This window comes from Nitrospirota bacterium (assembly GCA_020851375.1).
GTDB lineage: Bacteria > Nitrospirota > 9FT-COMBO-42-15 > HDB-SIOI813 > HDB-SIOI813 > RBG-16-43-11.
The window spans coordinates 57,672-115,342 of the sequence record JADZCV010000045.1; the positions used below are offsets into that span (position 1 = coordinate 57,672).

Annotated in this window: 62 protein-coding genes (2 of these 62 cut by a window edge); 5 read left to right on the forward strand and 57 right to left on the reverse strand. The window is 44.8% G+C overall.

Annotated elements, in window-relative coordinates:
- On the reverse strand, nucleotides 1-1,651 hold the 5' portion of the coding sequence (gene recG, locus IT393_09620) for an ATP-dependent DNA helicase RecG (protein MCC7202901.1). 440 nt of this gene lie to the left of the window's left edge; 1,651 of the gene's 2,091 nt are visible here — the first part of the coding sequence; the start codon lies at nucleotides 1,649-1,651; its stop codon lies beyond the left edge, outside the window.
- A gap of 106 nt (nucleotides 1,652-1,757) precedes the next feature.
- Here recG and IT393_09625 point away from each other — a divergent pair, with 106 nt between their 5' ends.
- Nucleotides 1,758-1,949: a 50S ribosomal protein L28 gene (locus tag IT393_09625; protein ID MCC7202902.1), complete on the forward strand. Its 192-nt coding sequence runs from the start codon at nucleotides 1,758-1,760 to the stop codon at nucleotides 1,947-1,949.
- A 147-nt stretch (nucleotides 1,950-2,096) separates the two neighbouring features.
- Here the strand turns inward: IT393_09625 and IT393_09630 are convergent, their stop codons facing one another.
- From IT393_09630 to IT393_09655, 6 genes are all read right to left on the reverse strand, one after another.
- Nucleotides 2,097-2,486 (reverse strand): RidA family protein, encoded by a 390-nt coding sequence (locus tag IT393_09630; protein ID MCC7202903.1) that lies wholly within the window; start codon nucleotides 2,484-2,486, stop codon nucleotides 2,097-2,099.
- Entirely contained in the window at nucleotides 2,479-3,084 is a 606-nt protein-coding gene (locus IT393_09635) for a PilZ domain-containing protein (GenBank protein MCC7202904.1), read from the reverse strand. Before IT393_09635 ends, IT393_09630 begins: the two co-directional genes overlap by 8 nt.
- An 8-nt stretch (nucleotides 3,085-3,092) precedes the next feature.
- Nucleotides 3,093-4,241 (reverse strand): GGDEF domain-containing protein, encoded by a 1,149-nt coding sequence (locus IT393_09640; protein ID MCC7202905.1) that lies wholly within the window; start codon nucleotides 4,239-4,241, stop codon nucleotides 3,093-3,095.
- A gap of 223 nt (nucleotides 4,242-4,464) precedes the next feature.
- Nucleotides 4,465-5,223, reverse strand: a complete 759-nt coding sequence (locus IT393_09645) for a DUF3108 domain-containing protein (protein MCC7202906.1) — start codon at nucleotides 5,221-5,223, stop codon at nucleotides 4,465-4,467.
- Nucleotides 5,220-6,161, reverse strand: a complete 942-nt coding sequence (locus IT393_09650) for an SDR family oxidoreductase (protein ID MCC7202907.1) — start codon at nucleotides 6,159-6,161, stop codon at nucleotides 5,220-5,222. Before IT393_09650 ends, IT393_09645 begins: the two co-directional genes overlap by 4 nt.
- A gap of 116 nt (nucleotides 6,162-6,277) precedes the next feature.
- Nucleotides 6,278-7,039 (reverse strand): tetratricopeptide repeat protein, encoded by a 762-nt coding sequence (locus tag IT393_09655; protein MCC7202908.1) that lies wholly within the window; start codon nucleotides 7,037-7,039, stop codon nucleotides 6,278-6,280.
- A 105-nt stretch (nucleotides 7,040-7,144) separates the two neighbouring features.
- On the opposite strand from IT393_09655, the gene IT393_09660 reads away from it, so the two are divergent.
- Nucleotides 7,145-7,942, forward strand: a complete 798-nt coding sequence (locus IT393_09660) for a GAF domain-containing protein (GenBank protein ID MCC7202909.1) — start codon at nucleotides 7,145-7,147, stop codon at nucleotides 7,940-7,942.
- Here IT393_09660 and tatC read toward each other — a convergent pair.
- The 24 genes from tatC to IT393_09780 all read right to left on the reverse strand — a co-directional run bounded on the left by tatC (nucleotide 7,916) and on the right by IT393_09780 (nucleotide 29,375).
- The gene (gene tatC, locus IT393_09665) at nucleotides 7,916-8,698 is read right to left on the reverse strand and encodes a twin-arginine translocase subunit TatC (protein ID MCC7202910.1); all 783 of its coding nucleotides are present in this window, start codon (nucleotides 8,696-8,698) and stop codon (nucleotides 7,916-7,918) included. The two genes, IT393_09660 and tatC, sit on opposite strands and share 27 nt — an antisense overlap.
- A 26-nt stretch (nucleotides 8,699-8,724) precedes the next feature.
- The gene (locus IT393_09670) at nucleotides 8,725-8,964 is read right to left on the reverse strand and encodes a DUF465 domain-containing protein (GenBank protein MCC7202911.1); all 240 of its coding nucleotides are present in this window, start codon (nucleotides 8,962-8,964) and stop codon (nucleotides 8,725-8,727) included.
- A gap of 27 nt (nucleotides 8,965-8,991) precedes the next feature.
- On the reverse strand, nucleotides 8,992-9,450 hold the full coding sequence (gene rimI, locus IT393_09675) for a ribosomal protein S18-alanine N-acetyltransferase (protein MCC7202912.1): 459 nt from the start codon (nucleotides 9,448-9,450) through the stop codon (nucleotides 8,992-8,994).
- Nucleotides 9,434-10,123: a tRNA (adenosine(37)-N6)-threonylcarbamoyltransferase complex dimerization subunit type 1 TsaB gene (gene tsaB, locus IT393_09680; GenBank protein MCC7202913.1), complete on the reverse strand. Its 690-nt coding sequence runs from the start codon at nucleotides 10,121-10,123 to the stop codon at nucleotides 9,434-9,436. Before tsaB ends, rimI begins: the two co-directional genes overlap by 17 nt.
- Nucleotides 10,104-10,829 carry an outer membrane lipoprotein-sorting protein gene (locus IT393_09685; protein MCC7202914.1) on the reverse strand — a complete coding sequence of 242 codons (726 nt, stop codon included), beginning with the start codon at nucleotides 10,827-10,829 and terminating at the stop codon, nucleotides 10,104-10,106. The genes tsaB and IT393_09685 overlap by 20 nt, the downstream gene beginning before the upstream one ends.
- Nucleotides 10,829-12,178, reverse strand: a complete 1,350-nt coding sequence (gene radA, locus IT393_09690) for a DNA repair protein RadA (protein ID MCC7202915.1) — start codon at nucleotides 12,176-12,178, stop codon at nucleotides 10,829-10,831. Before radA ends, IT393_09685 begins: the two co-directional genes overlap by 1 nt.
- A 21-nt stretch (nucleotides 12,179-12,199) precedes the next feature.
- On the reverse strand, nucleotides 12,200-12,559 hold the full coding sequence (locus IT393_09695) for a PilZ domain-containing protein (GenBank protein ID MCC7202916.1): 360 nt from the start codon (nucleotides 12,557-12,559) through the stop codon (nucleotides 12,200-12,202).
- A 14-nt stretch (nucleotides 12,560-12,573) separates the two neighbouring features.
- Complete coding sequence (locus IT393_09700; GenBank protein MCC7202917.1) at nucleotides 12,574-13,950, reverse strand: amidophosphoribosyltransferase; 1,377 nt, start codon at nucleotides 13,948-13,950, stop codon at nucleotides 12,574-12,576.
- Nucleotides 13,951-13,958: 8 nt separating this feature from the next.
- Nucleotides 13,959-16,181, reverse strand: coding sequence for a phosphoribosylformylglycinamidine synthase subunit PurL (purL, locus tag IT393_09705; GenBank protein ID MCC7202918.1), 2,223 nt, complete (start codon nucleotides 16,179-16,181; stop codon nucleotides 13,959-13,961).
- A gap of 10 nt (nucleotides 16,182-16,191) precedes the next feature.
- Nucleotides 16,192-16,899, reverse strand: a complete 708-nt coding sequence (gene purQ, locus IT393_09710) for a phosphoribosylformylglycinamidine synthase subunit PurQ (GenBank protein MCC7202919.1) — start codon at nucleotides 16,897-16,899, stop codon at nucleotides 16,192-16,194.
- Nucleotides 16,900-16,949: 50 nt separating this feature from the next.
- Nucleotides 16,950-17,612, reverse strand: coding sequence for a response regulator transcription factor (locus IT393_09715; GenBank protein MCC7202920.1), 663 nt, complete (start codon nucleotides 17,610-17,612; stop codon nucleotides 16,950-16,952).
- Complete coding sequence (locus tag IT393_09720; protein MCC7202921.1) at nucleotides 17,609-18,100, reverse strand: purine-binding chemotaxis protein CheW; 492 nt, start codon at nucleotides 18,098-18,100, stop codon at nucleotides 17,609-17,611. The genes IT393_09715 and IT393_09720 overlap by 4 nt, the downstream gene beginning before the upstream one ends.
- A 15-nt stretch (nucleotides 18,101-18,115) precedes the next feature.
- The gene (locus IT393_09725; GenBank protein MCC7202922.1) at nucleotides 18,116-19,042 is read right to left on the reverse strand and encodes a diguanylate cyclase; all 927 of its coding nucleotides are present in this window, start codon (nucleotides 19,040-19,042) and stop codon (nucleotides 18,116-18,118) included.
- A gap of 69 nt (nucleotides 19,043-19,111) precedes the next feature.
- Nucleotides 19,112-21,085 (reverse strand): chemotaxis protein CheA, encoded by a 1,974-nt coding sequence (locus IT393_09730; GenBank protein ID MCC7202923.1) that lies wholly within the window; start codon nucleotides 21,083-21,085, stop codon nucleotides 19,112-19,114.
- Nucleotides 21,078-22,109 carry a DUF4388 domain-containing protein gene (locus IT393_09735; protein MCC7202924.1) on the reverse strand — a complete coding sequence of 344 codons (1,032 nt, stop codon included), beginning with the start codon at nucleotides 22,107-22,109 and terminating at the stop codon, nucleotides 21,078-21,080. The genes IT393_09730 and IT393_09735 overlap by 8 nt, the downstream gene beginning before the upstream one ends.
- A 30-nt stretch (nucleotides 22,110-22,139) precedes the next feature.
- Nucleotides 22,140-22,382: a phosphoribosylformylglycinamidine synthase subunit PurS gene (gene purS, locus IT393_09740; protein MCC7202925.1), complete on the reverse strand. Its 243-nt coding sequence runs from the start codon at nucleotides 22,380-22,382 to the stop codon at nucleotides 22,140-22,142.
- A gap of 37 nt (nucleotides 22,383-22,419) precedes the next feature.
- Nucleotides 22,420-23,715, reverse strand: a complete 1,296-nt coding sequence (locus IT393_09745; protein ID MCC7202926.1) for an adenylosuccinate lyase — start codon at nucleotides 23,713-23,715, stop codon at nucleotides 22,420-22,422.
- A complete protein-coding gene (nusB, locus tag IT393_09750; protein ID MCC7202927.1) occupies nucleotides 23,712-24,149 on the reverse strand; it encodes a transcription antitermination factor NusB in 438 nt (145 codons plus the stop codon). Before nusB ends, IT393_09745 begins: the two co-directional genes overlap by 4 nt.
- Before the next feature lie 12 nt (nucleotides 24,150-24,161).
- Nucleotides 24,162-24,632, reverse strand: coding sequence for a 6,7-dimethyl-8-ribityllumazine synthase (locus IT393_09755; protein MCC7202928.1), 471 nt, complete (start codon nucleotides 24,630-24,632; stop codon nucleotides 24,162-24,164).
- Nucleotides 24,633-24,649: 17 nt separating this feature from the next.
- Entirely contained in the window at nucleotides 24,650-25,849 is a 1,200-nt protein-coding gene (gene ribB / locus IT393_09760) for a 3,4-dihydroxy-2-butanone-4-phosphate synthase (GenBank protein ID MCC7202929.1), read from the reverse strand.
- Nucleotides 25,839-26,483: a serine O-acetyltransferase gene (gene cysE / locus IT393_09765; protein ID MCC7202930.1), complete on the reverse strand. Its 645-nt coding sequence runs from the start codon at nucleotides 26,481-26,483 to the stop codon at nucleotides 25,839-25,841. Before cysE ends, ribB begins: the two co-directional genes overlap by 11 nt.
- Nucleotides 26,476-26,949 carry a 2-C-methyl-D-erythritol 2,4-cyclodiphosphate synthase gene (locus IT393_09770; GenBank protein ID MCC7202931.1) on the reverse strand — a complete coding sequence of 158 codons (474 nt, stop codon included), beginning with the start codon at nucleotides 26,947-26,949 and terminating at the stop codon, nucleotides 26,476-26,478. The genes cysE and IT393_09770 overlap by 8 nt, the downstream gene beginning before the upstream one ends.
- A complete protein-coding gene (gene ispD, locus IT393_09775; protein MCC7202932.1) occupies nucleotides 26,946-27,650 on the reverse strand; it encodes a 2-C-methyl-D-erythritol 4-phosphate cytidylyltransferase in 705 nt (234 codons plus the stop codon). The genes IT393_09770 and ispD overlap by 4 nt, the downstream gene beginning before the upstream one ends.
- A gap of 225 nt (nucleotides 27,651-27,875) precedes the next feature.
- Entirely contained in the window at nucleotides 27,876-29,375 is a 1,500-nt protein-coding gene (locus IT393_09780; GenBank protein ID MCC7202933.1) for a DegQ family serine endoprotease, read from the reverse strand.
- Nucleotides 29,376-29,490: 115 nt separating this feature from the next.
- On the opposite strand from IT393_09780, the gene bioA reads away from it, so the two are divergent.
- Entirely contained in the window at nucleotides 29,491-30,864 is a 1,374-nt protein-coding gene (gene bioA, locus IT393_09785; protein MCC7202934.1) for an adenosylmethionine--8-amino-7-oxononanoate transaminase, read from the forward strand.
- 79 nt (nucleotides 30,865-30,943) lie between these two features.
- Complete coding sequence (locus tag IT393_09790; GenBank protein MCC7202935.1) at nucleotides 30,944-31,315, forward strand: hypothetical protein; 372 nt, start codon at nucleotides 30,944-30,946, stop codon at nucleotides 31,313-31,315.
- Here IT393_09790 and IT393_09795 read toward each other — a convergent pair whose 3' ends face one another.
- The 26 genes from IT393_09795 to flgF form a co-directional block, all read right to left on the reverse strand.
- Nucleotides 31,316-32,494 (reverse strand): nicotinate phosphoribosyltransferase, encoded by a 1,179-nt coding sequence (locus IT393_09795; GenBank protein ID MCC7202936.1) that lies wholly within the window; start codon nucleotides 32,492-32,494, stop codon nucleotides 31,316-31,318.
- 12 nt (nucleotides 32,495-32,506) lie between these two features.
- Complete coding sequence (locus IT393_09800; GenBank protein ID MCC7202937.1) at nucleotides 32,507-33,106, reverse strand: nicotinamidase; 600 nt, start codon at nucleotides 33,104-33,106, stop codon at nucleotides 32,507-32,509.
- On the reverse strand, nucleotides 33,093-35,174 hold the full coding sequence (locus IT393_09805) for a GAF domain-containing protein (protein MCC7202938.1): 2,082 nt from the start codon (nucleotides 35,172-35,174) through the stop codon (nucleotides 33,093-33,095). Before IT393_09805 ends, IT393_09800 begins: the two co-directional genes overlap by 14 nt.
- 253 nt (nucleotides 35,175-35,427) lie before the next feature.
- Nucleotides 35,428-35,877, reverse strand: coding sequence for a hypothetical protein (locus tag IT393_09810; GenBank protein ID MCC7202939.1), 450 nt, complete (start codon nucleotides 35,875-35,877; stop codon nucleotides 35,428-35,430).
- 2 nt (nucleotides 35,878-35,879) lie between these two features.
- Nucleotides 35,880-37,553 (reverse strand): glycosyltransferase family 9 protein, encoded by a 1,674-nt coding sequence (locus IT393_09815; protein ID MCC7202940.1) that lies wholly within the window; start codon nucleotides 37,551-37,553, stop codon nucleotides 35,880-35,882.
- Nucleotides 37,554-37,556: 3 nt separating this feature from the next.
- Nucleotides 37,557-39,371, reverse strand: a complete 1,815-nt coding sequence (locus IT393_09820) for a glycosyltransferase (protein MCC7202941.1) — start codon at nucleotides 39,369-39,371, stop codon at nucleotides 37,557-37,559.
- Between the two features lie 11 nt (nucleotides 39,372-39,382).
- The gene (locus tag IT393_09825; protein MCC7202942.1) at nucleotides 39,383-42,133 is read right to left on the reverse strand and encodes a glycosyltransferase; all 2,751 of its coding nucleotides are present in this window, start codon (nucleotides 42,131-42,133) and stop codon (nucleotides 39,383-39,385) included.
- Nucleotides 42,134-42,154: 21 nt separating this feature from the next.
- On the reverse strand, nucleotides 42,155-43,843 hold the full coding sequence (locus IT393_09830) for a glycosyltransferase (GenBank protein MCC7202943.1): 1,689 nt from the start codon (nucleotides 43,841-43,843) through the stop codon (nucleotides 42,155-42,157).
- Between the two features lie 43 nt (nucleotides 43,844-43,886).
- Nucleotides 43,887-44,243 carry a hypothetical protein gene (locus tag IT393_09835; GenBank protein ID MCC7202944.1) on the reverse strand — a complete coding sequence of 119 codons (357 nt, stop codon included), beginning with the start codon at nucleotides 44,241-44,243 and terminating at the stop codon, nucleotides 43,887-43,889.
- A 97-nt stretch (nucleotides 44,244-44,340) separates the two neighbouring features.
- Entirely contained in the window at nucleotides 44,341-44,706 is a 366-nt protein-coding gene (gene fliT / locus IT393_09840) for a flagellar protein FliT (GenBank protein MCC7202945.1), read from the reverse strand.
- Entirely contained in the window at nucleotides 44,703-45,119 is a 417-nt protein-coding gene (fliS, locus tag IT393_09845; GenBank protein ID MCC7202946.1) for a flagellar export chaperone FliS, read from the reverse strand. The genes fliT and fliS overlap by 4 nt, the downstream gene beginning before the upstream one ends.
- A 25-nt stretch (nucleotides 45,120-45,144) precedes the next feature.
- Nucleotides 45,145-46,539 (reverse strand): flagellar filament capping protein FliD, encoded by a 1,395-nt coding sequence (fliD, locus tag IT393_09850; GenBank protein ID MCC7202947.1) that lies wholly within the window; start codon nucleotides 46,537-46,539, stop codon nucleotides 45,145-45,147.
- A 29-nt stretch (nucleotides 46,540-46,568) separates the two neighbouring features.
- Entirely contained in the window at nucleotides 46,569-46,928 is a 360-nt protein-coding gene (locus tag IT393_09855) for a flagellar protein FlaG (GenBank protein MCC7202948.1), read from the reverse strand.
- A gap of 81 nt (nucleotides 46,929-47,009) precedes the next feature.
- Nucleotides 47,010-47,864 carry a flagellin FliC gene (locus IT393_09860; protein MCC7202949.1) on the reverse strand — a complete coding sequence of 285 codons (855 nt, stop codon included), beginning with the start codon at nucleotides 47,862-47,864 and terminating at the stop codon, nucleotides 47,010-47,012.
- A gap of 218 nt (nucleotides 47,865-48,082) precedes the next feature.
- Nucleotides 48,083-48,535: a flagellar assembly protein FliW gene (locus IT393_09865; protein ID MCC7202950.1), complete on the reverse strand. Its 453-nt coding sequence runs from the start codon at nucleotides 48,533-48,535 to the stop codon at nucleotides 48,083-48,085.
- Nucleotides 48,532-48,786: a carbon storage regulator CsrA gene (gene csrA, locus IT393_09870; GenBank protein MCC7202951.1), complete on the reverse strand. Its 255-nt coding sequence runs from the start codon at nucleotides 48,784-48,786 to the stop codon at nucleotides 48,532-48,534. Before csrA ends, IT393_09865 begins: the two co-directional genes overlap by 4 nt.
- Nucleotides 48,787-48,821: 35 nt before the next feature.
- Nucleotides 48,822-49,715: a flagellar hook-associated protein FlgL gene (gene flgL / locus IT393_09875; GenBank protein MCC7202952.1), complete on the reverse strand. Its 894-nt coding sequence runs from the start codon at nucleotides 49,713-49,715 to the stop codon at nucleotides 48,822-48,824.
- Between the two features lie 31 nt (nucleotides 49,716-49,746).
- Complete coding sequence (flgK, locus tag IT393_09880) at nucleotides 49,747-51,429, reverse strand: flagellar hook-associated protein FlgK (protein ID MCC7202953.1); 1,683 nt, start codon at nucleotides 51,427-51,429, stop codon at nucleotides 49,747-49,749.
- Between the two features lie 2 nt (nucleotides 51,430-51,431).
- Nucleotides 51,432-51,929, reverse strand: coding sequence for a flagellar protein FlgN (locus IT393_09885; GenBank protein MCC7202954.1), 498 nt, complete (start codon nucleotides 51,927-51,929; stop codon nucleotides 51,432-51,434).
- A 157-nt stretch (nucleotides 51,930-52,086) separates the two neighbouring features.
- The gene (locus IT393_09890; protein MCC7202955.1) at nucleotides 52,087-52,377 is read right to left on the reverse strand and encodes a flagellar biosynthesis anti-sigma factor FlgM; all 291 of its coding nucleotides are present in this window, start codon (nucleotides 52,375-52,377) and stop codon (nucleotides 52,087-52,089) included.
- A gap of 247 nt (nucleotides 52,378-52,624) precedes the next feature.
- A complete protein-coding gene (locus IT393_09895; protein ID MCC7202956.1) occupies nucleotides 52,625-52,918 on the reverse strand; it encodes a rod-binding protein in 294 nt (97 codons plus the stop codon).
- Nucleotides 52,919-52,949: 31 nt separating this feature from the next.
- Nucleotides 52,950-54,050, reverse strand: a complete 1,101-nt coding sequence (locus IT393_09900) for a flagellar basal body P-ring protein FlgI (protein MCC7202957.1) — start codon at nucleotides 54,048-54,050, stop codon at nucleotides 52,950-52,952.
- 22 nt (nucleotides 54,051-54,072) lie between these two features.
- The gene (locus IT393_09905; protein MCC7202958.1) at nucleotides 54,073-54,732 is read right to left on the reverse strand and encodes a flagellar basal body L-ring protein FlgH; all 660 of its coding nucleotides are present in this window, start codon (nucleotides 54,730-54,732) and stop codon (nucleotides 54,073-54,075) included.
- 12 nt (nucleotides 54,733-54,744) lie between these two features.
- A complete protein-coding gene (gene flgA / locus IT393_09910) occupies nucleotides 54,745-55,470 on the reverse strand; it encodes a flagellar basal body P-ring formation protein FlgA (GenBank protein MCC7202959.1) in 726 nt (241 codons plus the stop codon).
- A 7-nt stretch (nucleotides 55,471-55,477) separates the two neighbouring features.
- Nucleotides 55,478-56,266: a flagellar basal-body rod protein FlgG gene (flgG, locus tag IT393_09915; GenBank protein ID MCC7202960.1), complete on the reverse strand. Its 789-nt coding sequence runs from the start codon at nucleotides 56,264-56,266 to the stop codon at nucleotides 55,478-55,480.
- 15 nt (nucleotides 56,267-56,281) lie between these two features.
- Nucleotides 56,282-57,004 carry a flagellar basal-body rod protein FlgF gene (gene flgF, locus IT393_09920; protein ID MCC7202961.1) on the reverse strand — a complete coding sequence of 241 codons (723 nt, stop codon included), beginning with the start codon at nucleotides 57,002-57,004 and terminating at the stop codon, nucleotides 56,282-56,284.
- A gap of 313 nt (nucleotides 57,005-57,317) precedes the next feature.
- Here flgF and IT393_09925 point away from each other — a divergent pair, with 313 nt between their 5' ends.
- Nucleotides 57,318-57,671: the 5' portion of a MerR family transcriptional regulator gene (locus IT393_09925; GenBank protein ID MCC7202962.1), read on the forward strand. The gene runs 96 nt beyond the window's last position; the window shows 354 of its 450 coding nt (coding positions 1-354); the start codon lies at nucleotides 57,318-57,320; the stop codon falls past the right edge of the window.

Genomic DNA, 57,671 nt, shown 5'->3' on the forward strand with positions numbered 1-57,671 from the left:
CTACTGTAGTTGATACAAGGATATGAATTTCATTATTTTTAAATCCATTCATAATCGCATCTTTCTCAGCGTTCTTCATTCTTCCATGTAAAAGGGCAGTGTTGTAACCCTTAAATGCCTTTCTCAGCTTTTCCGACATCTCTGCAGCACATTTAAGATCAAGCTTCTCTGACTCCTCTACAAGAGGATAGACAACATATGCCTGCCTGCCCTTTGCAAGTTCATCCTGCATTAAATAATAGGCATCTTTTCTGCTGTTTCCATACAGCCACCTCGTCCTGACTGTTGTCCGCCCAGGCGGAAGCTCATCTATCACTGACAGGTTCAGGTCTCCGTATACAGTCAGGGCAAGCGTCCGCGGTATCGGAGTTGCCGTCATTATCAGGACATCAGGGCAGTACCCCTTTTCTTTAAGCGCTGCCCTCTGAAGCACGCCAAATTTATGCTGTTCATCTATCACAGCAAGACCCAGCCGGTCAAACTTGACGCCCTCCTCAATCAGTGAATGAGTGCCGACTATGATCTTTACGTTCCCGTTTCTTATGTCATCAAGAACAGCATCCCTGTCCCCGGTTTTTACACTTCCGGTAAGAATGGCGGCAGGAACATTCAATGTTCCGAGATATTCCCTGATATTTCGATAGTGTTGTTCTGCCAGTATGCCTGTAGGTGCCATCATAACGGTCTGATAGCCGTTTTCAACAGCTATCAGCATGGCCGACAGAGCCACTACTGTTTTACCGCACCCTACATCTCCCTGAAGAAGCCTGTTCATAGGGTGCGGGGCCTCCATATCAAGCTTTATTTCGCTGATCACCTTTCGTTGCGATGATGTCAGTTTATAAGGCAGACAGGAATAAAACATCTCAGTAAGTTTGCATTGAACATTAAAGGCAATCCCGGTCTCTTTCCTTACAAAACCCTTTTTTACGGCAAGTCCGGTTTCGAGCAGAAGAAATTCCTCAAATATAAGTCTGTTGTGATAAGATGACTCATTATTGTTAAGTGTGTCAGTCAATGAGCCTTCAGGCGGGAAATGGATCCCCCTGACTGCGTCATTCAGATGAGGAAGGCCATGTCTGTTCAGAAGGTCTTCAGGCAGGGTCTCCGGAATACTGCAGTTATCGAGAACTCCTTTTACTATACTCCTCATGATCTTTTGAGAAAGTCCACTTGTGACATGGTATATGGGGACAATCCTTCCGGCATGAATTAGATCATTATCCTCAGATTCAATAACCTCATATTCAGGGCCCTCCATGCAGATGCCATAACCGCGATAGTCGGTCTTAATCTGACCGCTCAACAATACTGTACTGCCCTTTCGAAGGACATCTTTAAGAAATGACTGATTGAACCATTTGGCTGTAAGAAAACCTGATTCGTCCCCTATTACAACTTCAAAAATCTTTTTCCTCTGCCTTGGTGTGATAACTACACTTGCTGAAACAATCCTGCCCTGCACAGAGGTAAGCCCGGGATTATCAGATTTATAAAGTTCTTTTATTGACTTGAGGTTTCCCCTGTCTTCATACCGGAAAGGTATGTAAAACAGGAGGTCCTCAACAGTGAAAATCCCCAGTTTGTTGAGGAGCCTGACCCGCGCCGGACCAACCCCTTTTACATATTGTATATCGCTCTGAAGATCCATAACATAATCATTCAATCAAATAAAATAATGCTTTGCATTATTGACGTACTTTATGATAGTATTACACTGTTTTTTATACAAGTCTTTAATCGTCAGGAGGAATACAGTGGCAAGGGAATGTTCAATATGCAGTAAAGGCAGGCGTTCAGGAAATAACGTAAGTCACGCAAACAACAGGACAAAGAGGGTGTTCCAGCCCAACCTTCAGAGGGTACGGGTCATTATAAACAGTGCGCCAAAATACATCATGGCATGCACCCGGTGTCTCCGCTCCAACCGTGTTCAAAAAGCAGTATAACACTCTCTGCTATTCCACATTTAGAACGCAGGAAATGCCTTTAGACAAGGCGGACGACGATGGAAACCGGAGGCGTACTTTTAGTACGTTGAGGATTTCCCGAGGAGTCCAACGCCGTATAAAGGCATTTATTGCGTTCTATTCTAATCAACGGCAGGCGATGGCTTCTATCTCTATATCAGCATCTTTGGGAAGTCCTGCGACCCCGACTGTGGATCTCGCCGGCGGGTTGTCTGAAAAATAAGTCTTGTAAATCCTGTTGACCCTGTCAAAGTCTTCAAGTCTCCTGATGAACAGTGTGGTCTTTACTACATCCCTCAAATCCATGCCTGCAGACTGAAGAATGGCAAGGATATTGGAAAGAACCTGCTCTGTCTGGGCTTCAATTGAACCCTTTACTATTTCCTTTGTATCAGGATTAACTGGTATCTGACCGGAGATAAACAGGAACCTGCCAAACTTTACAGCCTGGGAATAAGGGCCTATGGCTGGAGGCGCTTTTTGAGTTGAAAATAACTGTTTGACATCATCACTCATTTGTTCCACTTAACGTATGTAATTCCCCGCCTTTTTCTACTGCCCTGTCCCGCAGCATATCACGCTGTCTCTTAAATATATACCTTATCAGGGCCTCTCTGTCATCTTCCTTTATTGTGAGAAAATTTATTACGGTGCCGCAAGACGGCTCCTCATCCTGGGTAACATTGTCAGACATTTCACTCCTGATCACCTCTCCTGTAACAAATATACTGGCGGGTGGAAGAAAGGGGAGAATCAGGCACAGCAGGATCATTTGACCTGCAATCACAGGGGTATCAAGCTGAATTCGCATTCCGGAGGCGCTGATGCAAACATTCCGCTCTCGTGGCACCTCAACTATTGTCCTGTTTTCAGGCGAGACCGTCTCAATCAGGATGTCCAGCTTCCTGTGTAGTTCAACAATGTGGTGAAACAGTCTCGTATTATGTTCTTCAACTTCGTCTAACGGCAGCACCTGAGGATACTTATTCCATATAAACGGGAAGAATCTTGCCGGCCTGTCATTCCCTGCAATATCCTCTGCGCTTACAAGTCTGTAGGCAACCTGTATCCTGTCTTTAACCCTGACATTCTCTCTTCTGTCTATTGGAAGCATATCGGCATCTAAAAAACGAATGGCCCCAGAAACGAATTATCCTGGGTAAACAGACTCTCGCTGACCTCTATCCTGTTTCTGCCATACTTCTTTGCATCATAGAGGGCCTTGTCTGCCACTGAAATCACGTCTTCAACTGACCTTATTGTAGGATTGGGACAGCTTGCCACACCAAAGCTTGCCGTCACTTTAATATACTGTCCCCTGTAAAATACAGGCTTTTCTTCAAGAAGTCTCTTAAGTCGTTTTGCAGCGAAGAATGCCTGCTCGACAGATGTCTCCGGCAGGATGATAGCAATCTCATCTCCACCATATCGTGCCGGAACATCAATCTCTCTTAAACTTCTGATAAGCCTCTTTGAAATCTCCTGCAAAACGGCATCGCCACCCTGATGTCCATAACGGTCATTTATTTCCTTAAAGTTATCCATGTCAATCATCAGCAGAGAAACCGGGTTTTGATACCTCATTGTACTCTTGAATGTTCTTGTAAGGCTCTCATGAAAATATCTGCTGTTAAACAATCCGGTAAGGCTGTCAGTAGTTGCAAGCTCCTGTACCTCTCTATGTACCTCAGAGTTCCTGAGGGCAAGGGTCAGTGTGCTTACAAGCATAGAAACAAGATTTTGTTCATATCCGGAAAATGCCTTGTCACTGTTTCTGATAAGGTGAAGGGCGCCGATCCTTGCTTCGCCAATCTCCATGGGATAGAACAACCTATTGGATGTCTCAGGTTTGAATTGCCCCGAGTCAGACTCATGATCCCTGAGACACCTGACCTCAACCTTATAAAGACTGTCGTCCCCTGTATCCACAATTGTCTTCATTGTCTCTAACACCAGCTTCTTTATCTCTTCCGCCTCTTCCACATAAAGTTTCATGGGTGAGAGCACCCACAACTTCTTCTGATTGTACAAAACCACGCAAGACACATCGTGAGGTACTATTTCCTGCATTTTTGCGCACGCAGTCGTAACAATACTGTCAGAGTCAAGGGTACCTGCAATTGCCTTACTTAGATCGTTCAGGCTGCACAGATCATCGCCCCATTTCTTCAGCGCATTTCTCTCATCAAGTAGTTTCTTCTTTTGTAAGCGCAATTCGCTGTTTACCTTTTTCAGCTTCTTATAAAATTCAGGATCTAATAACTTTTCCATGACATTTCACTGTTGATGCACAAAATATGCCATCGTAAGAAATGGCCTAATACTTTCTAATTATATTTACATCTCATTGTTTTTATTGCTAAATATCAATTCATACTTCTGGTTCGTCTTCAAATAGTATGTCAATAAACCTCTTAAAACGTCATGCTATTGACAGATGTCCAGGTATTTTCATCCTTGTGACTATGGCATTTTGTGCCTCTGCACAGAAAACTCAATCAGACAAATCAGCAATGCCATGCTTTTCAATTAACCTGGCTGTGATTACCCCGACCTTAACCCTGCTCTCCATCTGTACCGGCATTTTAACGTCATCATCTGTAAACCAGATTATGACGTCTCCCTTATTGACAAGAAGTCCTTCGTATTTAACTAAAGTTTTTACCTTTATGGTATTGAATGTCCCTGCCGGCACACTCACCCTTTCTTTGGCCAGTCCCACGGCCACCAGAGTCCAGTTTTTTCTGCCGTCATTAACCTCAATATTTAATGTCTGACCGGCCTGGATGGGGATCGTGCGGAGATAGTACACGACTGATAATGGATCATGTACCCCTGCTGCAGTGTCAGATACCTGTTTCTTTCCACCTGATTTATGATTAATATACGTTGCAACATTTTTTTCTCTGTCAAAAAGTATCTCTTTGTCACTCCTGTATGAACCTTCCTGCTGTATCGAGCGGTAGCGATACGGCTGCAGATTCGTAACATCAACGTATGACTCAACAACGTCCTTTATTGGATAAAACATTGAGATGAACGAATTGGATTTGACCGTTGAACTTAATTTGAGAACAGGACGATCTTCATACACCGCATTACTGACCTCAAATACAGACGTCCCGCTTTTTACACCATACCAGGATAAATCAAATACGAGACGTTCACCGGAAGAAAACGGAACCGCTGCAGATGAAAGAAGGGAATAAGATACAATGAGGAATATAACAAAATAAGCCGCTATGGATTTTATCTTACAACCCCCATCTTTGTCCTGAAATACTCAATTGTCCTTATAAGCCCGTCTGACAAACCGACAACCGGTTTCCATCCCAGAATACGGATTGCCCGGGAAATATCAGGCTGCCTTACCTTCGGATCATCTTCAGGAAGAGGCGCATTAATAATTCTGCTCTTGCTGCCTGTAAGTGATATTATCTCCCGCGCCATATCCACTACAGTCATCTCAAGAGGATTTCCTATATTCACAGGCATATTGTAATCAGACATCAATAACCTGTATATGCCGTCAACCATGTCGTCAATATAGCAGAAACTCCTCGTCTGCATACCATCACCAAATACAGTCACATCCTCACCCCTGAGCGACTGTGCAATAAAGTTGGGGATTGCCCTGCCATCCCTAATCCTCATCCTTGGACCATAGGTATTAAATATCCTGACAATCCTTGTGTCTACATTGTGATACCGGTGATATGCCATAGTCATTGCCTCGGCAAACCGCTTGGCCTCATCATAGACTCCACGGGGGCCGACAGGATTTACATTACCCCAGTAGTCCTCATTCTGAGGATGGATCAGAGGATCGCCATATGTCTCTGAGGTTGATGCAAGGAGTATTCGTGCCTTTTTCTCCTTTGCGAGACCAAGCACCTTATGGGTACCAAGAGATCCTACCTTGAGTGTCTGTATTGGATATTCCATGTAATCAAGGGGACTTGCAGGACTGGCGAAGTGGAGGATGTAGTCAAGATGCCCCTTGATATATATATAATTGGTCACATCATAATTGATGAATAAAAATCTGCTATCCTGAATATGGCATATATTGTCCGCTGAGCCTGTTATGAGGTTATCCATGCATATAACCTCATCTCCTTCAGCAAGGAATCTTTCACAAAGATGCGATCCTATAAAACCTGCACCGCCAGTAATCAATACCCTTGACATAGATGATCCTCCTTCACCTTAAAATCCCCCTGTGTACCTGTCATTCCCGATGTCTTTGTGAACCCTTATAAGACCCGGTAAATAGTGGTTCACTTTAACACCCACGAAGGCTGCTACTACTTTTTGCCCCTGGCTGCCGCCTCTGGTTTTACGTCTTCCTGTTTATGTTCCCCTGTCTGTACCGGCACATCTCCCTTCAATACTGTCAACCGGGCCTTTGCCTCCTGACCCCATGAGGAGGCCACATAGCTCTTTGTCAGATTTTCGTACTGTTCCATTGCTGAGGCTTTATCACCTGATGCCTCATATACCCTTCCTGTCTCATAAACTGCCCTGTCAGCAGCAAAAGTATCTTTCATGGAAACCACATTCCTGTAGGCTGCAATTGCATTGCTGTAATCCCCCTTGTCAGTATATGCTGCCCCGAGATTTAAATATACGAGTGGCAGAATGCCCTCATCCCCTGGATACTTTTCAATAAAACTCCTGTAACTTCTTATGGCATCGTCATACTGTCCAAGCGCTGAATAGCTGTTTCCGATATAATACAGGGCAACAGGAGCACTCTTGCTTCCTGAATATTTATCAGCAATCTCCTGGAATGATGAAATTGATTCTGTGTACTTCCCTTCAAGGAAAAGATTATATGCCTTATATTGCAGGACAGAGGCAGCTCTATCCCACCTGGCAGAGAGCAGTCTGTACGACACTGCTACAGCTCCAATAATTACTATCGCAGAGACAACTATAATGGCAGCCAGCCTGTATTTTTCCAGGGCACCGGAAGACCTGGATTTAATGTCCTGTAATATCTCCTGCAGGTCTTCGGCTTCTTTTGTTACCTCTGTTTTCCTCGTCACACGCTTTTTTATTTTCACCAATTCACCCCTTGATTAGGATTTAAATAACTACGCCTAAACTTAGAAATACTATGTAATTCGACTTTTCTTGTCAAGTAGCTAATTATATGATATTTTTTATACGTGAAGGAATCCCTTAAGGACCATACAATCATAGAAAAAAAGAGATGGGAACTACTTGGTCTCGAAATAGGGGTGCTTTTTTTACTCACCACAACCGTCATTATATTGTCGCTAATTGAGCACCAATATTTGACTGTCTTCTTTTTATTAATTCTCACCACAATATTCTCAGTATACATAATCAACAAGCAGCGTGAGCTAAAGAGGTTAGACACACACCTTACTGAAGAGCAGTTGAGAAATATCGAAGAGAAAATGAGGGCATCATCACTTCAGGAAAGGTTAAAAGAAGCAACGATGCTTTATAAAGTAGGCCGCATAACCGTCTCATCTTTGACTCTCCAAAAGAAACTCGATAAGATGTTATCCCTTGCTTACAGTATGGTCAGGGCTGACAGGGCATCTGTAATGCTGATTAATGAAAGGATGGAGACATTCGTGGTTGCAAGCTTTATTGGCATAGACCTGGACGTAATGCAGACCCGTCAGCAAAGGGTTGATGAGGGGGTGGCCGGATGGGTTTGTGAGCACAGAACACACCTGTTCCTCACCGGCAGGGTCAGCGATGAGAGATTCCATAATTTCCGGAAAAAGACTGAGGATATCTCTGCGGCGATATGCCTGCCAATAAAATTGAAAGGAAAGGTCATAGGAGTGCTGAATCTGAGTTATCTGAATGACCCGGACAGGGTCTTTACAGAACATGACCTGAGACTCCTGTCTATCATTGCAAGGTATGTATCAACTGCTATCGAACAAACACAGATCTCTTTAAAAAAACAGCTGGTTAACGCTTAAGTCCTTTCTTGTTTTAGCATCCCTGCAGAATATTCTTGCCCCGATTATTCCAAGTTCATACAAGGCTATCAGAGGCCCGGCCATCATCAACTGATTAAATACATCAGGTGTCGGCGTTAAAACGGCTGCAACCACGAAGTTGATAAGTATGGCATACTTACGATTTCTTGTTAAAAATGATATTGTCAGGATTCCCATTTTTGTCAGGAAAATTATGGCAATCGGAAGTTCAAAAATAAGACCAAATGCAAGCATGAATTTCACGACAAAATCCATATACGAACCTATTGATATCATGGGAGTCAGATTTGCCGTCTTGTATGTCATCAGAAAATCAAGTGCATACCTTAGTATGACAAAATAACAGAAGATTACGCCCAGGGCAAAAGATATTACACCTGCTGCAATAAACAGCAGTGCGTATTTCCTTTCAGTTTTATAAAACCCCGGCGAAATAAATTTCCACAACTGATACAATATTACAGGCAGGGCAACCAGGAATCCGGCAATAAGCGCAATTTTGAAATTTGCCCAGAGCGCCTCGGCAGGGGATAAGAATACAAAGACATGCTTCTGATCACTGCTTATAAGGTCTGTTAGAGCCTTAAGCAGCCCTTCTGAGAAGTAAAACGAAGCGACAAATCCGACTGCTATCGCTATAACTGAAATAATCAGACAAGTTCTAAGCTCTGAAAGGTGCTCAACAAGAGACATCTTCTTGTCTGAAGCAGGCTCATTTGTATTATCAGTGTCCATTAATATTTCTTCTTTTATGAATTACGCTATTTTACTGATTTCTGCTTGATCTCTTCTTTACGATATATCTTCAACATCATATCCTTTGCGAGAAGCTTCTCTTTCTGAAGATTCTTCCGTATAATCTCCTCTTCAGGTGTAAGCACATGCTTTCTGTTAAGACTGCGTATTTCCCGCTCAAGCTTGTCATGTTTCTCCTCCCAGAGCAGGTACTCATCATTCTCCCTTCGAAGTTTTTCTTCCAGTGCTATATGTTTTTCTTTCATAAGCCCCCCCTGTCTTTCATCATATAACTATAATCCAATTGCCATTACCAGTGCATCTTCCACAGGATTCCTGTAGTATTTAGTCCTGCTTACAATAACATGAAAACCAAACTTTCTGTATAATTCCTGCGCAGCCGTATTAGACCGCCTGACCTCCAGCAATACGGTTTTCACACCACTGTTCTTCCAGTAATCCAGGGCTGACAGCAGGATTTTTGAAGCAATGCCTTTTCTTCTGTAATCCTTATGCACTGCAAGATTAAGGATATGGGCCTCGTCCACTACACTCCAGAAACAGATATAACCTGTCAACCGCCCTGAACCTGACTTTACCCCCCACATGTGTGAAAATGTGTTATACAATTCTGAATAAAACATATCAACGGTCCAGGGGTCAGAAAACGCCTCCTTTTCTATTTCCATGACCTGAGAAAGGTCATCTTCCTCTATATCTTCAATTACCAGGTTATCACCCTCTGGCTTCAAATTTAATCTCAGCCTCAGACTTCCTGATATAGACAGGAACAAGGTTTCCGGACCCTGCCATTCCCTTACGGAAGTTGTGCAGTCCAATCATTGCAACTGATATACCTGAAGGCAATACTGCATTAGCCGGCGCGAAGTACCCCAGACCGCCGGCTTGTTTCTCTATCATATGCCTGTACACATATACGGCATCTCCTGTAAATACTACTGGCTCATGAATATTATCCATGAGCAGATCCGGTGACATCACCCTGTCACCGGTTAACCTGATAAGACTTCCATCGTCTCCATATTTAAAGAGGGCCGTATATACCTCATTTTTCTTTGCATCCAGGATAGGGCATATAAGATTCCGGCAAAATGGGATGTTATATGCAAGCGCCTCCATGGTTGATACCGGGACAACACTCTTTCCCGTGGCCATCCCAAGCCCCTTCGCAGTGCCAAGACCTATTCTCAAACCGGTAAAAGAACCCGGGCCTATTGATATTGCCAGACAATCTATATGCTCCAGGCTTATCCTGACACTTTCCATCAGACCTGCAACAGCGTCCATCAGCCGTTCAGAATGAGTCGTCTCAACGTTCAGACTGATCTGACCAAGAGGTCTGTTATCATCAATAATACCAACACTCCCCATCATTGTAGATGTGTCAATTCCCAGAACCTTCATCACCCGCCCCATCCTGATTAAATTCTATCTTTCTGAAACTAACCCTGCCGGCCTTGCTTCCACTCCCATTGAATATTAAAATATTAAACGGCATCATTATGCCCCTGATATCCCTTAAATCACTGTACCGCGCCTCAAAAAGCAGTACACCCTGTTTATGAGGATTATCGGAATATAACTCCTTTTTTACTATCACCATCTGCAATTTGTCAATCCACCACCGTCTTACAGGATATGAACTCTTCCCGGAACTCATTAACTGACTGACAATATAATACTCGTGAGACTCCTCTGTAAACCAGGTGAAATCATCCTGACTATCACTCCCATAAAAGTCCAGCACATCCCGCACGAGTTCCGGATTCATCATATCCCCGGCAGGTAAACCTTCGATCTGATTATTGTCAAGGCCTTCCCGGACATTTATGTCAAACATTGTAAAACCGGAAGGAGTAAGACCGGTAAGCCTGAAAAACCCTCCTCTTTCAAAATTCAGATATGCATCAATTGACGGTGCAGCAATTTCAGGTGATGTCAATTTTAACTCTGCCTTGATGACTGGTATACCTGAAGCCCTCTCTATAAGGTATTCTATAGCCTTCCTGTCTGCGCTTACAGACAGGTCAACAGATGATCTTACTGCGGTACAAGATTGGGAAAATAATACAAAGAAAAGCAGTATTATCAGAGGTGCGGCATTCTTCATCAGGAAAACATTGCATCAATAGCGCTCTTCACTGTTGACACTCCAATAACTTCTACTATGTTTAATGACATCTGTGATGCATTGCGCTCTGGTATTATACAGCGTTTAAAACCCAACTTTGCCGCCTCCCTGACCCTGACATCAGCAGAAGTCACTCCACGCACTTCTCCGCCAAGGCCGACCTCCCCGAACACCACCGTTTCCGGGTCAACAGGAATCTCCCTGAAACTTGATGTCAGGGCTGCAATAATGCCCAGATCAATAGCAGGTTCGTCCAGTTCAAGACCACCAACAACATTGACAAATATGTCCTGTCCCTGTATGTGTATGCCTACCCTCTTATCAAGCACACCGACGAGCAGCAAGAGTCTGTTATAGTCAACCCCAATTGCCCCCCTTTTGGGAATACCAAAGGGGGATGCACTGACGAGGGCCTGTATCTCGGTCAGTATAGGCCTGCTGCCTTCAATACTCGATACTACGACTGAACCTGCGGAACCGGCAGTCCTCTCTGAAAGGAACAGGCTGGAGGGATTTGACACCTCACCGAGCCCTCCTTCCCTCATTTCAAAAACCCCTATTTCATGTGTGGAGCCAAACCGGTTCTTAACTGCCCTCAGGATTCTGTAAGGATGCCCCCGGTCACCTTCAAAGTATAAGACAGTATCAACAATATGCTCGAGTACCCGCGGCCCGGCTATAGTTCCGTCCTTTGTCACATGACCTACAAGAAATACTGGCACATTATGTTTCTTGGCATAATTCATCAATATTGAGGCTGTTTCGCGCACCTGACTTACACTGCCAGGAGCAGAAGAGATGCCTGCAGTAAACATAGTCTGGATCGAATCAACTATAATGGCATTGTAGGCAGACTTCCCGAGGTGAACCAGGATATCGTCAACTGAGGTCTCAGACACTATATAGAGCCCGTCTGAAGAAACATCAAGCCGTTCTGAACGCAGTTTAATCTGTGACGGAGATTCTTCGCCGGATATGTACAGAACGCTTCCTGAAACACCTGCCACCCTCTCGGCAACCTGAAGGAGAAGAGTTGACTTGCCTATGCCGGGGTCTCCGCCAATCAGGACTACAGAACCCGGAACAATACCGCCGCCAAGAACCCGGTCGAACTCCCCGAGTCCGGTCATGACTCTTACACCCTTCTCATATTCAATTTCGCCGAGAATAAGCGGGACAATCTCTGAATCACGCCTTCCGGAAACAGGTGAGGCGTTTACTGTTTCTTCAGCTATCGTATTCCATCCATTACAATCAGGGCATCGTCCCAGCCACTTTGGTGAACTATAACCACAGGTCTGACATATAAAGAGACTCTTGATTTTCATATTCTGATTCTGATCTAAATCTTATACCCCTCCATCAGCCTTACCGCCCAGAGTCCTTGATACAAGATCGCTGATCTTTTTTTTATCTTTCAGGGAAATCCTGATAAATTTTATACCCATGCCAGGGGCAATATCTCCTGCAAATTCCTTCCGTGCCCATACTACCACACCTTCTATAACCGTCTTGTCTGTATCACCAGGAAGGAACAGCTCAACAGTAACGACCTCGTTGGCAGACATTGGATGGAATGTCTCTATGAAGAGACCTCCACCTCCTATAGTAGAGGTGAACCCCTCCTCAATCACGATACTATCAGGACTGTGGTATTTAATCGAAAGGGAAAGAGGTGCGCGTAAGAACCTTCGCCTGTCACTATTCATGCGTTAGTAAGTTATCAAACATCAAAAAGACCAAGTTGATTGATTTCATCATCACTAAATGGTATTGGATAGCTGCCATTAAAACATGCCACGCAGAATTTGTCCGGCGGGTTACTGACAGCTCTTAACATCCCCTCAATACTGAGATATGCAAGGGTATCCGCAGTTAATTGCCTGCCTATTTCATCCACACCCATCTTAGACGCAACAAGCTCTCTCCTTGTCGGAGTGTCTATACCGTAAAAACACGAATATTTCACCGGCGGCGATGCAATCCGCATGTGCACCTCGCTTGCACCGGCCTCCCGCAACATTGTAACAATCTTCTTGCTTGTGGTGCCCCTGACAATAGAATCATCAACGACTATAACCCTTTTACCCTTTAAGACTTCCTTGACAGGATTTAACTTGAGTCTTACACCGAAGTTTCTTATAGACTGCTTGGGAACTATAAATGTCCTGCCGACATAGTGACTCCTTATTAGTCCATTGTCAAAAGGTATACCGCTGGCCTCAGCAAATCCCATGGCTGCAGGTGTCCCTGAGTCCGGAACCGGAATAACGATATCTGCCTCTACGACAGACTCTCTTGCCAGCTCCATACCCATCTTCTTTCTTATAATATTAACACTTTCACCATATACATAGCTGTCGGGACGCGCAAAGTAGATATGTTCGAAAATACAATAAGCCTCATTTGCCTTTTCAAACGGCATATATGAGGTAAGACCGTTGTTATTGATAACCACAACTTCACCAGGCAGAATGTCCCGGATAAAACGAGCCCCAATCAACTCAAATGAGCTTGTCTCAGAAGAGAGTACAAATGAACCATTGAGTTCACCCAGTGACAGCGGCCGGAAACCATAGGCATCTCTTACACCGATCATCTCCTTTTCCGTTAAAATGAGGAGTGAGTATGCACCCTTTACCTTTCTCAGTGCATCAATTAACCTGTCAAGTATAGTCCTCTCCCTCGAAAGGGCTATCAGGTGAACTATGACCTCACTGTCAATTGTAGACTGGAATATTGAACCATGCGCCTCAAGCTCGCTCCTTAGAAATGACGCATTGACCAGATTGCCATTATGTGCCAGGGCGAGGGAGCCCATTGCAAAGTTGACGACTACAGGCTGTACGTTTTCAATTATGCTCTCGCCATAAGTTGAATATCTGTTATGACCTATGGCGCTCATCCCCTTAAGACGCGAGAAGTTGTCATCCTTGAATATCTCTGAAACAAGTCCCATTCCCTTTTTGCAATAAAGCTTGCTTCCATCAGAAGAAACTATGCCGGACCCTTCCTGCCCCCTGTGCTGGAGTCCGTGGAGTCCAAGATAAGTGAGGTTTGCCGCCTCATTGTGATTATATACGCCGAATATTCCACACATGTGTATTCCTATTCTTCCCCAAGATACGCCGGAATTGCACGTTTCCATACGTCAGCCATGCGGCTCACTGGCAAATCAATGACTGTCGTTGTCTTATGTCTGATCACGAGCCTTTCTCCGGTAACTTTTCCTATTACCGTAAAAGGGGTCATCATTTTCCGGGCGACTTCATTCAAATCTTTAACCCTCTCAGGGTTGACTGTAATTATAATCCTTGACTGACTTTCGCCAAAGAGAAGGGCATCCACTCTGATTTCATCGGTAAGTTCAATTATTGCACCATGATTTCCATTGCCTTCAGAATGCATACAACACTCGGCAAGGGCTACTGCAAGCCCACCCTCTGACGTATCATGCGCTGATTTAATTATACCCTCTTTTATCCCATAAAGACAAAGTTCCTGCACCTTTTTTTCCAGATCCAGGTCAAGGAACGGAGGGAGCCCCCGCACTTTATAGTGTATCTCCCGAAGGTACTCGCTCATACCAAGTTCTTCGAGGCTATTGCCTAACAGGATAACAACATCCCCTTCCTTCTTGAAATAATGTGTCATGAACCTTGATATATCGTCAATAACGCCTGCCATTCCTATTATTGGAGTAGGATAAATTGATATATCGTTGGTCTCATTATAGAAGCTTACGTTGCCGCTGATAACAGGTATGTTGAATTTTCTGCAGGCAGCGGATATACCCTCTATGGCCTGCTGAAATTGCCACATAATCTCAGGCCTTTCGGGATTTCCAAAATTAAGGCAATCTGTCAGACCAACCGGTTCGCCTCCGGCACAAGTTATATTTCTGGCCGCCTCCGCAACAGCTATTGCACCACCTGCGTGCGGATCAGAGAAGCAGTAACGGCTGTTGCAATCAGCAGTCATTGCTATACCTTTGTTAGTCCCCTTTATCCTGATAACCGCAGAATCAGACCCGGGAACAACGACAGTGTCAGTCCGGACCATATGGTCATATTGCCTGAATACCCATTCCTTGGAAGCAATTGTCGGGGAAGCCAGGAGTGTCAGAAGTACATTTCCAGGGTCCTGTGGAACAGGCAGATTTTCCATGTCAAGATCATGAAGGATGTCAAGATAAGGCGGAGGGGACGTTTTTCTGTCATAAAGCGGGGCCTCATCTGTAAGGGAATCTATCGGGATATCTGCCGTCACATCGCCATTGTTGATAACCCGTATCCTCCTTGTATCCGTAACCTTTCCAATTACTACTGCGTCAAGGTCCCACTTATGAAATATCTCCATAACATCTTTTTCTTTTTCAGGTACAGTCACTATTAGCATACGTTCCTGAGACTCTGACAGCATTACCTCGTAAGGGGTCATACCGGCTTCTCTCACAGGGACCAGGTCAATATGAATATCAATCCCGGTCCCTGCCCTTCCGGCCATCTCACAGGATGAACTTGTCAGCCCAGCCGCACCCATATCCTGTATTCCTACTATAAGCCCCTTGTGCATGACCTCGAGGCAGGCCTCGAGCAGGAGTTTTTCTGTAAACGGGTCGCCTACCTGAACAGTGGGCCTTTTAGCCTCAGAGGTTTCATCAAAGACGTCAGAGGCCATTGTAGCGCCATGGATTCCATCCCTGCCTGTCTTTGAGCCGACATAAATGACAGGGTTGCCAACACCGCTTGCCACCCCTTTAAAAATCCTGTCCTTCCTGACTATTCCAAGGGCAAATACATTTACAAGGATGTTATTGTTGTATATCTCATCGAAATATATTTCACCGCCAACGGTCGGCACCCCGATACAATTTCCATAACCTGCTATGCCGCTTACCACCCCTGAGAAAAGATGCCTGTTACGGGGCACTTTTATATCGCCGAAACGAAGCGAATCAAGTATCGCCACCGGTCTTGCGCCCATAGTGAATATATCCCTCAGAATGCCCCCAACGCCTGTTGCAGCGCCCTGATATGGTTCTATAAATGACGGATGGTTGTGGCTTTCCATCTTAAAGACAGCTGCAAGACCATCCCCAAGGTCTATTACGCCGGCATTCTCACCTGGCCCCTGCAATACCCTGTCGCCTTTTGTTGGGAATTTCCTCAGGTGTATCCTTGAGCTCTTGTAACTGCAGTGCTCACTCCACATTACAGAGAAGATGCCCAACTCCACAATCCCAGGCTCCCGGCCAAGGATCTTTAATATCCTCTGGTATTCTTCATCTGTAAATCCGTGTGACTCAATTATTTCTCTTGATATCAAGATTCTCCCTCAGCTATGACCTGTTAGTCATCTTTTCAACATAATATATCATTGACTCAAAAAGGGTATACCCGTCCGTTCCGCCAAGTATCTGCTCCCCGCATCGTTCTGGATGAGGCATCATGCCGAGGACGTTTCCTTTGTCATTACATATACCTGCGATATTACCTACTGATCCGTTTGGATTGGCAGCTTCATCTATCTCTCCGTTTTGTCTGGAATATCTGAATATGATCTGATTGTTCTTTTTCAGGTGAGAGTATGTTTCGCTGTCAACATAATAATTGCCTTCAGCGTGGGCTATAGGCATTTTGGCAACCTGGTTTTCAAAGTACCTGAGGGTAAACGGGGTGTTGATATTATCAACCCTCAGGTAGACGTTTTTACAGATAAACTTTAAGGATTTGTTTCTCAGCATGACACCAGGCAGAAGTCCTGCCTCAAGAAGGATCTGGAAACCGTTGCATATACCAAGGACAAGCCCTCCCCTCCCTGCAAATTCCTTTAACGATGTCATGACAGGAGAAAGACAAGCCATCGCCCCTGTCCTGAGATAGTCGCCATACGAGAATCCGCCGGGCAGGATAACAGCATCATATTGAGAGAGGTCTTTTTCCTTGTGCCAGACAAAACTTGCAGGCCTGCCTAATACATTCTTTACGATGTTATAGCAATCATGGTCACAATTAGAACCTGGAAATACAATTATTGCAAATTTCATATTTTAAGTGGTATCTTCTCTGTTTGAGTATTATATCAGGAATCAAACTTTTACGGCAAGACCAAATTGCACTGCTGCGTTTTACTTATAAAATCCCTGATTGCATCATTGAAATAATCAGGCAGATCTGGTGGGTTTGTGTGTACACAGAATCTCTGCCTGTATATTGCCATACCTTTTTCGATTTCATCCTTCAGGATGTCATAAAAAGTGCCATCTGCTGCACCCTTGTATGCCGCATCAGAGTTATAAATAATTATATCGGATACTATTGCCCTGGCCAGCCTGCTTGCATCTTCGTTTAACTGAACCACCCCATCCGTTTGTTTACATGGAATACCATGTGAACAATATTTGTAAACTGCCGGAAGGAGACCTGTGCTGAGGAGGTCAATTTCAATCACCTCATCAACATGCTCAATCTCATCCTTTTCCTGCTGCATGGAATTTCCGGTAACCAGGATAATCCTGGTATCACTGAACCGCTCAATACCCTTAATTATCCTCCATGTTTTTTTCCCCATAATCTCAGGAAGTCCTGAATCTGCAATTACGGCTACAGGCATATACGTTTCAATCAGACTGAATATCATGCGTTGATTTAACGCAGAAATAAGCGTAAAGCCTTCAGGTCCAAGTATGGAGGCGATAAGCCCGTTCAAACCGTCATCATCTGTACATATAATAATTGTGTCTTCTGATACGCCGTTCATGTCTTCTCCATACTGGTTTCAATCAGCAGAATCAACCTGCTGTTGTAATCCATGGCAGCCCTGTAAAACCTCAGGTTTTCTTTTCCGATAAATTCGGGAACCGGGCGGAAACTTTCCGGGGAAATTGAAACAACCCCGCTTGTTGAATCAACAAGCATTCCGACAAGCATATCATTAAAATTGACAATAAGTATACGCGTGTTGACCTTCACTGTGGTGGCTGTTAGTCCAATATATTCCATGAAATCAATAATTGGAATGACAGTGCCCCTTAATGACAATACACCCCTTACATATGAAAATGTGTTGGGGACCTCTGTCACATCCACATAGTGGATCACTTCCACAATAATTGCGGCATCCATTGCATATTCCTGACCTGAAACACTGAAAATGAGGTATTTATCCGACTGGAATTCGGAAACTTCTGCAGTGCAGTCTGACAAAGAGTCCCTGTCTTTTTCATCTACGCCTGGAGCGTAATTCATAGCTGTCTCAAGAGATCACCGGCCGCTGCCGTATGCAACGCGGTTTCTTCCTTCACGTTTTGCCTTATACAATGCCTGATCAGCCTTGTTTATGAGGGCATCACACCCATCCTTGGTATCATCAGGGAATGTTGATACGCCAATGCTTGCAGTTACCTGCCTTCCTCCGTTTAGTTCTATCAGCAGGGGATTTTCTTCAATCAGCCTTCGGATACGTTCCGCAACTATATGTGATCCTATAACTGTATTCTGTGAAAGGACAATGATAAACTCATCCCCTCCGTACCTTACTGCAAAATCATATCCCCTCAACATTACCTGCAGGAGTCTTGCGACTTCCCGTATGATTTCATCGCCGCGCTGATGCCCGAACGTGTCGTTAATGTCCTTAAAATTATCAATATCAAGAATAATAAGGGAAAGCTTCAGATTGAATCTCTCACTCCTGTTATACTCCCTTCTGAGTGTACCATACAAATATCTCTGATTATATAAACCGGTCAGGGAATCCACGACACTCACATGTTCCAGCTCTGTAATCTTTGCCTTGAGCTCTTTCTGAAGGCCTTTTAATCTTAGTAAGATATTTACTCTTAGAGCAAGTTCGTGAGGATGAAAGGGCTTCGTCATGTAGTCAATTGCACCACTCTCCAGCCCCCTGATCTTGTCATATATCCCCCTGTTGGCAGACAACATTATGACCATTAGGTCATCAAACCTTTTTTCCCTGCTCAGCATTTCCATCAATCTGAAACCATCCATCCCAGGCATCATTACATCACAGATCATCATGTCAATCTCTTCTCTGGATAAGATCTTTATGGCGCTGAAACCGTCATTGGCCTCGAAATAGTTTTCAAAAAGATTTGCATTCCTGAGACTTTCCTTTACCTTCTGTCTCATAAGGTGGGAATCATCAATTATCAGGACACTGTTATTCATTCTTACGACTTTTCGGAAGCTGACTGATAATCTTAAGAAATAATGGCTTCGTACAACGTCCCTGCGTTGTCAGAAAGGAACCCGGCTGCAGAATGTCCTGTCTGTCAGGCCGGCTATATCAATTACAGGCACAATTTTCTGTGTATCTATCTCAGCAAAACCTGCTATACACGGAACATCCTTAAGTAATTTGCCGGGATGTTTAACAAGTATCTCTCTCTGGCCATACAGTTTGTCAACTATTATACCCATTTTCTTCTGTGCCAGGCCGGCAATTATGACGTATCTGTCCTTTTGAAGGGTATCCGCAACCGCTGCTCCGTGATATTTCATAACATCATTCAATCTGACAAGCGGCAGATAATCCCCCCTGAGATTAATGCACTCCCTATCCCTTATAATCTTTATATCACACTCTCTCAACCTCAAATTCTCTGATATGGAATTTAAAGGTATTGCAAATTCTTTTCCTGAAGCGGATACTATTAATGCCCTCACTATCAGCAGGGATACCGGAATGGTAATCCTGAATATGGTTCCTTTTCCGTAAGTTGTCTCAACATCTATCATACCGGACAAAGCCTCAATGTTTCGTGCCACAACATCAAGACCAACCCCCCTTCCGGATACGTCATCAGTTGTATCTTTAGTGGTAAAGCCAGGCTTGAAGAGCACCTGCATGAGACTTCTTTCATCCCTTTCATCAGCCATGATCAGGCCCATTCCAAGCGCAGAGTTGTATATAGAATCGAAATTTAACCCTCTGCCATCATCTTCAATTTCAATAACAACATTGCTGTCCTTCTGCACGGCGCTAACTCTTATAATTCCGTCAGGATCCTTGCCTCTTTCCCTGCGCACTTTTTCATCCTCTATACCGTGGTCAATTGCATTACGTATTAAGTGCATAAGCGGGTCTGCAAGCTCTTCTATCATAGACCTGTCAAGCCTCGTATCTCCGCCGGAAACTTCAAGACTTACCTTCCTGGACAACTCCTTTGACAACAAATCCACTATTCTGAATAGCCTTTCAAACAGCACTCCTACTGGCACCAATCGGATATCCAGAAGCCCGTCGCGCAGCGCTGCAATCTTCCTGTTCAGCAATTTATTACATCTGTTAACGTCAAGAAATGTTACATTGTAGCCGTATTTAATCTTTATGTCATTTATTGAGTGAGTCATGGAGCTGTTTAATAATAATATATCACCAACAGTATTCAGAAGATCTTCGAGCCGTTCAATGTCAACTCTCACAGTTTTTGTTATACTCTTTGCAGAATGAGGCGCAGCCTCAGGGACATCTGTGTCTTTCACCTCCATAATCCGGGTTACGGAGACGATGGCAGGGTGAGATATAGTATTATTGTCCGAAGAGAACAGTATCTCAAAAGACATCATGTCATCAGAAGAAAAACCGGATACAGGGATAACTGCAATGATCTCCCCGCAACCAGTCAGATACTCCCTTAATCCTGACATCTCCCCGTCTACACAGTCAATCTGCATGTGTGCCATAAGACTGTATATCCTGCGACCCTGCTTATGAGACGCCATAACCCTGTATTGTTCGAAATCCGAGAGTTTGGCAGCTAACTCATGTGGCATCCTGCTGTTAATATTTGCACCTGTATCATCCTGAATCCTGACTTTAAGAAGCTTGCCAATCCTTTCGACTGCAGGAGCTATGTCGGAATACTCATTCCCCTGTTCATTTATATCATTCAGAAGTGCAGTAAATTTGTCCGCTACCTCGAACAAAGCATCTACAACATCATAATTTAACTTAATCCTGCCGAACCTCAGGGAATCCAGTAAATCTTCAAGTCTGTGACTTAAGGAACTGATTCTTGAAAAACCGGTTACATCAGATATGCCTTTTAAGGTATGGATCCCGCGAAACAATGCATTAACGACGTCAGGATCGTGCACCTTCGCTGAATTACAGGATGTCTTGAGGATACAGAGGTTTTTGTTGAGGTGTTGGATAATATCTTCTGCCTCTGTCAGAAACTCTTTATAGTCATTTCCCGGGTTACTCATTTTGAGGTTTTGAAGCTGTCAACGCTATACCTGCAATCCTGACAAAGGCCTCAAGGGCTGACGTGTCGTCTATCTTGCTCCTTCCAGGCAGGTTGTCACCGTATAATACGGCCGTTACCTCTTTACCTTCAATCAATGGCGCTATGAAAACCTCCTCAGGCACACCTTCACCCAGATGTTTTACGATATAGGAGTTCCAGTCTGTCTCAGGAAGCAGCCCCCTGTATGCCTGCAGGTTTTCCATCGCATTTTTAATTACCGAAGGTTTATCAACAGGAATACGTAAATCCTTTATCCTTTTTTCTGTTGCCCCCATTGATATACCAACCTGCCCAAACCCAATTGCGCTGCCTCCTTTGATTTTAAAGATGACAGCCCTGCCCAGCGATTCACCGGCAATCCTGAGGATCATAACCAGCATCTCTGTGCGAACACACGGGATCCTGAGCTCTTCAATCAGCGAAACAATGGTATCGGAACGAGATCCGGAATTGCCGGCCGGCGTTTCAGAAGTATTTTTCTCATCCACAGACGATATAACCTTCTTTCCTTCATCTCTCAGTCTCGTCCCTTCAAGAAGTATGTACTCAGTACTGACGCTTATGCCCTGGGACACATATGGCATTGGCTGTTCAGGCTCAAAACGAAAGACCCCTTCGTCCCATGAAAGCATCTCATAAATAACCTCTTTGACCAGCGACTGTATAAGGTTTTCAAGGACATCTTTGCCGATAAATTTATTCTCTGTCAGAATGGAACCTAACGGTTCATACACCTTCCTGTCCTTTTGGATCCTGAGTGCGATTTCAAGGTCGTCTTCCTTTAACTTACCTTCCCTGATCAGCCTCTCTCCCAGCATTTCTTTCCCCTGCATGGAGGCATAAAGTATCTGACCTTCATGAAAAACCACCCGCCCTTTACCGGCCTGGCTTTCCAAATTTAAAACACCGCTTTTTTTACTTATGTGGACTATCTGAAGTATGTCAGGAAGGCTGAGATCTGATAAATGTCCTTCAAGGCTCATAATTTAAGGATTCCGGGAATAAATCAAGACTTATTTTTTAATCTCATATCGGAAATCCTCTACGATAGTATTAGCAAGAAGATTATTGCACATCTCTTTAATCTGAGACTCAATATCTGCCCCTGTGGTATTGTCAAGGCTAAGCTCAATATACTTGCCTATCCTGACATCATTAACTGCAGAATATCCAAGGGTATGCAATGAATGCTTTACTGCCTTACCCTGAGGGTCCAGAATCCCCTCCTTGAGCGTAACATAGACGTTTACCTTCAAATCACCCTCCCTCCGGCAGCCGGATCATTCAGGCCGCCTATTTTCCGTATACCCTGTTGAAAATATAATCTACATTCTTTAAATGGTACCCGATATCAAAGCATGATCTGACCTCAGCCTCACTCAACAACTGCATTACATCAGCATCATCCAGAAGGAGCTTCTGAAAATCCGCACCAATGTTCCATGCATTCATGGCATTTTTCTGTACCAATCTGTATGCCTTATCTCTGTCCATCCCCTTTCTCACCAGTTCAAGAAGCACACGCTGTGAATTTATAAGTCCGTGGGTCAGATTAAGGTTCTTTATCATATTTTCAGGATACACAACCATGTCCCTTATAATATTTATCAATCTGTTAAGCATATAGTCAATAAGAATCGTGCTGTCAGGCATTATAACCCGCTCGACAGAAGAATGACTGATGTCACGCTCATGCCATAACGGTATATTTTCGAGAGCTGCAAGGCAATTTGAACGGACAATCCTTGCGAGTCCGCTTATATTTTCACAACCCACAGGATTTCTCTTGTGAGGCATCGCGGATGAACCTTTCTGCCCTTTGGTAAAAGGCTCCTCAACCTCCAGCACCTCTGTCCGCTGAAGGTGCCTTATCTCTGTTGCGAATTTATCAAGGCTGCCGGCTGTTATGGCAAGTGTACACATAAATTCAGCGTGTCTGTCCCTCTGCATTATCTGAGTTGATACCGGTGCAGGTTTCAATCCAAGTTTGTTGCAAACATACTCTTCCACATACGGAGGTATATTGGCAAAAGTGCCCACAGCACCTGAGATCTTGCCGTAAGAAATGCCGTCCCGGGCGTTTAACAGACGTACAATATTCCTTTTTGTCTCCTCGTACCATAATGCCATCTTGAGTCCAAACGTTACAGGCTCTGCATGTATGCCGTGAGACCGGCCCATCATCACAGTATCTTTGTACGCATATGCCTTCTCCTTCAGAACCTCCAAAAGCCTGTTAAGATCATCAAGTATGATGTCTGAAGCATCCCTCAGCTGAAGTGCAAGCCCCGTGTCAAGGACATCTGAAGAAGTTAATCCAAGATGTAGGTACTTGGCCTCATCACCGATGCACTCGGATACAGCAGTCAAAAAGGCTATAACATCATGTTTTACATCAAGCTCAATCTCGTTGATCCGCTCTGTATTTATAACGGCCTTCTCTTTTATCACACGGAGGGCAGATTCAGGTATCTCACCTTTTTGCGACAAAGCCTCACAGGCCAGGATTTCAATTGCAAGCCATTTTTTAAACTTGTTCTCAGGCTCCCATACCTGCTTCATCCCCGGAAGTGAATATCTTTCAATCATATGATCCTTTCCTGTAATTTATCTGAAAGTAAATCCTGGTGATCCTTCACTATCCTGTCAAGTATCCCGTTGACGAAGGAGCCCGACTCTTCTTCACCAAATCTCTTTGCAATTTCAATAGCCTCGTTTATAGTAACTTTTACAGGTATCTCCTTAATATAGAGCAGTTCAAACACGGACATCCTCAGTATATTACGATCAACAATAGCCATCCTTTCAATGCTCCAGTTGCTGGCTGACAGCCTGATCTTTTCATCTATCAAACCGAGATTCTTTATCACGCCCTCAACTATATTATTGGCAAATTCCACAATGTTTGCCGGCACATCTTTGTCTGCCCAAAAACCGGCCGTGAGGCCGGCAGACTGATGACTTACATCAAACTGATACAACATCTGTAATGCATATTCCCTTGATTTTCTCCGGTATCCCATCATACGGCCTGATTATTTGGAAAGCAGTTTATACAGGTTGGCCATCTCAATCGCCTGCAGTGCGGCATCCCATCCCCTGTTTCTGTTCTTTGTGCCTGCCCTCTCTATGGCCTGATCCACACTGTCAGTGGTCAGAACACCATAAATAACGGGAATCCCGCTGTCCAGGGCAATACCCGCTATGCCCTTCGTCACTTCTGCAGAGATATACTCGAAGTGAGGCGTTGCACCCCGTATAACTGCGCCAAGACAGACAATGGCATTGTACTTGTCAGACGCAGCCATTTTCTTTGCAACCATGGGGATCTCAAAAGACCCTGGCACCCTGACGACTGTGATGTTATTGTCCTCCACATTACACTGTTTGAAGGCATCCATGGCTCCTGTCAGCAGCCTGCTCGTTATAAAATCATTAAACCTGCTCACAACAACTCCAAACTTTAAACCCTTCCCGGCTATTGCACCCTCAATTGGTTCAGGCATAAACACCTCCTATAAATTTATATTTTACTTAGCATGTGTCCCAGTTTTCTCTTCTTAGCCGTCAGGTAATCAATGTTTTCTTTGTGTGGAACAACCTCTATTGGAACGCGCTCTGCCACATCCAGTCCGAACCCTTCCAGACCCACAATTTTTCTTGGGTTGTTTGTCATCAGCCTTAAGTGTCTTACATTCAGGTCAACCAGTATCTGAGCGCCTACGCCATATTCCCGCAGAACAGGCCTGTTCCCCCCGATAACGCACTCCTTTGCACCCTCCTCTTCATTATCCTGCATCTTATATAATGATATCTTGCCTATCAGTGTTTCCCTCAGGTCATGATTAATATACAGGAGTATGCCGGCCCCTTCCTTCTCAATTATCTCCATAGCCTTATGGAGCTGTTCACCGCAGTCACATCTCCGGGACATGAAGATATCCCCTGTAATGCAGGCAGAGTGGACACGAACAAGGACATTCTTAAGGCTGCTGACATCCCCTTTAATCAGGGCAAGGTGTACATTATGGTCAAGCTCATCTTCATACACTATAACCTTGAAATCGCCGAATTCCGTCGGCAGTCTCGAATCAGTCACTCTCCGTATGAATGACTCCTTCTGCAGCCTGTACTCTATCAGGTCCTTCACTGTTACAATCCTGAGATGGTATTCTCCTGCAAACCTGATCAGGTCCGGAAGCCTCGACATAGTCCCATCTTCATTCATAATCTCGCAAATAACACCGGATGGGTTCAGCCCTGCAAGCGACGAAAGGTCAACTGACCCTTCGGTCTGCCCTGCCCTTTTAAGGACGCCCCCCTTTTGAGCCCTGATGGGGAATATATGCCCGGGCCTGGCCAGATCAGCCGGCCTCGTCTCAGGGTCTATTGTCTTTAGTATTGTTAAAGCCCTGTCGTGCGCCGATATGCCGGTTGTAATCCCATGCCTCGCATCTATTGAAACTGTGAAGGCTGTGCCAAAAGGGGCTGTGTTGTCCGTTGTCATAGGCAGAAGTGAAAGTTCCTCGACACGTTCAGCTGTCAGTGTCAGGCATATCAGCCCCCTGCCGAATTTTGCCATGAAATTAATCGCCTCAGGTGTCACCTTTTCAGCTGCCATGACAAGGTCGCCTTCATTTTCACGGTCCTCATCATCCACCAGAATGACCATCCTGCCCTGCCTTATATCTTCGATAGCCTCTTCAATGGAATTAAGCCCCATTTTTCCTTCTCCTTACCTGCTCCTTAATATCCTCCAACTCCCTCTCGATCCTTTCAATCCTGTCCGCTATAGGATCAGGAAGGTGGACATGATCCATCATCGCTTCCGTCTTCCGTCTTCCACCCTGTTTCACAACACGGCCGGGAACTCCTACCACTGTGGAATCCGCTGGAACAGACTCAAGAACTACAGAATTGGCCCCCACCTTCACATTGTCACCAATTACTATATTTCCAAGCACCTTGGCGCCTACTCCCACTACGATGTTATTACCAAGCGTGGGATGTCTTTTTCCCTTCTCCTTGCCGGTTCCCCCTAATGTCACACCCTGAAAAAGGGTAACATGATTGCCGATTACCGTGGTCTCGCCTATTACAACACCCATTCCATGATCTATAAAAAAAGACGAACCAATCTTTGCCCCGGGATGTATTTCAATGCCTGTCAGAAATCTGCTCAGGTGTGATATTATCCTCGGCAGGAGCGGTATATCCCGTCTCCATAACCAGTGAGCCATCCTGTGAAACACGACTGCATGAAAACCGGGATATGTGAGTACAACCTCCATCTTCCCGGACGCAGCAGGATCTCTCTCGAAAACTGCATATAAATCCTTCCTTATATTGTCAAACATAGGATAGAAGACAAACTGCGTATGCAGATATCCCTTCACCCTTTCCTAATGCCCCAATACCTTCACTGGTCGTTGCCTTTACATTTACCTGCTTCACATCAATCTCCAGGGCAACTGCTATATTGCTTATCATTGAATCCCTGTACGGAAGGATCCTGGGGGCCTCAGCAATGACAACAGAGTCCAGATTCGAGATCCTGAAACCTTTTTGTTTAATTATGTCCCTCGTCCTCTTTAACAATTCAATACTTGAAATGCCTTTTAAGGACGCATCCGTATTGGGGAAATGCATGCCGATGTCTCCTTCGCCGGCTGCGCCAAGCATAGCGTCACAGATTGCGTGAAGCAATACATCTGCATCTGAATGCCCTGACAATTTTCTGTGAAAGGGGATGCAGACATTGCCCAGTATAACTGAATTGCCCTCTTCGAATCTGTGGATATCAAACCCAATGCCTGCCCTCATTTTATGCTCTTTTTCTTCTGAATCATCAATATAACTTCAGCAAACAGAAGGTCTTCCTTTGTAGTAATCTTTATATTTTCAGGGGTTCCTTCCATTATCTTAACCCTATAGCCAAGCCTTTCCACCAGTGATGACTCGTCCGTACCTGAGAATTTATCATTATATGCCCTTAAATATGCCTCTTCCAAAATCCGTCTCTTGAATACCTGCGGTGTCTGTGCATTCCAGAGTGTGGAGCGGTCTGGTGTTGATCTGATGATACCATCCTCTCCGACATCTTTAATCGTATCCCTGACCGGGACTGCTGTCACAACACCGTCAGCAAACATTGCAAGTTTTACAGCTTCACTTAAGGTCCCTGGAGAAACAAACGGCCTCACGCCGTCATGCACAACCACGATATCCGTGTCTTCATCAAGCTCCTTAATGCCGCTATAAACCGAGTCCTGCCGCCTGTCCCCGCCAATCACAATCTTTAAGACCTTCTTATAGCCATACTTCTCAACAACCTCTTTGAGGCAATAGTCTTCTTCCCCGGACCTCGAGATTACAAGAACCTGATGTACCTCGGGGCATTTTTCAAAGACATCCAGCGTATGTGCCAGTACCGGTTTGTTTTCGATACGGATAAAATGCTTGGGAACAGTATGGACCATCCGCTTACCTTTTCCCGCTGCTGGTATTATGGCCGTTACCTTCATCTGAAAATGCTCCTATTCACCTGTCATTCCCACGGAACCTGTCCCCGCAGGATTTAAGCGGGGAGTGGCAATCCAGAACCAGGCCCCGGTCTGGATTCCCGCTTACGCGGGAATGACGTTTTCATGAACCCTGGTGAGCCTGAGCTGTTAGCGTGCCGAACAGCCGACGGGCTCATGACGGTTCATCTGAAAATCCCTGTCATTTTTTGCTGTTAAGTCCCTCTGTTACTGTGACAGTGTAATATAAATCGTCATTCCGTCACGATATACAAGCATTAAGACGCTATCGCCTTTTTTTACTTCCTCTGCCGCTTTGCTAAAATCTTTCACCGTCCTTACATCCTTCCTGTTTATCTGCAGGATGACATCACCCGGCTTGAGTCCGTACCCCTGGGCAGGAGAATCCGCAGCAACACCTGAGACAACAACACCTTTAATCTTGTCAGGGATATCGAGCCTCTCCCTCAATTCAGTTGTAAGGCCCTGAACTGTTACCCCCTGGAAGATCCCTTCCGGACTGCCTTCCCCGCTCTCTCCTTTGGCCAGATCAGCAGGCAGTTCTCCGATAACAACTTTCAGCAATTCGGTACGTCCGTCGCGAATGACCCTGACATCAATCGTTTTTCCAACAGGTGTCTGTGCAACCATATTTCTAAGATGAGAATTATTTTCCACTTCCTTGCCATTATATTGCAATATTACATCCCCCCGCTGAAGCCCTGCCTTGTCAGCCGGACTTCCATCCATTACATCACTGATTAGGGCGCCTGTGTTGTTACTCAGTTTAAACTGTTTTGCAAGCTCCGGCGTAATGTCCTGTATATAGACACCAAGCCAGCCTCTTGTAACTTTCCCTTCTTTTACCAGACTATCCATAACAGATTTTGCCATATTGCTTGGCACAGCGAAGCCGATACCCATGTAACCACCGCTTCTTGTAAATATAGCTGTATTTATTCCTATCAGCTCACCCCTTATGTTTACGAGCGCCCCGCCCGAATTGCCCGGATTAATGGCAGCATCTGTCTGAATAAAATCCTCATAGTCAGCAATGCCTACATTAGCCCTCCCCTTGGCGCTTATGATGCCGCTTGTAACTGTCTGATTCAACCCAAACGGGCTGCCTATCGCAAGTACGAACTCCCCAACCTCTATCTGATCAGAATCCCCCCACACAATAGCCGGAAGTTCGCTGGCCTTTATCTTGATAATCGCCAGATCAGTCTTTGGATCAGCCCCGACAATCTTGCCTGCATACTCCTTCCTGTCTGACAACACCACCTTTATCTCATCAGCGCCTTCAACCACATGATTATTTGTTACTATATATCCGTCATCTGTAACAATAACGCCTGAACCAAGACTCTGCTCTTTGTATTTCCTGGGCGTATCATGTTCCCTTAAAAATTCGTCACCAAAGAAGCGTCTGAAAAAGGGGTCCTGGAAAAAGGGAGATACAGGCCCCCTTTCCATGCCTCTTAAAGACTTTGTTGTTGAAATGTTTACAACTGCAGGAGTTACCCGTTTAGAAATCTCGACAAAGGCCCTTTCAGTCTCAGCAAGCTGCTGAGTTATTTTAGGCGGAATTGGCTGAACTTTGGCCTGACCGATTGGAATCCATCCGAGATTTGAAGAAACAATGACTCCCGCAATTACGCCAATTGAAATAAGTATGGTAGCGATAACTACATTCTTCTTATCGAACTTTTTTATAAACCCATCCATAGACACCCTCCTCAGAATTTAATGACTTAGTTTACATTATATTATTATTCAGATTAAATTGTAAAGACGACTTCAGATATTGACATTGCAGTTGTTTTTAGGATAGTTTTCATTCATGGACAATAAAGTTTCATCACTGGAAGATAAGGACAAGAGATACATATGGCACCCCTTTACCCAGATGAAAGAATGGCTGGCCGATACCCCCCTGATTATAGAAAAGGGGAATGCATCATATATATACGATACTAAAGGCAGAAAATATATAGACGGTGTTTCTTCCATATGGGTTAATGTTCATGGTCACAGAAAGAAGGAAATTGACAGGGCTATTGAAGGACAACTAAAAAAAATCGCTCACACCACCCTGCTCGGCCTTTCAAACATACCATCCATTCAACTGGCTGAAAAACTGATCAACCTTGCGCACGATTCAGGACTGCATTGCATGTCAAAGGTGTTTTATTCAGATAACGGGTCAACAGCAGTTGAAGTGGGCCTGAAAATGGCATTCCACTACTGGCAGATCAGGGGGGGGAGACATAAGAAGAAGACAAAGTTTATTGCCCTGGAAAATGCATATCATGGAGATACTATAGGGTCAGTAAGCCTCGGGGGGATAGACCTTTTTCACAAGATATACAAACCCATCTTATTTGAAACCATCAGGATCCCGTCACCTGACTGCTACAGATGTCCCATGGGGAAGGTCTACCCTGATTGCAGTCTTGCCTGTGCCTCAGAGGCTGATAAGGTGTTAAGGAAACACCATAGTGAGACAGCCGCCATTATTGTTGAGCCGGTTGTCCAGGCTGCTGCAGGCCTGATCGTAGCGCCGCCAGGTTATCTGGGAAGGATATACTCAATTTGCAGAAAATACGATATCCTGTTTATTGCAGATGAGGTTGCTACAGGTTTTGGGCGGACCGGCCGGATGTTCGCATGCGAACATGACGGGATTGATCCTGATATAATGGCAGTAGCCAAGGGGATTACCGGCGGGTATCTGCCGCTTGCCGCCACACTTGTAACCGAAGACTTACACAGTGCATTCCTTGGAGAGTACAAAGAGTTCAAGTCTTTCTTTCATGGCCATAGTTACACCGGAAACCCTCTGGGATGCGCGGCAGCCATAGCCAATATTGATTTATTTGAAAGGGATAAAGTCCTTGAGCATGTCAGAGAAAAGGGCATCCTCCTTGAGAAACTGCTTTCCCCATTGAAGGACCACCCTCATGTCGGAGATATAAGACAAAAGGGGCTGATGGCGGGGATTGAGCTTGTACAGGATAAACGTGCAAAAACACCATTCCCGCTGGAGGATAAAATGGGGTTCCGTGTCTGTCTCAGGGCAAGGGAAATGGGACTGATGCTGAGACCGATCGGTAATGTAATTATATTAATGCCGCCCCTCAGCATATCGTCAAATACCATAAGAAAGATGACATCCATAATTTCTGCAGCAATTGAGTCCACCCTACCGGCATAAGGCCACATAATTTTTTTCTTGATATCATTATGGCTAATATGTTATCAATACTGATTGTTAATTTTAGAGGAGGGATTCATTGACAAGGACAATACAGTACTATATTGACAGGCATGCAAAAAAGACCTTAAAACAGATAAACAGCAAGCTCAGACGGTTTGTGTTATGCAACTTTAACCAGAAATACATAGAAGAAAAGCAGAAGGCGCGATATGGAGACTGCTTTCAGTGCGGCAAGTGCTGCAGTCTGATACTCAAGTGTCCATTCCTTGAAGGAACTGACGGAAATACGAGGTGTGCAATATATAATACAGGCAGGCCAAAGCAGTGTGAGGCCTTTCCTATTGATCACAAGGACTTGCATGACGTTGATTTCCTGTGCGGATATTTTTTCAGTGAGGAGTTGAAAAACAGGTCCGAATCCAAAATTCATATGGAACTAAATTACTGATTATAACCGGAACCGGTCATTTTGAATCTGTTTCAGGACATAATCCCTTATCTCACCTGCCGAAGGTCTTTCTCCTATAATCTTTCCCCCCTCCACATGAGAAAGCAGTATGTCCCTTAACAGTCCGCCACAGGAACAATCATGGCCTTGTGAATCTTCTCCCGGGATTGCAGTCAATGGTATCATTATCGAATTATAACAAAGGTCACATCTGAGAACCCTCTTTGAGCCAGACATCTTACCCCTTTTTGCAACGGGTTTCCGGTCTACCTCAACGATATCCATTGCAAAATCCACGACATCTGCATCGCTTATGGCAGTCCCTACCCCATATGCATCAACAACGGGATTGAGCTCTGCTATCGTATCTTCATCGAGGCCGCCGCTCGCGAACAACTTCACGTGTTTAAAGCCTCTCAGATCCAGCTCCCACCGGACTTCCTGGAGAATCCTGAAAAAGTTTCCCCTCCTGCTTCCAGGTGTATCGAGTCTCACCCCATACAGGTCCCTGCCCATGGCCTCTGCAACTGCAATCGTCTCAAACTTTTCATCTCCAAAGGTATCAACCAGTGCTACCCTGTTTACTGCAGGGTCAATAACTTCATGAAATGCCCTGGTAGCATCAACTGAATTCCCCATGAGTATAATAAGTGCATGCGGCATAGTGCCGACTGGATCTGCCCCTATCAATTCCCCGCTCACCAGGACCGACACGCCGTCACAGCCCCCTATATAAGCGTTCCTCTCAATCATAGGGGCTATCGCAGGGTGCATCCTCCTTGCCCCAAAGCTTATTATACGCCTGTCTCCTGCCGCCTTCCTGCATCTGGCTGCCTTTGTCGCAATACCCGATGCCTGACACAAGAAACCAAGCACTGCTGTCTCATACACACCGAAATCAGTATACATGCCCTCTATCTCGAGGACAGGCTGATATGGGTGGAAGACCGTTCCTTCCGGCATTGCACGCACATTAATCTTCATACCCTCAAACAGGCGCGAACATTCCTCGAGTCCGGCAAATACACCCCACTCACTGCCACTCGGAAGTCCCTTGGCTATGAATTCCGCCTTGACCCATTTATCTATGCCCCTGGCCTTGAGTATCTTCATAGTACGATCAAAATAAACATCTGTCACTCTTCCGGCCTTTATATCATCAAAATCTGCTGTAAACATCCTGCGATCCATTTAAGGTCCCCCCTGCCACATTAAATCTTCATATACCGTCTCAACAGCACCTGCCCCGAGCATCTCGTCTATAGCCCTTTCGCTGTCGCCTGGATTGACATCCACGCCCCTCGAGGCATCTGACAGGTAGAAGACCTCAAACCCGGAATGCAATGCATCCAGAACTGTGCTCCTCACGCAATAGTCAACAGCCAATCCACCTATGAAAAGCCTCTTTATACCTGCCTTCCTTAACTGTTCCGCAAGTGCAGTGCCCTGAAAAGCTGAATAAGCATCCTTATCAACTGCCGTCCCCTTTTCAATAATCACCTTCTTCTCAGGCATTATAAGACCCGTATGCAACTCAGCTCCGCGCGTATTCTGAACACAATGCTCAGGCCATATCCCCCCGGCTGACCTGAAGGATGAATGATTGAGCGGATGCCAGTCCCTTGAAAAATATATATGCATACCTACTTCGCTGAATTTTCTTATATACAAATTCATTACCGGGACAACCGCATCACCATCAGGCACAGGCAGTGCCCCGCCCTGGCAGAAGTCATTCTGTATATCTACGGCAATAAGTGCCGAACCGGCTGTAACTCTAACACCCGTCATTATTCATTATACCTTCAACTTTTTCCAGAAGTTCTTCAATATTATACGGCTTGATAATATAATTCCCGCCGATCTTCTTAATCAGTGCATCAACCTTTCCCCCAAGCACATCACCTGTAGAGAAAAGCATCTTCTTCTCCATATATGGCTTATTCCTGCTCACCCATTCATATACACCGGCACCGTCTGTACCCGGCATCTTAAAATCGCATATAACAATGTCATAATCTTCAGTGCTTAGCCTTTCAATAGCCTCATTTCCGGAATTGACACCAATTACCTTATACCTGTCTCCCAATATATGCCTCATTACATCAAGCTGGTCATCCTCATCATCAACAACAAGCACCATTTTTAACCTGATGTTCGCGGGACAGGCAATATCATTTGCTGAGTCCTCAATTACGTTATTCGCAGTATCGTCAGACGTCGTTATTGGCAGCCTCAAAGCAAACCGGGTTTTTCCGGCCTCACTGCTGACTGTTATGTCACCGCCATGCTCACGGATTATTCCATAGCAGAGGCTCAAACCAAGCCCTGTACCCTTGCCGACTTCCTTGCTCGTATAGAACGGATCGAATATTTTGCCAATGACGTCGCCTGGTATTTCAGGTCCGTTATTGACAATGTCAATACCGATTTCTTTATTAATTAGATATGATTTGACTTCCAGTATTCCACCAGTTCCGCCCTTTTCTTCAATGGCATCACAGGCATTATTAATTATATTTACAAATACCTGCTCTATCTGCCTTTCATCCGCATATATCATTGGCAAAGTATCATCAAACTCATGCCTTACAGAGATGGCAGCAGAAGATATCCTGTAGTTAAGCAGGGTCAATACATTCTGAACAATAATATTGAGGTTGACGGGACTCTTCCGGGGCTTGTCCTGCCTTGAGAATCGCAGCAATGATTCAACAATACGCCTGGCTCCTGTGGCAGACCGGTTAACTGTCTTTATAAGCTTTAATTCATTCTCAGCCATGGGTGACTGCTGCAGGAGTTCTGAATAGACTAATATCGGGAGAAGCCTGTTATTGAGTTCATGTGCAATGCCTGAGACAAAGGTGACAAGAGACGCAAGCTTTTCAGACTGAAACAACCGTTTTTCGAGCATCTTCTGCTCTGTAATGTCCTTGGCAACTCCAAGCAGACCCACAATGCCCTCGCTACTGCTCCTCAGAGGGGCAAAACTGCATAGTGTCTGCCATACGGTGCCGTCTTTGCCTTTAAGGTCCATTTCAAGTGTCTTCTTTCCTCCCTGCTTCAGTACCTGTACAAAGGCCCTTATAGCCCTTTCATTCATCAAGAGGGTATCAAACAGCTGACCTACAAGTTCATTTTTCGTGTAACCGAGGTCTTCTACCCTTTTATTAAGAAAAATGAACTTCCCATCATTGTCAATAGTAAAAATAATGTCACTCGCATTTTCAAATATGTTCTTAAGGTATTCGTGTGACTCTTCTATCTCCCTGGTCCTCTCCAGGACTGTTATTTGCAGGTCTTTGTTTAATAGTTCAAGGTCCTTCTGAAGCCTGACAAGATTAATAAGATGTCCGACTGTTGTGGAAAGTATGGAGAAGACCTTTTCATGGTGCTTGCTGAAAAATTTACGCTTACTGTGGGAAAGATTCAATACACCCAGCCCTTTGCCGCCTGCTGAAACAGGCAGACAGAGCAATGATCCTATGTCAACTGCTGAATTTAACCTCATAAATCTGGCATCATTATCCACATCTGATATCAGTATCGGGGTATTGTTTTTAGCAACCATACCTGCTACGCCTTCCCCGACCCTGAATGCCCTGTTAAATACATCTTCGTTTCTCGCTGTATCAGTAGTTGATACGCCGGCCTGATTCACCACATAATTACCGCTATCATCGAGGAGCATAATTGAACAATGTTCAAGACCAAGTTCGTCGGACAGTATTTTCACAACCCCATCACATATCGTCTTCACATCAGACTTTTTGTTAAGCATTGCAACAATGCGCTGAAAGGCGGAAAGGCTCTGCATGACATCGCTGTAGAACTGCGGCAATTCTGAATGAATATCCACTCTGACTCCTCACATAACCTGTTTTCCATACTGATATTAACCCAAAACTATTTATCTCACAAGTCAAACGAATGCAATGCATAAGAACTGGATTGGATTTAACAATTTAGAAATTGAAGACAACCGGGGATACCCTGGCAAATAGAATGACTGTTGGTGTTAACCATGCAGCAGTACTGGCATTGCGGAATGGGCACCAGACACATCTAACAGCGTTTCTGAACCAGGGACGATGGTACTTGCGGGCTCAGGCTTAACAGCGCTGACCGGATACTGTCATGTCCACCTGTTTTACCACCAATCTTTGCTTAAGTTCAGATAAACCATTTTTACCTTCTAAAAGAAGCGGGTTCAACTCATACTCAATAAGGTCTGCAAGGGTTATCCAATCCTTTCCTTCAAAGACCGGGAGCATCTCCTTGAAGATATCTACGGATTTATCCCATGACGAAAGGGATTCCGGGGAAATCTCAAACTGACCCAGACCATTTTTCAATTCCCTGATAAAATCCATGAGGTCACTGAGATTGTCCATCAGGGCTGTAATCTCATTAAAGACCTTCTCATTCTGTTCCATCCTGAGAAAATTGGCACAATCTATTAATCTCCCGCTGATCTGCCCTATAATCTCACACGTGCTGACAATGCCGTCATTTATAGCCGTCAGCAATTCTTCCCTTTTTTTAACATCTATGATTGCCACATTTATCTCCTTTCTGAAATTAAATTGCTATTATCATTAACCAGCTCAATAAGCTGAATCATTACAGATAACTGGTTTATAAGATTATTGTACATGGTGCATGCTGCTCCTGCCAACTCTGCCACATCTGCACCTTCGAGACTTTCTCTCCCGAACTTAAAATAAATCACAATGGGACGCAGGGCAATATGGGTAAAGCCAATGGTCTCTATCTCCTGATCAATAAGCGGCACATCCGCCCAGACGTCTTTAATCTTTGCGACATCATAATTTTCCCTCTTTGCCTCTTCTGCAATCAGGCAAACTTTTTCAAGCGCCCTGCCGGCCAATTCCTCAAGCCTCCTGAGGGCATTCATCTCATCATGAATTATCCCCTCTTTCTCAGATGTGGAATGGGGGAATTCAGATGAATTCAACGGGGTGATGGTGTTATCATTACATTCAAGGGTCTGCAGCCACACCCGTCTGTAAAGATGACGGAAAAAGTCATCCCTGGTAACAGGCCGTTTGATCATTGGAACATACTCTAATAATCCATCATCAGAAAAGAGCGCCTCATAAACCTGCATACCTTCCCAGAAAGGGGAATCATCAACCTCTGTTACACTACTGTCATTTTTAATCATCTCTATAATCCGGCAGACGCCATCCACACTGACAGTGTCATTACAAATCATGTCCTGACATTTAACATGAAAACTGCACGGGTGGCAGGGGACAGTGGATTCAATGACGATATGTCCTTTCCCATATGGGCCGGTCTCACGGAAATAGGCCGCACCGAGGGATATTCCCATAACCCTTGTCCCCACAGCAGTGGCAATATGCATTGTACCTGAATCATTAGAAACAAGAAGATGGCAACATTTAAGATATGCAGCAAGCTCCTTCAATGATGTATTGCCGGCCATATTGATTACCCCGCTTCCTCCCCCCATCTTTATTGCTTCACCCAGCGCCCTTTCGCTGCCTGAACCAAAGACTATAACTTTTGCCCCAAGCCTTCCCGTCAGTCTCCCTGCCAGTTCGGCATATCGGTCTGTGGCCCACATCTTGTGCCTGTCACTTGCTCCCGGCTGAAATCCTATTATAAAATCGCCATCCCTGACCCCTGCCTTCCTTAATTGCGACCTTGCTGTATCAAATACATCTTCCGGAACTTCAAGAAAAAGACCTTTTACTTTTGGTGCGGCCCCTCCGGCCTTGATATATATGTCACACAGATGAAAAGGGTTATAAATCCTTCCGGGGACAATATTAAAGAAATACCTCAGCCATGGATGTTTTATCAGGGAATGTCCTTTATTATCCGCAATAAATCCCCTGAACTCCTTCGCCCGGATAAGGGACATGATGGCAGCACTAACCGTGGTATGAGTGAAGTTTATTACACAGTCATATGTAACACTGTTAATATCCGTCAGAATCTCTTCCATATATCTGTATTTGCTGACAAGACCGGGAAACTCACCCCGCCCTCCCACTATGAATCCATCCATATTGAAGCTTATGAGCCTGTCTACAAACGGGATATAGTTACATATCTCTGCAAAGGCGGAGTTTATAAGAAGCGTAATCCTTACATCAGGGAAGGCGTCTTTCAGGCCTGCCATCACAGGGGTAGTTTGAACAAGATCTCCCATACGTGTCAGATTGATTATAAGGACATTTTCCATTGCTCAATCCTTCTTTGCAGCAAACTGCCTGCCGATCTCATTAATCAATACAAATACTTTATCCGCCCGTGAAAGTTCACCCACGCCGGATGCCATATCATCAACGATATCAGTCATTGCAATCGCCCCTCTGTTTCTGAACCGCTCCAGATACAGCCCCAGTTCAGTATGCCTGCCGGCCTCTTCAATAAGACCTTCCACATCTTCTTTTCCCGAATCCCACGAAGGACGTTCATATCCCTTTTCAAAGATAAACTCAAACATCTTCTCCATCCTCTGTTCATACGTATGTTCTCTTAAGACCCTTTCCCTGCCTCTTGCCGATATCTCAGCCCCTGCCTCAGGGTTATTGAGATAGTATCTGATTTTTTCCCTTGCATCATTCAGATCTTTGAAGCAAATAATCTCATGACCTGCATTGAAGAGCTCAGACATTTCAGACCTGTAATCCACTAATTGGAAAGATCCGCAGGATGCTATCTCGAATGTCCTTGGATTAACAAAGTCACCGTAAGGATTAACCCCTTCATGATATGCGGACGAATGGAGGTTCATATTTATCCCTGAGGCATTAAATATCCTTACGGATTCTTCAGTATCTATCCATTCACCGCCTCTTTGAATATGGCTCAGCAATGGCATGCCAACACACCACTCGCTCCCCCATATCTTAAGATCAAAATCGAGCAATCCGCTGAAGAAAAACTTCCTGTTATGGTAGCCCGATCCTACAAAGGATATATCACTTCCGTAGGTGTCCATTTCCTTCTTTGACATGTCAAGTCTTCGGTGAATGTCCGGGGAAGCAGCCAGGGGAAGATACGAGTAGTTCCTGACACCCGCAGCCGCCAATTTTTCAAAGAACTCATTCCTCTGGATTGTGAAGAAATAGTCATAAAGGGGAGCTATCCTCTCCCAGTACTTCATAAGCCTGAAGTCCTCAACAAACCAGAAGGCGGTGGGTATCCTGTTCTCTCTAAGCTTCTGCAGACTGGTTTCCGTTAAAGGGGCCTGAGCAAGGGCGAATACGAGGTCTGGCTTGAACTCCGCACATCTCGCTATGGCGGCCTCTGACAGAAAGGAGAGCAACATGGAGCGCAGTTGATTCTGATGGGCATTTTCACTTGTTATCCCGGAGATGGACTGAAAGAGATCGTTATACTTGCTATTGTCAACATAATCAACCTGGTGACCCAGTTTCTTCAAGGCAGAGACGCAGTATCCTGCAACAGGGAGAGAGCCGCCGTATATGGGCCCTGCCACCATGATCTTCAAGCCACTCTTCACAGACTGACGTAATCTTAGTTTCGCAAGGAGACCGTTAAAATAGGCGCCACTGATCGCAACAGACGGACCATGCTCTGCTATAGTAAAGCCTTTGGGCAAAACAGGCATACTATCCCCTGTTACCAGTTTCACTCTTGAGAGTACAGGGGTTAAATCAACATTTTCCAGTGCGGTTTTCAGGATATCGAGCCTGGGTTCAAAGACAATGATATCCATTCCTGATATCCGGCAAATATCGAGTTCGCAAAGCCTTGCAACATGATACCCAAGTCCAAATCCGAGGACGACCACTGCAGATCCCATTTCTACCTTTTCCCTCTGATACTCAACCCACCCGGCAGCCTCCTTTTCAGGGTCATAGAGGCTGTGCAGAGTTATATCCCCTGACTTCATTGAAGGCATCCCTGTCTTTGATACATATAGTTTCAGATCATCACCGGCTCTTGCGTTGATAACTGCAGATACAAGTACAGGGTCATTATTCTTCATGACCTCTATGTTATTCCTGAATATATGGCTATTCGCAGACATGTTTTCCTGAATTATCCTCTTGAAGATACCATACTGATTTTACTTTTTAGCTCAATGGCATCACTTCTTTCCGGTTCAAAGAGGAGAAGTTTATCAATACTATCGAGCGCTTTGTCAGGCTGACCCATCCTGTAGCAGACATCCGCATGCCGGTACAGAGAATCCGCATCAGCCGGATGCTGCTCCAAATACTCCTCCAGGATATCAATCGCCTTACCAAAATCTCCGGAATCAATTGCAGTATTCATGGCGTCATACATCTTTTTATTTCCGGCCTTTTCTGCCTTAACCAGGTATTGAATCACGAAGAGGTCTTTCAGTTCTTCGTGTGAAACCCCCCTGAGCTTCACCCTCCCAAAGGATATCTCCTCTGAAAACGGGGCATTCAGAGAAGTGTAACCTGGATCCATATTAACAGCTATCCCGGTTATCTCAAACCCTGCCTCTTTAAACAGTGTATCTATATCTTTTTTTGCAAAGAATCTCAGATGGGTTTTATCAAGGATACCATGGTCCTGATACTTCCATTCCCCTTCAACAAGCATGTTTATTACGCCGTAGTATCTGACATTCGGGATACTTGCGATTATGGTGCCTGAATCAGCAAGATACCGGTTGAATCTCCTGAGGGCTATTAATGGTTCCTTAAGATGTTCCAGTACATCGGCACATATAATACAGTCAAAATAGCCTTCCTCATAAGGAAGTTCCAGAAACTCTGCATCTCCCTGTAAAACGCGTGACAGGTTCTCTTTTGCCCTTTCACTCGCCGCAGGATCAACCTCAATACCAACAACTTCAGCAGCCCCCCTGTCCAGCAACCGTTTTCCGAGGATACCCTCTCCGCAACCGACATCCAGAATCCTCATGGCTTCCACAGGTACGAGTGCCTCAACTTCTCTTCTTCCCTGACGAAAGTAATCCCTGCCAATGGCCTCATCTGTTCCTTTTTGATTCTGAACAGAGGACTGTAACAATTCTTCAAACAACTGTCCAACCTTCATGGCTATTTTATTTGAGTCATATTCCCTGATAGCCCTTTCCATCCCTTTCTTTCTCAACTCCATCCTATGTTCCCCGTTATTTAAAAGTCCTTTTATTGCCTGATAAAGGCCCCTCGGATCGTTAGACTGAACAAGGATACCGGCATCACCCACCACCTCAGGAATAGAGCCGGAACAGGTTGATATGACCGGAAGACCGCAGGCCATCGCCTCTATCAGGACCATACCGAACTGTTCCTTCCATGTCCTTGCAGAGATACTTGGCAGGACAAAAATATCGGCCATGTTAAACATCTCATGCATCCTGTGGTATGGGTAGCTTTCCATGAATGTAAAAAGGTGTTCTAAACCAAGTTCCCTGACCCTGTTTTTAACACATTCTGATTCCGGGCCTTTACCTACAATAAGAAATCTTACGGCATCATTTTCCATATGACAATCAAGCTCAAGCAGCCCGGCTGCATAAAGCAGGTCATAAATCCCCTTTTCCCAAACCATCCGTCCTGTAAATAGAATAACCTTTTCACTTTTGCCGATTCCCAATTCCCTTCTTAACCTTGTACCCGACTCTTCATCAGGTCTGAATCTGTCTATATTTATTCCCATTGGGATAACAGATATCTTCTCCTCCGGAACCCCCTCCAGTATCAAAGCGTCCTTTGCCCTTTCCGTGACCGCAATAAAGTGATCCACCATCTGCCGGTTAAACCGCTTCATCTCTCTCATCTGCCCGTCTTCTTCGTAGGCAAAGGGGATGTTTTCCCACTCGAGGGCAACAATCCTCTTCCCGAATTTCTGTTTCATAATAGCAGCCTGATATGTGAATATCCATGTAATATCAGCAGTATAAATAATATCCTTATCCAGGAGTTCAGCCTCAAGGCCAACCATATAGGCAGGATTTTTGGGGTGGGGAGGAAGTTTAACTATTGGAACATTTATATGGGATATGTCAAAACTGGGTTGATTTGTTGTATATGATGTGATGTCAAAGGATTTGCAAAGCGGTTCATAGTTCTGCATCTCCCAGAGATTCAGATTAGGCCCTCTTAAAATTGCAACCCCTGGGAGTCCGGATCTCTTCTCAGGAGGATACGGAGGAACCCAACTGCTGACTCTGGACCTTGACGGTCTTAACTGGACATCATAGTCCCTGTAGATTAGTTCTTCCGGGGAATTGAAACCGGCTTCTTCAATCTGTGAATATTGCTCACCTTTGTTCCATAACCTTTTTTTATCGAGTAAACCATAATGTACAATGTATGCATCCCACTGTCTGGCTAATCCACCCTCAAGTCCTTTCAATATTTCATGTACCCGCCCTTCCCATCTGGCTACTTTGAGGTTACGCCATATTCTCGGAATATTTTCATAGTTATCCGCACTATTTGAATAATATTTTTCATCTCCAACAAGATTACACTGACGGATAAAATAGCCGGCTGTATCAGGCGGGGTTGATTCAAGCACGGCCCTTATATTTTCCTCAATAATCTGAGAAAATGCCTCATCTGCATCAAGGCGCACCACCCAGTCTCCGGAACAATTATCAAGAGAGATCTGCCGCTGTTTCCCAAAATGGCCTTCCCATGCCTGTTGTATAAGCACAACTTTACCGTGTGATCTGAGTATATCCAGCGTGCCGTCCGTACTCCCACCGTCCACAACAACTATTTCGTCGGCAAAGGTACATGAACTCAGCGCCCTTGCTATATTCTTTTCCTCATTCAGTGTAATCATTGAAATGGATATCTTCATTAATTCCTCCAGACCAGCAGTTCAGGAATATCGCCTCTTCATGCTGTCAGTCAACATTTTTATTCTGTGTACGTATGTATGCTCCCTCACAACCCTTTCTCTCCCACGTTCAGCTATGCGCATTCTTTCCTGAGGATTTTTCAGGTAAAACTTCAAAAGATCTGGAATCTCCTCCTTGTCTTTATAAGTAATGACCTCCTTACCTGTATCGAAGAGATCTCTTAACGCATCCTGGTCATCCGTTAAAAGGAATGCCCCGCAGGCAGGCACATCAAAGACCCTCTGATTAACGGCTCTCCCCATCTGCAGATTCGTAGCGTTGAAATTTATCTTGCAGGCATTGTAGAAAAGCGGGAGTTCTCTGTAATAATTCAGCGGTGGCCTGATACTGAAATCTCTGCTTAAGAGTTCGTGCCAGCCCTTATCCCCGTGAATCCCCGGTCTGTATTCTCTAAACATCTCCATACAGGAGAGTCTGTACAGAAGTGTTGCCCTCCAGAGCACAGCGGCCTCAAGATCGAGTCTTTCCAGGACAGGAAGAACCTTTATTTTCTCCTGCTCATCCTTATTCAATATTCTCAGTGAATCATCGAAGGACCCGCGCAGGACACTTTTGTACTGCGCTAACCTTTCGACAATTGCGTGGAGTTCAAAGGGCACCTTTTCCAGTTTATCAGCTACCGGCTCAACCATAGAGTTGCCTGCAAAACCGATATCCGAACTGAATCTGTTCAGGTCCTTTTGGCTTAATTCAAGAGGTTTGAACACGTCAGTATCCGTAGCAAGAGGAAGATATTCGACCAGTTCAAAACCCATGTCCTTCATATCGCTTATGTATCCCTTATCCCATAAGAAGAGAGTGACACAGGGAGACACATTCCTGTCAAACGCCCTGACAATAAGATTCGGGCTGTCAACATACCAAGATGCCACTGGCATATCTATGGATTTGAAAAATGATGTTAAAACCCCATCCTCATCAAAACCAAGATGGTTTACTGTAAGGAACATATCCGGTTTGAACTCAAGGATGCTGCTCAACAAACGCGACACAATGACCTCTCCATTCTCGCCTTTCCTTACAGGAACCTTTGAAACCTTGTGACCAAGCCTTCTTATAGCCTTATCCAGTTCAGAAGTCAGGAAATAACCAAAATCTATAAGGGCTATCTTCGTAATCTCCTCTTTAAACTTGGGATATCTGAGCCTCTCCCAGAATCTGACTGATACCGTTTTTTTTAAAGAGCTCAGGACAGGATTGTAGTAACCAGGGAGTGCTGAAATGGCCGGCAACAGGGGGAAAAAGGCAAGAGGAGGCATGCCGGCCTTCATCTGAAATCTGGCAATTTCCTTAATAGCCTCATCAGAAGGTAATCCAACTATGAATCTGACTCTATCTTCAATCTCTCCAGTCCTTCCGTGTTTCATTGCCAATTCGTATATCTCATGACTTGACTCAACCACGATAATCATGGCTTTCGGAAACCTGCTGATAAGTGCCGCCAGATGATATCCAAGCCCTAATCCCAGGATGACAAGGATGCCTATACCGTCAAATGAAAAGGCATCCGCAATAGTCTTTGCCTCAGCCTCCGGGTCGTATATACTATGGACTGCTTTTGAGGATCCATCACCTGAGATCATTCTCATTGACGGCCTTCCGCTCTTTGCCTCAATAACGGATATAGTATAATAATTGTCAGTAGTCATAAATTATCTCTGCATAGTATGAAGAAGCCTGGCCACTTCAGTATCACCAGGGCATAAACTGAGATATGTGATTTCTGTCCAGGGTATGGCTGCAGAGATCAATTCCTGTTACATTCAATTTATAATGGTACGCAACACAATTAAAGAACCATCCGGTTCCGCTACCGGCATCTGCAATGCGCTTTGGTTCAGCACTATCCAATGCCTTGTGGACAGCATGATAATTCTTTTTAATGGGGTTATATGTCCTAAGGCTACTTACAAAACTCTGCACAGAATCAGAATAGTTAAATGGCATTTCATTATAAAACGCATTTACCCTGTCCGTTATAAGGTCCCTGCTGTCAAGTGAGACTTTCGATCCACTGATTTTTGTGGATGGCGTCTTGCTTTTAATCATGATCCTCATGAATAAGCAAATACCTTGCCATATTTTTATTGTGCTGTTATGGTGTCTTGGTTACCTTGAAAAGATGGAAGAGACGAATATATGCGGGTTATGCACTGATATCAAGCGTGTCGCTTTTTTGATGATAAGTGATGTTTCTGGAAAAGGTTTTGGCCTTCCGGACGGCCTCCAGTCTATGGGAGATTGAATTCAGTTCATTCTTCAGGAAGTTTTGCATTTCCGTATCAATCGTAAGTATTTTTTCTATATGGACTCTGATTTCATGGGAGAAATCACCCGCCTCATGATCATCCTTGTATAGAGCGTCAAGATTCTGAATCTCATTGATGATTATCTGACGTTTTTCGGGATATTCTAACGCTGCTTCAAACCTTTCTTCCCTGAGGGCATTTAACTGATCCTCTGCCAGTCCGAGGAGGTTTTTGTACAGGCTGCAGACTCTTTCACTGCTCATACCCTGAGATCCATCCCGGCAGAGATTGCCTCTTTGGGAATATCAACCGTGTTATCCCTGCCTAACTCTTTCCATGCAGACCTCAATAGATCAAGGACCTTTTCAGCCTCGTTAAGCGACCTTTCGTCGTTTTTCATGTTTGCAGTGATTAGCCTGTCCTGGACAAAATCATAGAGCCTGCTGAGATTTTTAGAGATATTCCCGCCTGCCTCCATGTCGAGCGAGCTCATTAGCTCGCCAACCACTGAGGAGGCCTTGCCGATATAAAGTCCCTTACCTGCAATGTCACCAAGCTCCATCCTCTTTCTTGCAACCCTGATAAAATTGATGGCTCCGTCATACAGCATTGAAATAATCTTTACCCTGTCTGATGTATTAACTTCTGCCTTCCTGTACTCTGATAATTGTTGCATTCTTTATATCTCCCTATTATTGTCTTTATTTATTCCATTGTGTAATCTGACTGCTCAAAAATGTCCCCTGTGACGTTAGTCCGTTCAGAAGTGTCTCCAATGATGAAAATCTTTTTCGCAGATCGTCCTCTATTTTATTCAATCTTGTTTCGAGGGAAGTTATATTACCTGCAATATTATTAACAACAGTTTGAAGTCCACTTTTTCTGATAGTCAGGGCGCCATCAGTAGATTTAGTGACGGTATCGGAGTAACTCCACATCAGGTTGGCTATGCCGGTCGTGGTCGTTGCAAATAGCTTGACTACATCATCTATCTTTGATGCAAGCTTGTCACCCAATGTTGTGCTGTTTACAGAAAGTGTCCCATCCTTTGAGTTGGTAGTTATGCCAATCTTTGTAAGGGAATCCACATCAGATGAAGCGGCTGAAACTGTACTTATGGCCAGCTCTTTCAATCTTCTTACCACATCCCTTGCCGTTGCATCTCCGAATAAAGGTCCTCCGGTCCTGGAAGTGCTGTCCCATGTCGACTTTGAAGCTACATAATTAATTACATCGTTGTAGGCCTTTACAAAGTCCTCGATCTTTTTCTTTATTGAGTCTGTATCGTTTGTAACTGCAACAGTAACAGAGCTTGTGGATTCCTTTTTCAGGGTGATGGTTAAACCAGCAACAACACCTGATACTGTATTTGAGCTGCTTGTTATATCAATGCCATTTATCCTGAGCATAGCATCCTGGGCAGTCTGATTCGTCGTAAATGAGCTGCTGGTAAAATTTACTGTACTGCCTGTGCCATCCAGGGTTGTTCCGGCATCAATGCTGATGGTCTTTGCGCTTCCGCTGTCATTACCAGTAAGCGCCAGCTTATAAACAGAACCATCATATATTACCGTAGCAGTAACCCCGGGGTTACCTGAGTCGCTGTTGACAAGGTCCCTGAGACCCTCAAGGGTCGTGCCATTTGCAACGGTAATTGATCTCTGGGTGCCTGCATAGGTATACTGAAAGACCTTGCCGGAGCCGCTGTCATTTACGCTTGTTGTAAGGGCGACAGTGCCTGCCGTATGCGATTTCTGTTCTGTCTGCGCGAGCTGTATCTTTCCTGCAGTAGAATGAGATGCTATTGTATAGCTGCCGGCAGGTGAAGAGTTCGTAGCCGAGGCATCTAAAACAGTGCTATCACTGACCGATGCCTTCTTTGCATAAAAGTTGGATGTTGTCTTCAGTGAATCAGCAGCTGTCTTAAACGCAGAAACCTTTGACGCAAGGTCACTGTAAGCCGTTATTTTATCATTGTAGGCAGTCTTTTTACTTTGCAGAAGTGATACTGGACGGCGTTCTAACTCCATAAGCTTGGAGATAATTTCATCAGAATTAATACCGGAACTCAGACCGGAAACAGAAAAAGTAGACATCCTTACACCCCTTCATCCTGCAAAATAACCTAAGCAACTACATCCAATATATGCATGTTATATTCTTTGATCTTCCTGGATAGCTCAACAAGCTCAGCCGAAGGTATCTGCCTGATGACTTCCCCGCTCTCTTTATCAATTACCTTGACTGTTACGGCATCTGACTCACTATCAACCTCAAATCGAATGGTCCTGCTGTAAAAGCGTTCAAGATCGGAAATAGCATTTGATATCTCTGCTTTTTTATTTTCCTGATTTGCCCTCTCCTCCGCCACAGGTGCCACCGGGGTCTCTTTGACCCCATATCCCGTATTTTTATCTGTCTTTAACGGAACAGCGTAGTCATGCACTCCCACTGCTTTTAAATCAACATTGTTATTTTCGTTCATCATAGCTGACTCCAGGGATATATGGGGAAGGCCTTACAAGACCCTCCCCATACCCTTATGTTCCGCATTCAGCCTGATTCACTACTTCAAGAGCTGAAGCGCCATCTGTGGAATCGTATTAGCCTGGGATAAAACAGCCATTGATGCCTGTGTCAGTATCTGGTTTTTAGTAAATACGGCTGTCTCATAGGCAAAATCAGCATCCCTGATACGTGACTCTGCAGCTGAGAAATTCTCAGAAGCTACCCTCAGATTGGAGATGGTTATCTCCAGTCTGTTCTGAGCAGCGCCAATGTCACCTCTCTTACCTGCGACGTTTGAGATTGCACTGTCAATCATGGATAGCGCAGCGGCTGCACTTGCAACAACAGAGATGGTTAGAGACGCACCTGTAAGTCCAAGTGCACTCTGAGAGTGCAGAGATGCTGCACCACTGAGTCCTGAAAGAACATTTACCGTATTGCCACTTGCATTCTGGAATCCCACCTGCAGTGAAATCCCTGTCGAACTGAGTGAACCATTCAGCAGTTTAGTACCGTTAAATTCTGTAATATCGGCAATCCTGTTTATCTCAGCCGTCAATGCCTGATATTCCTGGTCAAGTTTTCCCCTTTCGGTATCGCCAAGGCTGCCATTGGCCGACTGTTGTGCGAGCTCCCTCATCCTGATCAGGATGTTGCTTATCTCGCCCATGGCGCCTTCTGCCACCTGTGTAAGACTCGTCCCATCCTGAGAGTTTCTAACAGCCTGGTTGATGCTGCGTACGTGAGCCCTTAACTTCTCAGATATGGCAAGGCCTGCTGCATCATCCTTTGCGGAATTAATCCTCAGACCTGACGACAGTCTCTCTATGGAAAGTTTCAGAGCTTCGTTGTTTTTGGTAAGATTTCTTTGAGCAGTCAATGATGCTAAGTTCGTGTTTATAACTAATGACATGTTTTATCCTCCCTGTTTTATTGTTAATACCAGCTCTGTGCTGGTATTGGGCATCCTTGCCCATGTTAGTCACTCTTTTCTTTCACCTCCTTTTATATTTTTATTTGCTTTTTATATCTCATTTTTTTTCGGTTTCATACAAAGAAACTTTAGACGTCATTTTATTCCATTGTGACATTGAGGGTGAGCTGCGGAAGTATCTTGTACCGGGATGTTTTCTACGGATTGAGGACAGGACTGTCCTGAAATACAGGATACCTGAGTGGATATCTTTCATCTAAGAGCACTATCTGTTTTGCCTCCCTCGTCCTGAGATTTACAATAAGAGGTCCCTGCAGATTTGCTGTCATCAACTCCGGTAACTCATTGGGTATAGTTACGATCACAATGATACAAAGGTCGTCCGTACCTGCTATATTAAGTTCTCTGACGTTGTGCTCCTCTATGTCACGAACATAATCATAGCTGAATAGCAATGGGTCTATTACCACAAATACAAGATCAGGATCATCAACAGCCTGAAGCCATTTGAAGGGGACATCAGGATTATTCATATGGTTTAACAAAACGTAGCGCTTTACATCAGGAAAGCCAAGCAGGCCACTATGAAATATCATGATCTTATTTTCGTCTATGTCAATCTCGCCAAATCTGGTTGTGCAGAGTTTCATATACCCCCTTCATTTCCTTTTCTTTTATCTATCCACAGCGTGAAGAGTCTTTGCAGATTCTCTGTGGTTGATGCTGCAGCCTTTATATTTTCGGCTTTTATCTTTTCATAGACCTCATCACGATGAACCTGGGTATTCTTCGGGGCTTCTATCCCAATCCTGACCTGATTCCCTTTTATCTCCAGGATGACAAAACTTATATCCTCCCCAATCCTTACCCCCTCACCTGACTTCCTTGTCAGAATTAGCATCTTTCCCCTCCGTGGCTTTTCAGAGCATAATCATTTTACCTCAGAAAATCTAAAATGGAAAGCTGAAGCACCCTGGCAGCTGTTGCCCTGGATGCCTCCAGCATACTTTGCTGCAAGGTCATGTCTGATATGATTTTAGTAATATCTGCATCTTCAGTATCACTCTTGTATTTTGCAAGATCAAACTGTAATTTATCAAAATGGTTCTTTGCCGTCTCCAGCCTGTTTAACCTGGCACCAATCCCGGCACGTGCATTGTTAACCTGGTCCATTCCGGCTTCAAGGTCAGTCATTGCACCCTCAATCCCGTTAACATCATTATTCTCCATTGCCGTTTTCAGATTATTCAATGTTGCAAGGATGTCTGTCCCGTCAGTCGCAGAACCAAAGACATCATAACCCGGCACATTGATTGATATGGTGCTGCCTGTATCTATCTCAATGTCCATTTTGCCGCCAGGAGAAGCAGTACCGTTATAACTGTCTGTAAAATCATAAGGAGCGGCATCCGTTCTGAGACCGGAAAAGATATATCTGTCATCATATTTCGTATTTGCAATTTGCCTCACCTGTTCATATAACTGCTGCACCTCCTTAGCCATGGATCTTCTGTCAGCAGCGTTGTTACTCCCGTTGAGGGCAAATATGGCAAGCTCTTTTACCCGAATAAAATTATCCTGTGTCGCTGATACGGCAGTCTCCGTTGCATTCAGGAAGGCTGTGGCATTATTTATGTTCCGCTGATATTGTTCTGTCCTGGATATGGCTGTATTATAGTCCAGGATCTTTGTGGCCCCGGCCGGGTCATCTGAAGGTTTTATAATCCTCCTGCCGGATGAGGCGCTATTCTGATATTCCAGAAGCTTCTCCATATTCCGGTGCAGGTTTCCCATAACAGTATTAAACATCTCTTTATTTGAAACACGCATTGTCCTGTCCTCAGGTTACCTTGTGTTTATTCTATTTAATAATCCCTAACAAGGCGTCAAATAATTCATTACCAATTGTAATTAGTCTGGCTGATGCCTCATATGCAAGCTGATATTTCATCAGGTTTGTCATCTCCTCATCGAGTGACACACCTGATACGGACTCTCTCATATTGCGAAGATGTTCAGATGAAAACTCCTGCGCCGAATACTGGTTCTTAATGTATTGCGACCTGACTCCTATATCCCCCACCATAGACCCGTAATAACTGCTGAAGCTTGAATTACCGTCAATAATAAGGGCATCCTGCAGGGCTATGAGGTCAAGTGCATTCCTGTTGTCTCCCTTGTTGCCGGTTGCAGTGACAGCCGCGGCTATTTTATCCCTCTCGTTCACATCTATAGCCACTTCAATATCTCTCGCACTATTTTTGTGTGCGCTTATGTTGTACCCATCACCGGATGCAAAGGCTCCCGACAACGTGAAGCTGAGACCTTCAAATGTAAATGCAGCCGGACCCGAATAAGCGGCTGATGTTGAAGCATTAGTAGCTGTATTTGTCAGGGTGTAGTTTCCGCCTGAGAATTCAAGCATATAATTATTAAATGTCAGGGCAGAAGGGTCATCAATCGTAATACTCAGGTTCCCCGTTCCGGTGTTGGTGCTATGAGATTTAATTTCACCAAGATCCACCGACAATTCGTCTCCGACTTCATAGCCGGGGGAAAACAGGTTCAACCCCGTTGATCCATCAAGCCCAAATCCGGTTCTGTGCACCTGATTAATGGCATTCGCTACTGATGCAGCAAATCTGTCAAGCTCATTAATTGCATCAACGGTCTCAGTATCCCTGATCGCAAGAAATCCATTTATTCTGCCGCCGGAGACCCTGTCTGTAATATCAAGCGAATTTGTGCCATCAGGAGACCATGCAATATTGTAGTAGCCGTTGTTATCGGCATTGCTCACAGTATTGAGTCCCCATGTATTACCCTTTTCGACCAGTGTAGCCATTCCTCCGCCAATTACAGTGACCTGTCCGGAATCATCTTCAAAATATTGAATATCTATCTTCTCAGCCAGATCATTCAGGAGTCTTCCCCGCATGTCCCTGATATCATTTGCATTCTTGCCTGTCGCCTCTGCCCTCTGTATCTGAGTATTAAGGGAGGCAATTTGAGAGGCGAGCCTGTTTACGTCGGTAACGGTCTGTTTAATCTGGCTATTCATATCCTTCTGCAGCTGTTCCAGACTGTTGTACATACTATGCATCTCATTCGTGACTGCATCAGCCCTTGATAGTACGGAAACCCTTTCAGCAGTGCCTGCAGGGTTTGCAGACAAATCCTGCATGGAATTAAAAAACTGATCCAGCAGTTGATTTAATCCGCTGCCGTCAGTATGGTAGAAGAGGTCTTCGATTTTGGAAATACCGTTCTTTTGAACATCCAGATTTCCCAGCATCTCTTTGCTGTCTGTAAGCTGTCCCTCAATGAAGCTGTCATACCTCCGAATGATAGCCGATACATTTACGCCTGTCCCTGTCTGTCCTGGATTACTGCTAAGGGGCATGCCTTCTTCAAGAATAACTTCCTGACGCGAATAGCCTTCTGTGTTGACATTTGCAATATTGTGAGATGTCACCTGCATGGCCACCTGCTGGGCCATCATACCATGCTTGCCAATATTGAATATGTTGATTATGCCGCTCATTACTACCCCTTTTTGCATACTAACGTACCGACCACAGTCTCCTGGCCTATACGTCCGGACGCGTGATACACAGGCAACTGACTTACAAGACGATTCAGAAATGATAAAGAATTCCTTGTATAGTTTATTGCCCTGTCCGCAAGTATTCCATTTATCTGATTAATCTCCTTTATGCTCTCCACTAATGACCTTAAATTTGACCGGCATGCCTCCATCCCCTTTTTGTATCTTAGCGGCGCCTTGTCTATTACAACAGACAGTGTTGCAGCAGGATCTGCCTGATTATTATCATGTATCTCTGAAATAAGCTCAGCCCTTGCATCCTCCAGTACCCTGAGATTAAAAATAATCGTCTCCTTCTGATTGTGGCACTCGTATAGTTTATCCAGAGACAGGTCTATCATACACTGCCTTTCCCTCTGGAGCAGAGAAAGAAAATCCCTGAACAGTGTTACTTCTCTTTCCAGTATTTCAAGGAGGTCTGAATATTTATCGTCCAATGATTATTCTCCTGACAGCAAAACAAAATAATGTTCACTCGAAATTCTTGGTTCAAATCCCCCCTCTCCCCCCTTTACTAAAGGGGGGAAACTAATTTCCCCCTTTGTAAAAGGGGGACTAAGGGGGATTTTATCATCTGCCTTTGCGAGAACTGGCTCATGACAGTTCACTTATTAATCGGGATGCTATATCTTCAGCACTTACATTATATGCACCCATCAACATTTGATTACTGATAAAATTGACTTTATCTTCCCTAATTTCAGGCAGCCTGTTGAGAATATTCCTTATATGGCTGAACTCCTTAGCCCGCTGAGATATCTGAACATTACTGCCGGTTGATATATCACATATCCCCCTTGCTCCATACGGAACGTCAGGTTTTTTTTCGATAACCGATGATTTACCGGTTCCATTGCTGTCAGGGATATTTATCTCAGCTATCATAGCCGTAATCTTCATCTTAAAATGCTCCTATCTACGTGTCATTCCCACGGAACTTGTCCCCGCAGGACTTAAGCGGGGAGTGGGAATCCAGAACCAGGCCATCGGTCTGGATTCCCGCTTACGCGGGGATGACGTTTCCAGAAACCCTGGTTAGCCTGAGGCTCATGACAGTTCACCTGAAATACCTTTCCCTGCTATCTTTTTTAGCTTAATATCGGCTGTTGCTGGCATTTTGTTGATAAGGGATTTACTCCTTTTTCTCTGTATCAGCCGTCCATTGTCTTATCAATAGCTGGGATAGCCCCATAGCCCCGCTGTTCGCAATTCCTTCCGCTACCTTCTCATCCATTAGAGAAGTATATATTTCACCACCTGCCCCAGGATCCATAAGACCGCTTTTGGGGATTGTGTCCCGCATTTTCTTTAACAGATAGGCGACAAAGTATGCCTCAAATTCCTTTGCTGCCTTTTCATATCCCTTGACATCCTTATTCTTTGTCAGGTCCTGTATCTGATTAGTTTGTATCTGTCCTGCGTTCATCTTAATATCTCCACTGATTCTTCAAACGATTTTATATGATCTCAAGATCTGCCTGCAGTGCCCCTCCTGCCTTAATAGCCTGGAGAATAGCTATCAGGTCGCGCGGGGTCACACCCACAGAATTTAGCGCCCTCACTACCTCATCAACAGTAACACCGGACTGTAAAACTATCAGCCGCGCCTCCTGTTCATCAACTGATACATCCTTCTGAGGCACAACTACGGTCTGACCCTTTGAAAAAGGCCCTGGCTGAGATACGTCCGTCTGTGTTTTAACCTGAATAGTAAGGTTTCCATGAGATATTGCTACTGTTGATATACGCACATTCTCTCCCATAACAACAGTCCCAGTCCGCTCATTAAGGATTATCTTAGCCGGGGCATCTACCCTGACATCCAGATTCTCAACTGCCGCAATAAGCTCAACAGCCCTGTTTTCATATTCCTGTGGTATAGAAATAACTATTGTACCGGCGTCCCTGGCATGAGCTATTCCCTCCTTCAGATTCTGATTTACTACGCCGGCAAGCCTGACAGCAGTACTGAAGTCATTGTTTCGCAGGGTAATAGTCAGTTCCTTTTTTACGTTCAAATCCATAGCTACTTCACGTTCTATGATCGCGCCATCTGCAATCCGTCCGACGGTTGCATGGTTTTTTTGCACACTGTCTCCGCCCCCTCCTCCTATGTATCCGCCGAGTGAGACAGGCCCCTGAGCGATTGCATAAACCATATCATTAGCTCCTTTTAAAGGAGTAAACAGGAGAGTTCCTCCCTGAAGACTGGAAGCATCACCAATGGATGAGACGATTACATCTATGCGGCCTCCTTTTTTTGCGAAAGGCGGGAGTTTTGCCGTAACCATAACTGCAGCAACGTTCTTTACACTGACAGCCGACGGATCAATGGTTATACCCATCCTCGTCAACATTGCAGTCACGCTGCGTATGGTAAACTCAGTACCCTTTTTGTCACCAGTGCCATTAAGTCCAATAATCAAGCCATATCCCATCAACTGATTGTCCCGGACGCCGCCAACACTGGCAATGTCTTTAACACGCGCTGCCTCCAGCGGAGCTGCGAGAGTAAGCATCAACGATACTGTAATTACTGAAGCAATTATTTTATTCATAATGTTAAACCAGCCTGTTCGCCTAAAATGGCCATACCTTGTCTATAATCCTTACAAACCATCCTACTTTCTGTTTGTCACCTATTACACCGTCACCTGTATACGTTATCCTTGCGTCTGATATGTATGTAGAAAGAACCATGTTGCCAGGGCCTATATCTTCAGGCCTGACTGTACCGCTGAGAGATATGAGCTGGGTTTCGTTGTTGACAATAACTTCCCTCCTTCCGTCTATTACGAGGTTTCCATTTGGAAGCCTGTCAATTACCTTTGCAGTCAGGACTGCTGTGAGGTCACTGCTCCTCGAGGTTGACCCTGAACCATCATGCGACTCAGAGGTCTCTGCACCCACCCCTGCCTGTGATAATTTATCAGATGACATGCCAAAAAAAGCTGATATAGACGTAGAAAGGTTTGAGTCCTTCGCTGTTTTAGTGGATGCATTCTTTTTACCGCTGGAGCTTTCAACTATCCGCACTGTAACCACATCACCGACATTGTGGGCCTTCAAATCACCGAATAGAAAACCATTTTGCCTCTCTTCAGACCATAGAGAACCGTCACTATCCTCACTTGATGCCCTGCCAGATGACACCGCTGCAATCTGACGTTTATCATCTGCATCACACCATCCTGGGAGCAAACTGATTATAAGAACCCCAATGACTATAAGATATTTCATTTCATCTCCTCTTTACCACCTGACACTGACAGTACCGTCCGCAACAACTTCGCCAATGACCTCTTTCCTGGACTGCATGTTTGTTATCCTGACAGGACGCCCTCTGAAGCCGTCTTCACCGGCAATACCCATTGCAGTTACTCTAAGCATGTCTGAGTCTGCAATAATAAACACCTTGTCTCCTCTCTTAAACAACGGGGGCTCTTCCAGGACATTTTCAGTCAGGATTGAATTGGCCGCCACAAACCTCTTAACCCTCTTTCCGGATACTTGCCCTATGTCGTCAAGATACCCTCCCGGCAATCTCGATAACTCCCTTCTTCCTATATAAAAGTCACTGTCATTCAGTACCTGTCTCTCTTTGAGCGGTTTTGATGATAGAACCACGTCTACCCAGACCCCGATCTCAGCAGTAACCCATGAAGACTGGACTTTATTGTCAGTACCTGTTATTTCCAGCATGAACGAAGTCCTTCCGGTCATTGAAGCCCCTGAAGCCGGTTTCAGGTGATACCGTCCGTCAGGAGGCATTGTAATATTGTTTGCTACATTAACATTCTTCACTGTTACCTGTTCCTCTGTCCATGGTGTGTTCTCAATTACATACGCCTTTATTATCTTTCCAATGTCCCCTGACTGCAATGAGCCGGATGAATCCGCAGCAAAGACAACGCTGTTGCCTGCTAAAATAATACCGGACAATGACAGAGCTGCTATTAAAAGAAATATCCTCTTCATTTTTTAATTACCTTTTGACCTCATTGGCAGTACGCATCATCTCATCAGCTGTCTGAATGGCCTTTGAATTAATTTCATAGGCACGCTGCCCTATTATCATATTAACCAGCTCTTCAGCAATATTTACATTGGATGCCTCAAGAAATCCCTGGGCAATTGTACCAAAACCTGCATCACCTGGTGCGCCTGTCTGGGCTTCCCCTGATGCATCAGTCGGGATAAAGAGGTTTCTTCCAAGGGCATTGAGCCCCGACGGATTCGAAAATCTTGCAAGCTGTAAAGTCCCTACTTCTACAGGCACAGGACTCCCGGACTGCAATACTGAAATTGTCCCGTTGGCACTTACAGATATATTTAGTGCATCTGAGGGTATTGTAATGGATGGTTCTACAGTATAACCGTCTGACGTTACCATCCTTCCACTGCTGTCCTTCTTGAATGAACCTCCCCTCGTATAGCCTACTGTCCCATCAGGCATCAGTACCTGGAAAAATCCATCACCTTCTATAGCAAGGTCAAGCGCATTCTGGGTATTCTGGAAATCACCCTGGGAAAATATCTTTTGAACCGAAGCCGGCCTTACGCCTGAGCCGATCTGTATGCCTGCAGGCACCTGAGTGTCTGAACCTGACGGCGCCCCTGCGCTCCTTACCGTCTGATACAGGAGGTCCTGAAAATCTCCGCGGCTCTTTTTAAAACCGGCTGTGTTGACATTTGCAAGGTTATTTGAAATCACATCAATATTAAGTTGTTGAGCCTCCATACCCGTTGCTGAAATATATAGCGCCCGCAGCATAATAAATCCCTCCTTTTATACCCTGCCAACCTCGTTGGCTTTTGCTGACATCTCATCCAATGTGGTCATTACCTTTTGATACGACTCATATCCGCGTAATACACTTATCATTGATGCCATCTCTTTAACTGAATTGACATTTGACATTTCAATAGCCCCCTGCAGGACTTTATAACCCTCGGCAGTCTTCTCCCCGGTGCCCGAGAACAGGTTATTCTGATCCTTTTGAAGCATATATGGCTTATCAAAATCCACTATCCTGATCCTGGCTACCTCACTTCCATCAACAGACACCCTGCCTTCAGCATCTATTGATATCTTCCCCTCCTCCACTACAATAGGCCCCCCCTCACCCATTACCATATGGCCGTCAACAGTCGTAAGGGCATTGGATGAATCAAGGACAAAATTACCACTCCTTGTGTAACGTGCCCCTTGCGGTGTGTCTACTACAAAAAACCCCTCACCCTCTATGGCAAGGTCTAAAACATTCCCAGTCTGCCTGATAACGCCTGTATTGAAATCAGTAAACACACTGTCAATCACTGTGTAATACTTGTCTTTTACAGGTGATGCTGTTGCAGTAGTACTGGTTGAATCAGGCACATCAACCCTGAAAACAGGCCTGTCTGCCTTGTAACCTGCTGTGTTGATATTTGCAACATTATTGGCAATAATAGTCAGGAGGTTTTCATAGGCCACCCCCCCTGAAAGTGCCGGATATATACCTTTGTTCATCAAACCTCCTTAGAAAAATACTACAGCCTGACTTCTGACAGTAAGCAATCCGCATGCCAGGACAACCCTGAGATACTCCAACTTAATATGTTTCGTAGTTTCAATTAGTTAGGAGTTATGCTTCATTTTATATACACAGCAGCTCTATTGAATACAGGCATTTTCTGCCGGGTGATACAAGCCACTTTTGCCCGGTTTATTCGTCAAACAGTTATGACAACCGTCGCAATTTGCCTGTCTGCGATCCTGACAGGATTCCTTGTTTCGCTTGTCTAAAGTCTCTTTTGACTGAACCGATACTTTTAGCGTTATTATGTCAGAGGATACCGACATACAGCCTGTATATACAATACGCGTTGCATCCTCGCTTACAGGCGTATCTTCCGGAACCATACGCGAATATGAACGTCAGGGGCTGTTGCGCATCCATAGAGATTCCAGGAATAATCACCGCCTCTTTACTCATGCAGAAATAAAGTGGATAACCCACATATGGCACCTCATACACAGGGAAGGGCTCAACTATGAGGGTATCAGGCGGCTTCTTCTGACCACACCATGCTGGAAAGTGCTTAAGTGTCCGGCAGAATTGAGAAATGCCTGCCAGGTCTATATGGACTCTAAATCTGCCTGCTGGTCATTGGATGAGCTGCCGAGATGCTGCGTC

Bases quoted from the DNA above. Each gene is read 5' to 3' on its own strand.
- IT393_09770 (MCC7202931.1), bottom strand. From the start codon at position 26,949: ATGAGGGCAGGCATTGGGTTTGATATCCACAGATTCGAAGAGGGCAAT.
- IT393_09860 (MCC7202949.1), bottom strand. From the start codon at position 47,864: ATGTCATTAGTTATAAACACGAACTTAGCATCATTGACTGCTCAAAGA.
- IT393_09855 (MCC7202948.1), bottom strand. From the start codon at position 46,928: ATGAACGAAAATAACAATGTTGATTTAAAAGCAGTGGGAGTGCATGAC.
- IT393_09685 (MCC7202914.1), bottom strand. From the start codon at position 10,829: ATGAAGAATGCCGCACCTCTGATAATACTGCTTTTCTTTGTATTATTT.
- IT393_09745 (MCC7202926.1), bottom strand. From the start codon at position 23,715: ATGATTGAAAGATATTCACTTCCGGGGATGAAGCAGGTATGGGAGCCT.
- IT393_09905 (MCC7202958.1), bottom strand. From the start codon at position 54,732: ATGAAATATCTTATAGTCATTGGGGTTCTTATAATCAGTTTGCTCCCA.
- IT393_09815 (MCC7202940.1), bottom strand. From the start codon at position 37,553: ATGGAAAATGTCCTTATAATCAATCTGACACGTATGGGAGATCTTGTT.
- IT393_09730 (MCC7202923.1), bottom strand. From the start codon at position 21,085: ATGAGTAACCCGGGAAATGACTATAAAGAGTTTCTGACAGAGGCAGAA.
- IT393_09800 (MCC7202937.1), bottom strand. From the start codon at position 33,106: ATGACGGGTGTTAGAGTTACAGCCGGTTCGGCACTTATTGCCGTAGAT.
- ribB (MCC7202929.1), bottom strand. From the start codon at position 25,849: ATGGGGCTTAATTCCATTGAAGAGGCTATCGAAGATATAAGGCAGGGC.
- IT393_09890 (MCC7202955.1), bottom strand. From the start codon at position 52,377: ATGATAGCTGAGATAAATATCCCTGACAGCAATGGAACCGGTAAATCA.
- tsaB (MCC7202913.1), bottom strand. From the start codon at position 10,123: ATGAAGGTTCTGGGAATTGACACATCTACAATGATGGGGAGTGTTGGT.
- IT393_09830 (MCC7202943.1), bottom strand. From the start codon at position 43,843: ATGACTACTGACAATTATTATACTATATCCGTTATTGAGGCAAAGAGC.
- nusB (MCC7202927.1), bottom strand. From the start codon at position 24,149: ATGGGATACCGGAGAAAATCAAGGGAATATGCATTACAGATGTTGTAT.
- flgL (MCC7202952.1), bottom strand. From the start codon at position 49,715: ATGCGTGTTTCAAATAAAGAGATGTTTAATACTGTTATGGGAAACCTG.
- flgA (MCC7202959.1), bottom strand. From the start codon at position 55,470: ATGAAGAGGATATTTCTTTTAATAGCAGCTCTGTCATTGTCCGGTATT.
- IT393_09835 (MCC7202944.1), bottom strand. From the start codon at position 44,243: ATGATTAAAAGCAAGACGCCATCCACAAAAATCAGTGGATCGAAAGTC.
- tatC (MCC7202910.1), bottom strand. From the start codon at position 8,698: ATGGACACTGATAATACAAATGAGCCTGCTTCAGACAAGAAGATGTCT.
- IT393_09825 (MCC7202942.1), bottom strand. From the start codon at position 42,133: ATGAAGATATCCATTTCAATGATTACACTGAATGAGGAAAAGAATATA.
- flgK (MCC7202953.1), bottom strand. From the start codon at position 51,429: ATGAGCGGCATAATCAACATATTCAATATTGGCAAGCATGGTATGATG.
- radA (MCC7202915.1), bottom strand. From the start codon at position 12,178: ATGAAAATCAAGAGTCTCTTTATATGTCAGACCTGTGGTTATAGTTCA.
- IT393_09695 (MCC7202916.1), bottom strand. From the start codon at position 12,559: ATGAATAGTGACAGGCGAAGGTTCTTACGCGCACCTCTTTCCCTTTCG.
- fliT (MCC7202945.1), bottom strand. From the start codon at position 44,706: ATGAGCAGTGAAAGAGTCTGCAGCCTGTACAAAAACCTCCTCGGACTG.
- fliD (MCC7202947.1), bottom strand. From the start codon at position 46,539: ATGTCTACTTTTTCTGTTTCCGGTCTGAGTTCCGGTATTAATTCTGAT.
- IT393_09700 (MCC7202917.1), bottom strand. From the start codon at position 13,950: ATGTGTGGAATATTCGGCGTATATAATCACAATGAGGCGGCAAACCTC.
- IT393_09735 (MCC7202924.1), bottom strand. From the start codon at position 22,109: ATGAGCCTTGAAGGACATTTATCAGATCTCAGCCTTCCTGACATACTT.
- bioA (MCC7202934.1), top strand. From the start codon at position 29,491: ATGGACAATAAAGTTTCATCACTGGAAGATAAGGACAAGAGATACATA.
- fliS (MCC7202946.1), bottom strand. From the start codon at position 45,119: ATGCAACAATTATCAGAGTACAGGAAGGCAGAAGTTAATACATCAGAC.
- IT393_09820 (MCC7202941.1), bottom strand. From the start codon at position 39,371: ATGTCTGCGAATAGCCATATATTCAGGAATAACATAGAGGTCATGAAG.
- flgF (MCC7202961.1), bottom strand. From the start codon at position 57,004: ATGAACAAAGGTATATATCCGGCACTTTCAGGGGGGGTGGCCTATGAA.
- IT393_09670 (MCC7202911.1), bottom strand. From the start codon at position 8,964: ATGAAAGAAAAACATATAGCACTGGAAGAAAAACTTCGAAGGGAGAAT.
- IT393_09795 (MCC7202936.1), bottom strand. From the start codon at position 32,494: ATGTTTACAGCAGATTTTGATGATATAAAGGCCGGAAGAGTGACAGAT.
- IT393_09715 (MCC7202920.1), bottom strand. From the start codon at position 17,612: ATGAACGGCGTATCAGAAGACACAATTATTATATGTACAGATGATGAC.
- IT393_09865 (MCC7202950.1), bottom strand. From the start codon at position 48,535: ATGAAACTCTGCACAACCAGATTTGGCGAGATTGACATAGACGAAAAT.
- IT393_09640 (MCC7202905.1), bottom strand. From the start codon at position 4,241: ATGGAAAAGTTATTAGATCCTGAATTTTATAAGAAGCTGAAAAAGGTA.
- flgG (MCC7202960.1), bottom strand. From the start codon at position 56,266: ATGCTGCGGGCGCTATATATTTCAGCAACGGGTATGGAGGCTCAACAA.
- IT393_09900 (MCC7202957.1), bottom strand. From the start codon at position 54,050: ATGAATAAAATAATTGCTTCAGTAATTACAGTATCGTTGATGCTTACT.
- IT393_09720 (MCC7202921.1), bottom strand. From the start codon at position 18,100: ATGAATTACGCTCCAGGCGTAGATGAAAAAGACAGGGACTCTTTGTCA.
- ispD (MCC7202932.1), bottom strand. From the start codon at position 27,650: ATGAAGGTAACGGCCATAATACCAGCAGCGGGAAAAGGTAAGCGGATG.
- IT393_09635 (MCC7202904.1), bottom strand. From the start codon at position 3,084: ATGCTTCCAATAGACAGAAGAGAGAATGTCAGGGTTAAAGACAGGATA.
- cysE (MCC7202930.1), bottom strand. From the start codon at position 26,483: ATGTTTGACAATATAAGGAAGGATTTATATGCAGTTTTCGAGAGAGAT.
- csrA (MCC7202951.1), bottom strand. From the start codon at position 48,786: ATGCTAATTCTGACAAGGAAGTCAGGTGAGGGGGTAAGGATTGGGGAG.
- IT393_09725 (MCC7202922.1), bottom strand. From the start codon at position 19,042: ATGAATAACAGTGTCCTGATAATTGATGATTCCCACCTTATGAGACAG.
- IT393_09630 (MCC7202903.1), bottom strand. From the start codon at position 2,486: ATGAGTGATGATGTCAAACAGTTATTTTCAACTCAAAAAGCGCCTCCA.
- purQ (MCC7202919.1), bottom strand. From the start codon at position 16,899: ATGAAATTTGCAATAATTGTATTTCCAGGTTCTAATTGTGACCATGAT.
- IT393_09755 (MCC7202928.1), bottom strand. From the start codon at position 24,632: ATGCCTGAACCAATTGAGGGTGCAATAGCCGGGAAGGGTTTAAAGTTT.
- IT393_09780 (MCC7202933.1), bottom strand. From the start codon at position 29,375: ATGGATGGGTTTATAAAAAAGTTCGATAAGAAGAATGTAGTTATCGCT.
- IT393_09650 (MCC7202907.1), bottom strand. From the start codon at position 6,161: ATGTCAAGGGTATTGATTACTGGCGGTGCAGGTTTTATAGGATCGCAT.
- IT393_09895 (MCC7202956.1), bottom strand. From the start codon at position 52,918: ATGAACGCAGGACAGATACAAACTAATCAGATACAGGACCTGACAAAG.